This window comes from Candidatus Paceibacterota bacterium, from assembly GCA_035452965.1.
Lineage (GTDB): Bacteria > Verrucomicrobiota > Verrucomicrobiia > Limisphaerales > UBA8199 > UBA8199.
On record DAOTCE010000011.1, the window covers coordinates 57,672 to 115,342 of the forward strand.

General features: G+C 61.5%; 48 protein-coding genes (1 of these 48 only partly in view). 29 read left to right on the forward strand and 19 right to left on the reverse strand.

Translation table 11 applies throughout. The features are described 5' to 3' along the window. The 8 genes from P5205_10945 to P5205_10980 form a co-directional block, all read left to right on the forward strand. A protein-coding gene (locus tag P5205_10945; GenBank protein ID HSA10873.1) for an MMPL family transporter crosses the window boundary here: on the forward strand, positions 1-2,346 show its 3' portion. It extends 417 nt beyond the left edge of the window; 2,346 of the gene's 2,763 nt are visible here — the last part of the coding sequence; its start codon lies beyond the left edge, outside the window; the stop codon is at positions 2,344-2,346. Between the two features lie 305 nt (positions 2,347-2,651). Further along, positions 2,652-4,055, forward strand: coding sequence for a hypothetical protein (locus tag P5205_10950; protein HSA10874.1), 1,404 nt, complete (start codon positions 2,652-2,654; stop codon positions 4,053-4,055). Positions 4,056-4,131: 76 nt separating this feature from the next. Continuing rightward, positions 4,132-4,869 (forward strand): ABC transporter permease, encoded by a 738-nt coding sequence (locus P5205_10955; protein HSA10875.1) that lies wholly within the window; start codon positions 4,132-4,134, stop codon positions 4,867-4,869. An 11-nt stretch (positions 4,870-4,880) separates the two neighbouring features. Beyond that, complete coding sequence (locus P5205_10960) at positions 4,881-5,624, forward strand: ATP-binding cassette domain-containing protein (GenBank protein HSA10876.1); 744 nt, start codon at positions 4,881-4,883, stop codon at positions 5,622-5,624. 30 nt (positions 5,625-5,654) lie between these two features. Continuing rightward, complete coding sequence (locus tag P5205_10965) at positions 5,655-6,638, forward strand: MlaD family protein (protein HSA10877.1); 984 nt, start codon at positions 5,655-5,657, stop codon at positions 6,636-6,638. Between the two features lie 41 nt (positions 6,639-6,679). Continuing rightward, positions 6,680-7,357: a hypothetical protein gene (locus P5205_10970; protein HSA10878.1), complete on the forward strand. Its 678-nt coding sequence runs from the start codon at positions 6,680-6,682 to the stop codon at positions 7,355-7,357. A 13-nt stretch (positions 7,358-7,370) separates the two neighbouring features. Further along, on the forward strand, positions 7,371-7,904 hold the full coding sequence (locus P5205_10975; GenBank protein HSA10879.1) for a hypothetical protein: 534 nt from the start codon (positions 7,371-7,373) through the stop codon (positions 7,902-7,904). 96 nt (positions 7,905-8,000) lie between these two features. Continuing rightward, entirely contained in the window at positions 8,001-8,555 is a 555-nt protein-coding gene (locus tag P5205_10980) for a methylated-DNA--[protein]-cysteine S-methyltransferase (protein HSA10880.1), read from the forward strand. Between the two features lie 21 nt (positions 8,556-8,576). Here the strand turns inward: P5205_10980 and P5205_10985 are convergent, their stop codons facing one another. Beyond that, entirely contained in the window at positions 8,577-9,941 is a 1,365-nt protein-coding gene (locus P5205_10985; GenBank protein ID HSA10881.1) for an MFS transporter, read from the reverse strand. A 308-nt stretch (positions 9,942-10,249) separates the two neighbouring features. Between P5205_10985 and P5205_10990 the strand changes: the two genes are divergently transcribed. After that, on the forward strand, positions 10,250-11,713 hold the full coding sequence (locus P5205_10990; GenBank protein ID HSA10882.1) for a glycosyl hydrolase family 57: 1,464 nt from the start codon (positions 10,250-10,252) through the stop codon (positions 11,711-11,713). A 95-nt stretch (positions 11,714-11,808) separates the two neighbouring features. Here the strand turns inward: P5205_10990 and P5205_10995 are convergent, their stop codons facing one another. Then, on the reverse strand, positions 11,809-12,831 hold the full coding sequence (locus P5205_10995; protein HSA10883.1) for an L-threonylcarbamoyladenylate synthase: 1,023 nt from the start codon (positions 12,829-12,831) through the stop codon (positions 11,809-11,811). A 416-nt stretch (positions 12,832-13,247) separates the two neighbouring features. On the opposite strand from P5205_10995, the gene P5205_11000 reads away from it, so the two are divergent. The 4 genes from P5205_11000 (at position 13,248) to lipA (ending at position 16,794) form a co-directional block, all read left to right on the forward strand. Continuing rightward, positions 13,248-14,390, forward strand: a complete 1,143-nt coding sequence (locus tag P5205_11000) for a DUF2961 domain-containing protein (protein HSA10884.1) — start codon at positions 13,248-13,250, stop codon at positions 14,388-14,390. Positions 14,391-14,534: 144 nt separating this feature from the next. Next, on the forward strand, positions 14,535-15,470 hold the full coding sequence (locus P5205_11005) for a sugar phosphate isomerase/epimerase family protein (protein ID HSA10885.1): 936 nt from the start codon (positions 14,535-14,537) through the stop codon (positions 15,468-15,470). 148 nt (positions 15,471-15,618) lie between these two features. After that, positions 15,619-15,873 (forward strand): glutaredoxin family protein, encoded by a 255-nt coding sequence (locus P5205_11010; GenBank protein HSA10886.1) that lies wholly within the window; start codon positions 15,619-15,621, stop codon positions 15,871-15,873. 9 nt (positions 15,874-15,882) lie between these two features. After that, the gene (gene lipA / locus P5205_11015) at positions 15,883-16,794 is read left to right on the forward strand and encodes a lipoyl synthase (GenBank protein HSA10887.1); all 912 of its coding nucleotides are present in this window, start codon (positions 15,883-15,885) and stop codon (positions 16,792-16,794) included. Here the strand turns inward: lipA and P5205_11020 are convergent. The 5 genes from P5205_11020 to P5205_11040 form a co-directional block, all read right to left on the reverse strand. Further along, positions 16,786-17,403: a hypothetical protein gene (locus P5205_11020; GenBank protein ID HSA10888.1), complete on the reverse strand. Its 618-nt coding sequence runs from the start codon at positions 17,401-17,403 to the stop codon at positions 16,786-16,788. The two genes, lipA and P5205_11020, sit on opposite strands and share 9 nt — an antisense overlap. A 50-nt stretch (positions 17,404-17,453) precedes the next feature. Further along, positions 17,454-18,098: a bifunctional 4-hydroxy-2-oxoglutarate aldolase/2-dehydro-3-deoxy-phosphogluconate aldolase gene (locus tag P5205_11025; GenBank protein HSA10889.1), complete on the reverse strand. Its 645-nt coding sequence runs from the start codon at positions 18,096-18,098 to the stop codon at positions 17,454-17,456. A 10-nt stretch (positions 18,099-18,108) separates the two neighbouring features. Further along, entirely contained in the window at positions 18,109-19,404 is a 1,296-nt protein-coding gene (locus tag P5205_11030; GenBank protein HSA10890.1) for a (Fe-S)-binding protein, read from the reverse strand. A gap of 117 nt (positions 19,405-19,521) precedes the next feature. Continuing rightward, the gene (locus P5205_11035) at positions 19,522-20,904 is read right to left on the reverse strand and encodes an FAD-linked oxidase C-terminal domain-containing protein (protein HSA10891.1); all 1,383 of its coding nucleotides are present in this window, start codon (positions 20,902-20,904) and stop codon (positions 19,522-19,524) included. Between the two features lie 41 nt (positions 20,905-20,945). Beyond that, a complete protein-coding gene (locus P5205_11040; GenBank protein ID HSA10892.1) occupies positions 20,946-21,098 on the reverse strand; it encodes a hypothetical protein in 153 nt (50 codons plus the stop codon). A 26-nt stretch (positions 21,099-21,124) separates the two neighbouring features. Here P5205_11040 and P5205_11045 point away from each other — a divergent pair, with 26 nt between their 5' ends. The 4 genes from P5205_11045 (at position 21,125) to P5205_11060 (ending at position 27,263) form a co-directional block, all read left to right on the forward strand. After that, the gene (locus P5205_11045; GenBank protein ID HSA10893.1) at positions 21,125-23,524 is read left to right on the forward strand and encodes a hypothetical protein; all 2,400 of its coding nucleotides are present in this window, start codon (positions 21,125-21,127) and stop codon (positions 23,522-23,524) included. Positions 23,525-23,637: 113 nt separating this feature from the next. Continuing rightward, entirely contained in the window at positions 23,638-25,386 is a 1,749-nt protein-coding gene (locus P5205_11050) for a sodium/solute symporter (protein HSA10894.1), read from the forward strand. Between the two features lie 59 nt (positions 25,387-25,445). Further along, positions 25,446-25,817, forward strand: a complete 372-nt coding sequence (locus P5205_11055; protein HSA10895.1) for an L-rhamnose mutarotase — start codon at positions 25,446-25,448, stop codon at positions 25,815-25,817. A gap of 57 nt (positions 25,818-25,874) precedes the next feature. Next, complete coding sequence (locus tag P5205_11060; GenBank protein HSA10896.1) at positions 25,875-27,263, forward strand: alpha-L-fucosidase; 1,389 nt, start codon at positions 25,875-25,877, stop codon at positions 27,261-27,263. 319 nt (positions 27,264-27,582) lie between these two features. On the opposite strand, the gene P5205_11065 is transcribed toward P5205_11060, so the two are convergent. Together P5205_11065 and P5205_11070 are read right to left on the reverse strand one after the other, a co-directional pair. Continuing rightward, complete coding sequence (locus tag P5205_11065; GenBank protein ID HSA10897.1) at positions 27,583-28,719, reverse strand: hypothetical protein; 1,137 nt, start codon at positions 28,717-28,719, stop codon at positions 27,583-27,585. A 2-nt stretch (positions 28,720-28,721) separates the two neighbouring features. After that, positions 28,722-30,620: an HSP90 family protein gene (locus tag P5205_11070; GenBank protein ID HSA10898.1), complete on the reverse strand. Its 1,899-nt coding sequence runs from the start codon at positions 30,618-30,620 to the stop codon at positions 28,722-28,724. An 885-nt stretch (positions 30,621-31,505) separates the two neighbouring features. Between P5205_11070 and P5205_11075 the strand changes: the two genes are divergently transcribed. The 3 genes from P5205_11075 to P5205_11085 all read left to right on the forward strand — a co-directional run bounded on the left by P5205_11075 (position 31,506) and on the right by P5205_11085 (position 35,026). Further along, positions 31,506-32,288 (forward strand): sigma factor, encoded by a 783-nt coding sequence (locus P5205_11075; protein HSA10899.1) that lies wholly within the window; start codon positions 31,506-31,508, stop codon positions 32,286-32,288. Between the two features lie 500 nt (positions 32,289-32,788). After that, the gene (locus P5205_11080) at positions 32,789-33,472 is read left to right on the forward strand and encodes a response regulator (protein ID HSA10900.1); all 684 of its coding nucleotides are present in this window, start codon (positions 32,789-32,791) and stop codon (positions 33,470-33,472) included. 177 nt (positions 33,473-33,649) lie between these two features. Next, complete coding sequence (locus tag P5205_11085; GenBank protein HSA10901.1) at positions 33,650-35,026, forward strand: hypothetical protein; 1,377 nt, start codon at positions 33,650-33,652, stop codon at positions 35,024-35,026. Between the two features lie 259 nt (positions 35,027-35,285). Here P5205_11085 and P5205_11090 read toward each other — a convergent pair whose 3' ends face one another. Together P5205_11090 and P5205_11095 are read right to left on the reverse strand one after the other, a co-directional pair. Next, on the reverse strand, positions 35,286-35,810 hold the full coding sequence (locus P5205_11090) for a YbjN domain-containing protein (protein ID HSA10902.1): 525 nt from the start codon (positions 35,808-35,810) through the stop codon (positions 35,286-35,288). A 27-nt stretch (positions 35,811-35,837) separates the two neighbouring features. Next, positions 35,838-36,116, reverse strand: a complete 279-nt coding sequence (locus P5205_11095; GenBank protein ID HSA10903.1) for a hypothetical protein — start codon at positions 36,114-36,116, stop codon at positions 35,838-35,840. 284 nt (positions 36,117-36,400) lie between these two features. Between P5205_11095 and P5205_11100 the strand changes: the two genes are divergently transcribed. Beyond that, positions 36,401-38,233 carry a Na+:solute symporter gene (locus tag P5205_11100; GenBank protein ID HSA10904.1) on the forward strand — a complete coding sequence of 611 codons (1,833 nt, stop codon included), beginning with the start codon at positions 36,401-36,403 and terminating at the stop codon, positions 38,231-38,233. Continuing rightward, complete coding sequence (locus P5205_11105; GenBank protein ID HSA10905.1) at positions 38,230-39,852, forward strand: beta-N-acetylhexosaminidase; 1,623 nt, start codon at positions 38,230-38,232, stop codon at positions 39,850-39,852. The genes P5205_11100 and P5205_11105 overlap by 4 nt, the downstream gene beginning before the upstream one ends. A gap of 21 nt (positions 39,853-39,873) precedes the next feature. On the opposite strand, the gene P5205_11110 is transcribed toward P5205_11105, so the two are convergent. Beyond that, positions 39,874-40,752, reverse strand: coding sequence for a LysR family transcriptional regulator (locus P5205_11110; protein HSA10906.1), 879 nt, complete (start codon positions 40,750-40,752; stop codon positions 39,874-39,876). A 140-nt stretch (positions 40,753-40,892) separates the two neighbouring features. Beyond that, a complete protein-coding gene (locus P5205_11115; protein HSA10907.1) occupies positions 40,893-41,072 on the reverse strand; it encodes a hypothetical protein in 180 nt (59 codons plus the stop codon). Positions 41,073-41,254: 182 nt separating this feature from the next. Here P5205_11115 and P5205_11120 point away from each other — a divergent pair, with 182 nt between their 5' ends. Further along, the gene (locus P5205_11120; GenBank protein HSA10908.1) at positions 41,255-41,905 is read left to right on the forward strand and encodes an MBL fold metallo-hydrolase; all 651 of its coding nucleotides are present in this window, start codon (positions 41,255-41,257) and stop codon (positions 41,903-41,905) included. A gap of 92 nt (positions 41,906-41,997) precedes the next feature. Here P5205_11120 and P5205_11125 read toward each other — a convergent pair whose 3' ends face one another. Then, positions 41,998-43,443: a sigma-54 dependent transcriptional regulator gene (locus P5205_11125; protein ID HSA10909.1), complete on the reverse strand. Its 1,446-nt coding sequence runs from the start codon at positions 43,441-43,443 to the stop codon at positions 41,998-42,000. Between the two features lie 31 nt (positions 43,444-43,474). Next, a complete protein-coding gene (gene tyrS / locus P5205_11130) occupies positions 43,475-44,755 on the reverse strand; it encodes a tyrosine--tRNA ligase (GenBank protein ID HSA10910.1) in 1,281 nt (426 codons plus the stop codon). Positions 44,756-44,875: 120 nt separating this feature from the next. Here tyrS and P5205_11135 point away from each other — a divergent pair, with 120 nt between their 5' ends. From P5205_11135 to P5205_11150, 4 genes are all read left to right on the forward strand, one after another. Then, on the forward strand, positions 44,876-45,676 hold the full coding sequence (locus tag P5205_11135; GenBank protein ID HSA10911.1) for a carbohydrate-binding family 9-like protein: 801 nt from the start codon (positions 44,876-44,878) through the stop codon (positions 45,674-45,676). 137 nt (positions 45,677-45,813) lie between these two features. Then, positions 45,814-48,393 (forward strand): 1,4-alpha-glucan branching protein GlgB, encoded by a 2,580-nt coding sequence (gene glgB, locus P5205_11140; protein ID HSA10912.1) that lies wholly within the window; start codon positions 45,814-45,816, stop codon positions 48,391-48,393. Between the two features lie 35 nt (positions 48,394-48,428). Beyond that, entirely contained in the window at positions 48,429-49,595 is a 1,167-nt protein-coding gene (locus P5205_11145) for a glycoside hydrolase family 57 (protein ID HSA10913.1), read from the forward strand. Between the two features lie 75 nt (positions 49,596-49,670). Continuing rightward, positions 49,671-51,143, forward strand: a complete 1,473-nt coding sequence (locus P5205_11150; protein HSA10914.1) for a glycogen synthase — start codon at positions 49,671-49,673, stop codon at positions 51,141-51,143. A gap of 18 nt (positions 51,144-51,161) precedes the next feature. On the opposite strand, the gene P5205_11155 is transcribed toward P5205_11150, so the two are convergent. The 3 genes from P5205_11155 to P5205_11165 form a co-directional block, all read right to left on the reverse strand. Further along, entirely contained in the window at positions 51,162-51,536 is a 375-nt protein-coding gene (locus tag P5205_11155) for a hypothetical protein (GenBank protein HSA10915.1), read from the reverse strand. Continuing rightward, positions 51,526-52,158: a sigma-70 family RNA polymerase sigma factor gene (locus P5205_11160; GenBank protein HSA10916.1), complete on the reverse strand. Its 633-nt coding sequence runs from the start codon at positions 52,156-52,158 to the stop codon at positions 51,526-51,528. The genes P5205_11155 and P5205_11160 overlap by 11 nt, the downstream gene beginning before the upstream one ends. Before the next feature lie 63 nt (positions 52,159-52,221). Next, on the reverse strand, positions 52,222-53,073 hold the full coding sequence (locus P5205_11165; GenBank protein HSA10917.1) for a hypothetical protein: 852 nt from the start codon (positions 53,071-53,073) through the stop codon (positions 52,222-52,224). A 558-nt stretch (positions 53,074-53,631) separates the two neighbouring features. On the opposite strand from P5205_11165, the gene P5205_11170 reads away from it, so the two are divergent. Further along, entirely contained in the window at positions 53,632-54,672 is a 1,041-nt protein-coding gene (locus P5205_11170; protein ID HSA10918.1) for a DUF4434 domain-containing protein, read from the forward strand. Positions 54,673-54,829: 157 nt separating this feature from the next. Beyond that, a complete protein-coding gene (locus P5205_11175; GenBank protein HSA10919.1) occupies positions 54,830-55,741 on the forward strand; it encodes an MBL fold metallo-hydrolase in 912 nt (303 codons plus the stop codon). A 139-nt stretch (positions 55,742-55,880) separates the two neighbouring features. Here the strand turns inward: P5205_11175 and P5205_11180 are convergent, their stop codons facing one another. Continuing rightward, on the reverse strand, positions 55,881-57,656 hold the full coding sequence (locus tag P5205_11180; GenBank protein HSA10920.1) for a nucleoside kinase: 1,776 nt from the start codon (positions 57,654-57,656) through the stop codon (positions 55,881-55,883). Positions 57,657-57,671 lie beyond the last annotated feature (15 nt).

The following is a 57,671-nucleotide window of genomic DNA, read 5'->3' on the forward strand; positions in this document are numbered from 1 at the left end:
GCCGAATTGAGCCGGACCCTGAAGGACTTCCGGCCGTTCATCGCGCGATTCACCACCACGACGAATCTTGATTCACTCTTCAAACTGATCTGCACCCAGTTTCGGACCGCGAAACAGGAGGCCAACGCCGCCAACGAATCGCTTATCAATGCTCTGCCGGCGCTGGAACGCATCATCACCCAGGCCACCGCCAGCCTGCGCCGGCCGGGCATCCCGCCTTCGCCGGGCGTCACCGCCCTCTTTGACCCGGGAGAGGAGGCGCAGCAGCAGATGTACATCACCTTCGCCCAGGGGCGCATCTACCTGGTAACGGCCCAGGCGCCGGTCGAAGAACTGAACGGTGCGGCCGTAATGCGGTTGCGGGAACTGGTGGCTGAAACCAAACTCGAAGTGCCAGGCCTCAACGTGGGGCTGACCGGAGAGCCGGTCCTGGAGATGGACGAAATGGCGCAGTCGCAGAAGGACACCATGGCGGCCAGCATTGTGTCCCTGGTGCTCTGCGCGCTGATCTTCATTTATGGCTATCAGGAGACCGGGAGACCAGTGAAGGCGACGTTCTGTCTGGTTATCGGCCTGGGCTACACACTGGCCTTCGCAACGCTGGTCATCGGCCACCTGAATATCCTGACCATCACCTTCCTGCCCATCCTGATCGGCCTGGCCATTGATTATGGTGTGCACCTCATCTCCCGCTACGAAGAAGAGCTGCGGCACGGCCACAGCGAAGAGGTTGCTTTGACCAAGGCTATGGCGTTCACCGGTCAGGGAATTCTGACCGGCGGGCTGACCACAGCCGGCGGGTTCCTGGCGATGGGCTTGACCAACTTTAAAGGCATTCAGGAAATGGGTATCATCTGTGGCGGCGGCCTGATCATCTGCCTGGTGCCGATGATGACTCTCCTGCCGGTGCTGCTGTTGCGCGGCCGGCAGAACATGGTGGACCACGAACTAGGCGATGCTGCCGACAAGCGAGCGCGCATCGAAAACCTCTGGCTCCAACGGCCGGCATTGACCGCCGGAATCACCCTCGCTTTGTGCGCGGCAGCCGCGACCCAAATCTTCAAAGTTCACTTTGACTACAACCTTCTTCACATGCAGAGCAAGGGATTGGCGGCGGTGGAATATGAAAAAGCGCTCATCAATGCGACTCCCAAATCCGTCCTGTTCGGAGCCGTTATTGCCACCAATCTCCAGCAGGCCAGTGCGTTTGAACAGCAGCTTACCAACCTCCCGGCCGTTGCGAGCGTAGACTCCATCACCGGTTTCCTGCGCGAGGATCAGACTCGGAAACTGGCGATTGTGGGCGAGATCAAGCGCGAGCTTGCCTCCCTGCGCTTCGCGGAGCCCGACCCCCAGCCGGTGGATCTCCAGGAACTGAGCGCCACGCTCTACTCACTGGGGGGTTATCTTGGCGCCGCGCTGGATGAGGTGCAGAAGGAGGCCCCCGAGTTGGTGCCGCAATTCCAATCCCTGCGCGCGGCCATCGAGCAAGCGCGCAAGGAAATGTTGCGCGGCGACACCAACCAACTGGAGGCAAGCTCCTTAAAGCTGGCGGCATTCCAGCGCAGCCTGTTCAACGATATCCGTGACACCTTCCAGGCCTTGCGCACCCAGGACGACCGCGCCCCGTTGAGCGTGGGGGACTTGCCGCAGGCGTTGCGCAACCGGTTTATCGGCGTCACAGGCAAGTACCTGCTGATGGTGTATCCCAGGGGAGACATCTGGAACCGCCAGGTGCAAAAGGTGTTTATCGAACAGGTTGGGAAAGTTGACCCCAATGTTACAGGCACTCCCGTCCAGCTCTTTCACTATACCGCCCTGCTGAAGGACAGTTACCAGCAAGCAGCGTGGTACTCGCTGGCCGCCATCACGGTTCTGGTCTTTATTCACTTTCGCAACTTGCCCTGCGTAGGTCTCGCGCTCGTGCCAGTGGCGATCGGGGCTCTTTGGCTGGGCGGTTTGATGGGATGGCTCGGTGTGCCACTTAACCCGGCCAACATTATGACCCTTCCCCTGGTCATCGGCATCGGGGTGACCAACGGCATCCACATCCTGAATCGCTTTGCCGAAGAGCAGACCCCGAGCATCCTTGCGCGGAGCACCGGCAAAGCAGTGTTGGTCTCCGGATTGACCTCCATGGCAGGCTTCGGGAGCTTGATGCTGGCCCGTCATCAGGGCATTTATAGCCTGGGGTGCGTGATGACTACGGGTCTGGCGACCTGCATGATTGCGGGGCTGACGTTCCTGCCGGCGTTGCTCAATCTCCTGAGGCGTCTGCGGTTGCTTACAGAACAACCCAGTGCCGACAATGCACGATCGACACTGGGTCGGGAGGAACCGAGGTAACGACCTCAAGTCTGCTGCAATTGTTCAGAAAGGCGCCCGGTTGTCAATCCTAATCTTGAGCAAATTCTGGAGCAAACAGCGCCCTCCAAACCCTTCTATTCTTGCGGCCTCTGGCAAAGTCCTTGACGGCAAGACCATCTCCTTTACGCTCCGCTTGCCCTGCAATGAGACGTGTCACTAAACCGGTTCCTGCCCCGCGCGTAGCGCGGTGCAAGTGGTTCGTCTCCATGCGATCCGGTGGCGGAGCACTTGTGGTCTTGTTTTGGCTCGGCCTGGCAATTGGCACACCTCCGCTTTCTGCGGGGATGGATTCGTTGAACGCCGGCTTCCTGTTTGACGAGTTCAACCTGACACTTGGCCCTGGGCACCGGACCGAAGCCGCGGGCCCGTTCTTCTATTCGGAACAGAAGGAAACGCGGCGTATTTGGGCCGTGCCCCCGGCGCTCTCTTACACACGCGATCCGGACACAGAATCCAGGGAGTTCGACTTCCTTTACCCAGTGATGACCTATGACCGCTACGGCGAGCAATACCGCTGGCAGTTTTTTCAGCTTTTAAGCCTGGCGGGCGGCCCCACGCAACAGGAGAACGCCCGGAACCGCTTCACCCTGTTCCCCGTGTATTTCCAACAACGTTCCTCAGACCCGACTCAGAACTACACCGCGGTCTTTCCGTTCTACGGCCACCTCAAGAACCGGCTCTTCCGGAACGAGATCTTCTTCACCATGTTCCCCCTCTACAGCCAGACGCGAAAGAAGGACGTGGTGACGGACAATTACCTGGTGCCTATCTTTCATCTGCGCCATGGCGAAGGGCTGCGCGGCTGGCAGGTGTGGCCGCTGATCGGCAGCGAGCACAAGGAAGTCACGACTCGGACCAACGGATTCAACGAGGTCTTCACCGTTGGCGGGCACGACAGTTTTTTCACGCTTTGGCCGCTCTTCTTCAACACCCGGAAAGAGATCGGCACCACAAACGAGCAATGGCTGCAAGCATCAATTCCCTTGTATAGCCTGGCGCGCTCGCCCCAACGGGATGCGAGCACTGTCATCTGGCCCTTCTTCAGGCACGTGGAGGACCGGGAAAAGAAATACCGCGAATGGGACGCGCCGTGGCCGCTCATCGTATTCGCGCGCGGCGAAGGAAAGACCACTACGCGCGTCTGGCCGTTCTTCAGCCGGGCGCACAATGCGAAGCTGGAAAGCGATTTCTACTTGTGGCCCATCTACAAGCGCAACCGCGCGCACTCGCCACCCCTTGACAGCGAGCGCACCCGTGTCTGCTTCTTCCTCTATTCCGATCGGAAAGAGCGGAACACCGAGACGAAGGCGTTCCGCCGGCGGGTTGACTTCTGGCCGTTCTACACCCATCGCCGCGATTTCCACGGCAACCGCCGGTTGCAGGTCCTGGCCCCGCTCGAACCATTCCTGCCGACGAGCAAGAGCATCGAGCGTGATTACTCGCCGCTCTGGTCAGTCTGGCGCGCTGAAGCAGACGCCAGGACGGGCGCCCGCAGCCAATCATTGCTCTGGAACCTCTATCGGCACGAGGCGACGACTGACGCTAGAAAGTGCTCGCTTCTCTTTGGGCTCTTCCAGTATCAATCCAACCCGGAAGGCAAACGTATGCGACTATTCTATGTTCCGTTCCACCGGACGAAGGAGCCCGCGCGCGGGACGGATGATGCCGCGCGGGCAAAGGCCGGGTAGAGAGGGTGTGCTAACGGCGTCTAGTCGCACCCCCCCCTGATCCCCTTGCCTTGTTTTGTGATCTAACGGCTGCAGTATGTTTCAAAATATCGGAGAGATGGTAGTGCTGTTCTGGCGCACGCTGGTGGCGCTGCCGCTGACCTGGCGCCAGCGCAATAAGGTGTTCGACCAGTTCTTCGAAATTGGCAACGCCAGCCTGCTCATGGTTTGCATCCTTTCCTTCTTTATTGGGGGGGTCATCGCCTTGCAGACCGGTCCGCTGCTGGTCGAACGTGGCCTGGGCAGCTACGTCGGGGGGATCGTCGGCTATGCCATTGCCAAGGAACTGGCGCCCGTGATGATGGCAATCCTGATCGCCGGCCGGATCGGCTCGGCCATGGCAGCCGAAATCGGCTCCATGCGCGTTTACCAGGAAATTGATGCGCTCCGCACAATGAACATCAACCCCATCCACTACTTGGTGCTGCCGCGTCTCACCGCCATCGCCGTCGCCCTGCCGCTGCTGGTGACCATGGCAATCCTCGTCGGCTGGCTGGGTGGGGTGGTGGTGTGCTCTGCCAACGACCGGATTGCCGTCTCGTCCGAGTCGTTCTTCAATGCGCTGCGCTCCGCGGTGGCGTTGAAAGACGTGGCCAACGGCGTCTTCAAAAGCTTCATGTTTGCCTTGATCATCGGGGTTGTGTCCTGCCATCAGGGATTAATTACCCGGGGCGGACCGCGCGGCATCGGCCGCTCGGTCACCAAGGCGGTCGTCAACTCAATCGTGTTGATTGTAATCTCCGACTATCTCCTGACCCGGGTCCTCCTTCACTGATGAACAGTGCTTTGTCGCATCAAGTTGGCGTCGGCATCCAGGTGCGCGGTTTGCGCAAGTCGTTTGACGGCCAGGAGGTGCTGCACGGCCTGGATTTCGAGGTGCAACCGGGGGAGGTCTTCGTTATCATGGGGCCCAGCGGCAGCGGCAAAACCGTCCTCCTCAAACATCTGATCGGTCTGGAGGAGCCCGATGCCGGGGAAATCCTCATCGAGGGCCAGCCTATTCAATCGCCCGAGGTCATGAGCCGCTACCGCATGGCGATGGTGTTTCAATCCAGCGCTCTGCTCAATTCGCTGAGCGTGGGGGAAAATGTTGGCCTTTACCTTTCCGAGCACCGGCTGCAGCCGCCGGCGGAAATCGAGCGCATTGTTGCCGAGAAACTCGAGGTCGTAGGCTTGAAGGGCGCCGAACAGAAGATGCCCAGCGAACTCTCCGGCGGCATGAAGAAGCGCGTCGCCATTGCCCGCGCCCTGGTCATCGAGCCACAACTGATTTTGTATGATGAGCCCACCAGCGAGCTCGACCCGCTTTCGGCGGTGGTCATCGCCGAGGAAATTGTCCAGCTCAATAACCGAATCCAGGTTACTTCGCTGGTCGTTTCCCATGACCGGGATCTCGCCTTTGGAGTCGCCGATCGCATCGCCGTCATCAACCAGGGCCGGATACTGACCATCGGCACTCCTGACGAGGTGAAGCAGCACGGAGATCCGCTGGTACAGCAATTCCTCCAAGCCAATTTCAAGCGCCTTTAATCCCTTTTAAAACCATAGAAAGCAAAGCATATGAAAAACTCGTTGGAAACCCGTCTCGGCTTCTTTGTCGCCCTGGCCGTGCTGGCGTTTGCGATCATCCTCGAACGAGTGGGCAGCCTGGAGATGTTCGAGCGCGGCAAGCAGGTAAACGCCCTGTTCGCCAATATCCAGGACCTCAAGGTCGGCGACCGCGTCAAGATGGCCGGGGTTGAGGTCGGGCGTGTCCAGGGAATCGAGCTCACGAACAACCGCGTATGGGTAAAAATGAAGCTCCGCCCCGTCGCCGAGGTCAAGACCGACAGCACGGCCACCATCAAGTTCACCGGCTTAATGGGACAGAACTTTGTTTCTATTGACTTCGGCACGCCGCGCGGCGAACCGCTCCGGGAGGATCAGTACATCAACACCGCCGAGCAGGCCGACCTCAGCGCCATGATGCAGAAGATTGACAAGGTCGCTGAGGGCGTTGAAAACGTCACCAGGAGCTTTACCGGATTCAAGATTGACACGCTGGTCGGCCCGCTGAGGGATTTCGTCACGGCCAACAAAGACCCTCTCACAGCGACCATTTCCAACATGCAGGCGATCTCCTTCGACCTCTCCTCCCAGATTTCGCAAGGCAAAGGCACCCTGGGGAAACTCGTCAAGGATGAGGCGCTCTATTACTCCGCCCTCTCGACCGTCAGCAACCTCCAGGACACGGCAACCGAAATCAAGGCGACGGTAGCCGACGCGCGCAAAATCGTTGACCAGGTCAACTCCGGCCAGGGCACCGTCGGGAAGCTCCTGAAGGAGGACACGCTCTATCGTGAAACGACCGAATCCATGACCAACCTAAAGGAGATTCTGCAGAAGGTCAACCAGGGCCAGGGCACAGTCGGCAAACTCGTCAACGACCAGGAATTCTACAAGAACGCGAAGCTGACCTTGCAGAAGCTCGACACGACCACCGAGAGCCTGGAGGACCAGGGGCCGCTGAGCGTTCTGGGCCTGGCCGTTGGCACCCTGTTCTGAGCTTGCTTTACACCCGCCGCCGCGCGGCATAGATTAGCGCCATGCCTTCGGATTACGATGCAACGGAGTTTGTGGACGGCGATTTTGAAACGCACAAATCGTCCCAATCCGGGGCTTTCGGCAGCACGGGGCCGTCGCCTCGCGCTCCGACGCGCGAAGAGGTGGACTCACGTGTCGCCGATGCCCAGCGGCGGCTCGCCGAGCTGAGACGCGAACAGGAGGAGCTGGAACGGCAACGGGCTGCCCTGGAAGACACGCGGCGCCGCCAAATGGAATTTCAGACGGGGCGGGAGGAAATGCTCCAGAATCTCACGCGAGGGCTGGGATTGCTCGAAGAGGCGGAGTTCAGCGCGCGGCGCGAAGCCGAACAACTGACCAAGGCACTGGATGATCTGCGCGACGCCCTGGCCAAGGTGCAGGCGATTAACGAAGAAACCTGGACCAAGGATAGCTTCGGCATGGAATTGACACGGGCTTTGACCACCCTGGAAAACGCGCGCATGGAATGGAATGCGGCGCTCCTGAAATTCCCGGTGCTATCCGGCCAGGGCCCAGCGGGCGGCGCAACCGGCCCGGGAATCCCGGCAGCGGTGCCGTCCCTCCTGGGGGCGCACACGTTCGGCGCGCTCTGCCGGATTGGCCTGGCGCTGACCTGGCCGCTGGCCGCAGTCGCCCTGCTCGCTCTGGCTGCGTTGCTGGTCGCGCTGATGCGACAATGAACCGGCGGCCGTCATGGCGTGGCTAAGAAAAAAGCCGGACCCGATTTCCGATCGCGCGCGGGCTCTCAACGACGAGATAGCCAGGCTCGAATCCCAGATCAAGGAACTGGACGCCCAGGTGCAGCGCGACCACTCCCAGCCGCGCCTGCGTTCCACCGCCTTGCCCCACGGGAGCACGGTCAGCCACATCGAACCCGAGCCGTTGAGCTCCTCCACACCTGAGGCCCAGGAGCCGATCTTCGAAGAAGTGGATCAGGACATATTACAGGCCCACGGCGAGGCCGCCACCACTCCCGAACACTATAATGAATTGGGGGTGCGCAAGTACGACCTGCCCGCGCTGTTGCGTCGTATTCGAGGACACTTTCGCGGGCCCTCCACTACCAATCCAAAGCTCGTGAGCTACCTCGCGGCAGGCGGGATCCAGGGACTTCGGCCGCTGCGCTATGAGAAGCGCGTGGCTCGCAACCGTTTTATCTTCTTCGCGGTCATCCTGTTCCTGGCCTTGCTGGGCACCTTGTGGGTTTTCCTCAAGGGGCACCGCTAAGCAGCCCGAGGCCTTTATTCCCAAGTCAGCCCCGCCTGCGGGCGGCGACCTCGGTTGATTTCCAACATCCGCACGCTATGTTGGTTCCTGATAGATATGGCGACTAAGACTTATATTGAAGCACGCACTTGTGGAATACGGATTCCAACTCCCGAAGGCGAGTTCATGGCCCATTACTCCGGGAAAGGCCTGTGCGGCCTGAATTTCCCATCGAATGCGAGCCGGCGGAGCAAGAGTCCGCACACAACGCGGGTGCCGGCGCTGGTCCGCCGCTGGCACTCGGTGTCCAGCCGGGCACTCAAGCTGGCGCTGACCGGCCAGCCCCCAAGAAAGCTGCCACCGCTGGATCTGTCCGCCGGCACTGACTTTCAACAGCAGGTATGGCGAGCCTTGCGCCGGATCGGCTGGGGTCGAACGTGGAGCTACGCACAAGTAGCGCGGGCCATCGGCAACCCGGAAGCAAGTCGCGCGGTAGGCCGCGCCTGCGGCGCCAATCCTATTCCGGTCTTTGTGCCCTGCCACCGCGTTTTGGCGGCGGATCACAGCCTGGGTGGATTCTCGGGCGGGCTGAGTTGGAAACGCGCGCTGCTGCGGCGCGAGGGCGTCGGGCGGTTTGACCCCAAGCCGGGGTCCAACCGCAGAAGCCTGTAGCGTTCGCCGCTCCGCCTTCCGCTAGCCGCTGGCCTGGCGAGTCCCTCCGGATGGCGCGGTTGCTTTTGGTCCGTGGCTGATTTTGCCTCGAATCGTAAGCATCAGCAAACCGCCGATGAATCCGAAAGGCGCCATGAAATAGAAGTAATTGCCGAGGCTTCGGTCAAGCAAGTTGCCCAGAACGTAACCAGCCAGGCTCCCGCCGAAGTACTGGAACGAGTCAATCAACCCCAACGCAAACCCTGCCATCCGCCGCCCGCCGATGTCCATCGGCGCGGCCGATCCCAGGATCGAGTGGGTGGAATTGGCGGTGAATGAAATAAGGACCAGGAACAGGATGGCGGCGTTGGTGCTGTGGAATTGGGCCGCCAGGAGAATTATAATCGTCTCCACGAAGTAGAGTATTGCGGCGACGGGCGCGCGCCTCCCTTTGAATAGCGTGTCCGAAACGTAACCGGCGATCAGCGAGCCGGCCGATGCCACAAAGGGAATCAGGAACGCGAGAAACTGGAACCGAATCGAGCGCAGATCCACGTTGTAGAGATCCTGCATGTAGCGGGGAAACCACTGGTCCACGGCTTGCCGAACCGCCCCGGTGCAGGCGTAGGCGCAGGCGGTGATCCATACCGCCGGGTTGCTCACGATGGCCCGGATCACCTGCGAGAATTGGGCCGTGACTCCCATGTCCCCGGAACTGCTCTCGTCTCGAATGACTCCCTGGAAGCCGGCCTCTTCCGGCGTTTCCTTTACTGTCAGCGCCATCCCGACGGCAACGAGCGCACAAATCACCGAGGGGGTCCAGAACAACCAACGCCAATGCAAGGGCGGCACGTTGATCAACCCGAGAATGCAAAAGCCAGCCAGCAGCGCCGGACCGAGCGTAAAGATGCCCAACCGGCCCAGGTTGATCATGAAGCCGAAAATGCCCGAAAAGCGCCCCCGCTCACGGTGCGCGAACCAGGCCGTATTGATCTTCACCATGCCCGGCGCGCCGAAGGCTTGCAGGTAGCCGTCCACTCCCCGTATCGCGATGAACAGACCCAGCATCCCCGCGAATGAGGCCGCGCCGAACAGGATGTTCATCACGATTGTCCCGGCCGCGCCGACCAGCATGGCCCGCTTGCCTCCGATGCGATCGGTGAGCAGCCCGTTGATGATCTGGCCGCAGGCATAAGCGAAGAGGGACGTCGTGATAATGTAGCCCATATCGCCCCGGCTAAACCCATACTCCTCACTGATTGACTTATTCGCAATCGAGAGGTTGTAGCGGCACATGTAGAACGAGGTGTACAACAGGCCGAGAAATCCCCAGTTCAACCCGCGCCGCGCGCGGAAGCCCGGCGGGTATTGCATGCGCGAAAAGGTAGAAGCAGCAGGTTGGCTCATAAGACGTTCAGGCGGCGGCCTTGCGGCGCGCGCTGGCGTGGCAGCCTTTCCGGCAGAAGCTCAGACCCCGGTTCATGCAGCATGAATCGTGTCTCGGCCGATGGTTGCGGCATTGCAAGCCCACAACGACCGTCAGGCAGTTCCCGACTGGCAACAGAATCATACAGGTTTGCGCGTGAGCGCCTGCCAAATGTCAGACGCGAGGCCCAGCTAACCAGAGCGGGCAGGCGAGGTCAAAAGGTTTTCGTCCGCAGGTTGACTAACGCCGCCTTTTCACAGACGTTACCACCTTATAAGCAGGAAAACCTATGAGTGATTTGCCGGAATACGTTGGCAGCCTCCCGAACGTCTGCGGCGCAGAAGGCCAGGTGCAAGCGGCCCTGCGCGCCAGCCGCGCGCGTCAGATCTTCAGAGCGGAGAATTGGATTGACTTTAACCGCGTCAACAGCGCGTTTGCCCTCGCGCTGCACATGCACCAGCCGCTCATCCCGGCCGGCGGCCCCAGCCTCGCCACCGCCGAAATCATCAGCAACCTCAGGCACATGAGGGACAACCCGGGCATCGGCGACAACCACAACGCCTCCGTCTTCCACTGGTGTTACAAACGCATGGGCGAGTTCATCCCCCAGTTGGCGGACGAAGGCAAACAGCCGCGGGTGATGCTCGAATACTCCGGCACCCTCCTGCACGGCCTGCGCCAGATGGGGCTCCATGACGTGTTCGACAACCTCAAGCGCATCACCTGCGACCACCGCTACCGGAACGCCGTGGAATGGCTCGGCGCCCCGTGGGGCCACGCGGTGGCGCCCTCCACGCCAGTGCAGGATTACCGTCTGCATGTCCTGGCCTGGCAACACCACTTCGCGGCCATATTCGGCTTCGAGGCGCTGGGCCGCGTGCGCGGCTTCTCCCCGGCGGAAATGGCCCTGCCCAATCACCCGGACACGGCCTACGAGTTCGTAAAGACGCTCAAGGACTGCGGCTACCAGTGGGTCCTGGTCCAGGAACACACCGTCGAGCGCCCCGACTCCGGTCACGGACCCGAGCGCAAACACCTGCCCCACCGCCTGATCTGTCGCAATTCCCGCGGACAGGAAGCCGCTATCGTTGCCATCATCAAGACCCAGGGCAGCGACACCAAGCTGGTCGCCCAAATGCAGCCCTACTACGAGGCCAAGGGACTCCCACGCTGGGAACTCGCCGGCCGACAGGTCCCCCCGCTGGTAACGCAAATCGCCGACGGGGAGAACGGCGGCGTGATGATGAACGAATTCCCGCCCAAGTATCTGGAAGTCATCCGCGAATGCTCCGGATCGAACACACCCGCCATGAATGTCACCGAATACCTGGAGCACATCTTCGCGCTGGGCGTGAAGGAGGAGGACCTGCCCGTCGTGCAGCCGATCTGCCAGAAGCGCATCTGGGACCGGTTCAAGCCGGGCGAGGGCGCCGAGCGCCTCGGGCAGATCATCAAGCAACTCAAGCAGGAGGATCACCGCTTTCACATGGAGGGCGGCAGTTGGACGAACAATATTTCCTGGGTGCGGGGCTACGAATCGCTGCTCAGTTCGATGGAAAAAGGCAGTTCGCTCTTCTACGAAAAGGTGCTCAAGCCCGGTCTGCCCACCAGCGACGGCCGCTTCCGCAACGCCCTGTTCCACCTGCTCTGCTCCCAAACCAGTTGTTACCGCTATTGGGGCCATGGCATATGGACCGATTACGGCCGTGAAATCTGCCGCCGCCTGGAGGCGATCCTGACGCACGATTTCTGAGCCATTGGGAATTGCGCCAGAAGCCTGTTGCGAAGTGGCCACCCTCCGCGACGCTCCGCACCCGGCGATGACCAGGCCCGCACGCCCCGGCGAAATCAGGCCGCCGCCCGCCGCAACCGATCCGCAATCGCGTGCCATTCCGGGCCATCCGGCAGCGCCTCTACCACGATCAACTCGGCCCCCTCTTCGTCGCATCGGTGCAGCACCGCATAGATTGCCCGCGCAAATGCCGTCGCATCGTGCGGAATCACTGACACCTTGCCAAACCCAGCCGCTGAAGGAACCCGCGTGTGGACAATCACGTGGATGTTCGCCTTTGCGACTCTGCTCCTTGCGCTGCGGGCTTCCAGTTCCGCCTCACCCTCCCATGACCACACCACCAGCCTTGCCTTGGGCGAGTAATGCGTCCTCAGCAAGCCGGGACTCCTCAATACTTCCGAATTCTTGTTCCCTCTGACAGCCAGTCGCCCGGACACCGCCAGCAGCGCCTGCTCATGGATCATGCCTGGCCGCAGCAACCGCGGCGGCGAATCGGAGATATCCAACACAGTGGACTCGATGCCGACTTGCGCCGCACCTCCGTCCACGATCAGCCCGATCCTGTCACCCATCGCCTTGCGCACATGCTCAGCGGTGGTGGGCGAAACCCGGTTCGATGGATTCGCGCTGGGCGCCGCCAGCGGGAAGCCGCACTCCTGAATCACGGCCTGGATAAAGGGATGGCTCGGCCAGCGCACCCCCACCGTCGGTCCTCCCGCGGTGATGATACTGGGAATATCCTTCGCCCGCGGCAGCACTAACGTCAGCGGCCCGGGCCAAAATGCCTCTCCCAGCTTGCCCGCCAGCGCCGGCCACGCCGCCACACAACGCCGCGCCATCTCAAGGCTCGCGACATGCACGATGATGGGATTGTGCGCCGGGCGCCCTTTGACCTGGAATATGCGCTCCACCGCACTCGCGTTCCATGCGTTCGCCGCCAGCCCGTAAACCGTCTCAGTCGGGAGCGCGACCACCTCCCCGGCGCGCAGCAACTCCACTGCCCGCCGCAACGCGGCCCGGAACAACTCCGGCGTATGCGTCGGCATAACTTCCGCATTGGCAAGCGGTTTCTTGTCCACGGCTCGAATTTGCCCGCCAAAACACCCAATGCACACCAAAATCTCAGAGATTCAGGCCTTACACCCGAGATGCACCCCCTGCCCACACTTGCTATAACCATCTGAATTTGATGGACTTGCACCAAACCCACCAGCCAATCCAGGCTGCCTCGGAGAGAAAGCAAGTCCCGGCGCCCCAGGGAGTCTCACCGTATACTCCCAGTATCCACACCGTATCCACACCGTGGATACAGCCTTGACATCCCGTGGGCTTACGGACCTGACGTTTCCGGCCACTGCGCGGTCGGGGACCCCCGTCCAATCCGGGCTTGCGCCGCGGCTGAGCGTAAACTAGAAATGAACCGTCATTCCCGTGGGGAGCACACTGCTCCCGCGGGCAGTTGGTTGATTTACCAGTCCAGTTACGAAACTATGATATGAGAAACCTTCGTTCCCTACTCACCGTGATTCCTGTTGCAGTCGCGTGCTGCCTTGCGAACTCCAATGCCGCGGATGGCGAGTTCAGCGGCCTCGATTCCAGCCTTGGCAACCTCTACCGCCTCTCCAAGGCCCAATCACGTTCCATCAGCCCGGAAAACTTCACGGGAGAGAAGGGCAAGGCCGGCATGGCCACCGAAGGCACCGGCAAAGGCGCGGCGCGCGACCTGGGGCAGGGCTGGAAGGTCTCCCCGTCAGTCCGCATCAAGGCCAAGACCACCTTCACCCTGGGCGAAATCAAAGGCCCCGGCTGCATCCAGCAGATCTGGATGACGCCCACCGGCAATTGGCGGCGGTCCATCATCCGATTTTACTGGGACGGCGAGGACCACCCTTCGGTCGAGTGCCCTGTGGGCGATTTCTTCGCCTGCGGCTGGGGCAAGTATTGCCAGATCAACTCCCTGGCGGTGTGTGTCAACCCCGGCAGCGCCTTCAACTGCTACTGGCAGATGCCCTTCCGCAAGAAGGCCCGCATCACCATGGAAAACACGGACGACAAGGATATGGTCCTCTACTACCAGGTCAACTACACGCTGGCCAACGTGCCCAAGGACGCCGCCTACTTCCATGCGCAGTTCCGCCGCGAAACGCCGCTCAAGCAAAAGGGCCTCTACACCATCCTGGAGGGCGTTGAAGGCCAGGGCCAGTACGTTGGCACCTACCTCGCCTGGGAGGTCCACAGCCCTGGCTGGTGGGGCGAGGGCGAGATCAAGTTCTTCATGGATGGCGACAAGAAGTTCCCGACTATTTGCGGCACCGGCACGGAGGATTATTTCTGCGGCTCCTATAACTTCGAAAACCGCGAGACAAAGAAATACCAGGTATTCTCGACCCCCTACACCGGCCTCGCCCAGGTCCTCCCGCCGGACAAGGCCTACGAAGTGGGCCAGCAGTTCGGCCTCTACCGCTGGCACATCCCCGACCCGGTGCGCTTTGAAAAGGACCTCAAGGTCACCATCCAGGCGCTGGGCTGGCAGGAGGGCGGCCGCTATCTCCAGTTGGAGGACAATATCGCCTCCGTTGCTTATTGGTACCAGGACGAACCTCACGCGCGGTTCCCGCAACTCCCGGCAGGACTGTAAGATCGCTGTTACTGTGGTGTTGGATTTCCGCACCGCTGCGAAACCAGCCAACACCACATGCTGCAACTATCGCCTGAACGCTCCACAATCTCTATAGACCAAGTTGTTATGCACACCTCGACTTTACTTTCGCGACGTCACTTCATGAAAACCACCGGCCTCGCCCTGTCGGCCGCGCTGCTTCCCACCGCCGACCCGCTGCTGGCCGCGGGAAAGAAGAAATGGCCGGTCGGCTGCCGCGATGCCCACCTCAAAGCCGCCGGCATGCCCGACAGTTGGTCCTGCATGAAAGCTCTCGGCGCGAAATGCGCCGAGGTCAACGTCGGACTGGATCTCACCTGCGGCAGCTTGTTCCATCCGCAGCGCAACTACACCCTGGCCACCCCCGACGGCATCCAAATGCTTAAGGAAGACCTTGCCGCCAGCGGCTGCCGCATCAGCGCCTTTATGATGGCCAACCGCTTCGACGAGCGACTCGAAGAGGAATTGGATTGCGCCCGCCGCCTCGTCCCAGCCGCCCAACAGCTCGGCGTCAACGTCATTCGCATTGACGTCGTGCCCCGCAAGCTCGACGGCGACCAGTTCCTGCCCTTCGCCGTGGGCGCCTGCAAACGCCTCTGCGCCATCGCCGAAGATACGCCCATCCGCTACGGCATCGAGAACCACGGCAAGATCACCAACGACCCGCGCTTTCTGGACCGCCTCTTCGACGGCGTCGGCTCCGACAAGCTTGGCCTGACCCTCGACTGCGCCAACTTCTACTGGTGGGGCCATCCGGTGGAGGACCTCTATCCCATCTACAAGCAGTTCGCCCCGCGCGCCTTCCACACCCACTGCAAAAGCATCCGCTACCCCGCCGACAAGAGGAATGTGCGGCGTGAAATGGGCTGGGAATACGGCAAATACTGCTGCCCCATCTACGAAGGCGACCTGGACTTCAAACGCATCGTCAAGATCCTCCGCCGGGCCAATTACCAGGGCGACCTCTGCATCGAGAACGAGTCCCTCGGCAGATTCCCGGAGAACCAGCGCGCCGATGTCCTGCGCAAGGAAATCGCGATGCTCAAAAAGCTGGCGTAGCCCGGACAACCCGAGCGTAATCGGCGGCGGCCCGACACGGACGGCCACGCCTGGGCGGCAAATCGCGGCCCCCCCCCCCGCCGCCGTTCCAGCGCGGCTTGCCGCAGCGCACTCCGCAATTGAAAAACGGCCCGACTTCAGCCACAATATGAGCGTGAAATCAAAACGCGTCCGGCTTTTCGTCAAACCCTACTGCGGGTGGTGCCACAAAGCCGAACGCTGGCTCGACGAAAAGGGAGTGGACTACGAGCGGGTGGATGTGATTGCCGATGAGGCCGCTTACGACGAGATGATCCAGCTCTCCGGACAGGACCTGGCGCCGGTATTAGACGTGGGCGGCAAGATCCTGGCCGATTTCGGCCCCGACCAATTGGCCGCCTTCTGGAAGAAGCTGGAGCATTAGATGCCCGGATTGACGCCCGCCGCAACCACGCCACGCCCGCGACTTCCAAAGTGGCTGCGCACACGCCTGCCCACCACCGACAGCTTTGCCCACACCCGCGCCCTGCTGGAAGAACTCAAGCTCCACACCGTCTGCCAGAGCGCCGCCTGCCCGAACCACTGGGAATGCTGGAGCAAAGGCACCGCCACCTTCATGATCGGCGGCAACCGCTGCACCCGGGCCTGTGGTTTCTGCGCCGTCACCACCGCCAAACCCTTCGCCCTGGATGCCGACGAGCCGTCCCGCGTAGCCGTGGCCACCCAACGCCTGAAACTCAGGCACGTTGTCATTACCGCGGTGGCGCGCGACGATCTCCCGGACGGCGGCGCGGACCATTTCCGGCGCACGATCGAGGCGGTGCGCGCGCTAAACCCGCGCGCAATTGTCGAGGTGCTCACCCCGGACTTCAACGCGCGCGCGGCGGCCATTGACGCCGTGCTGGCCGCCCGCCCGCACATCTTCAATCACAACCTCGAAACCGTGCGCCGGCTCACGCCAACGGTCCGTTCGCGGGCGACCTACGACCGTTCGCTCAGCGTCCTGCAGCAGGTGAAGGAAAAGACCGGCGGAACCCTCTACACCAAGTCCGGTCTTATGCTGGGTTTGGGCGAGACGGAGGAAGAACTGTTCACCGCCCTGGGGGATTTGCGGCGTGTTGGCTGCGACCTGCTGACGCTTGGCCAGTACCTCCAGCCAACGCTCAATAACCTGCCGGTGGTGCGGTTCATAACGCCGGAGAAGTTCGCCGAATACGGCTCGCGCGCCCGGCAAATGGGTTTCCTCCACGTCGCCAGCGCGCCGATGGTGCGCAGTTCCTACCACGCGGATGAGGTCAGCCTGCCGCTGCCAACCGACGCTTCCACGTCGTCGGCGCTACTGTAACTCCTTGGTGCGGAGGAAGATCCTCACGCCCCAGACGACCACTGCGATCAGCAGCGCCAGCGCAAGCAGCGTCACTACCGTCTTCAACGTTCGCGCCTGCCGAAAGACCTCGCTGGTCCGCTGCTTCTCGGACTGCATGAACAGGGCGAACTCCTTGTCGAGGGAGAGAACCGTTTCCACATCGTCTCGCAGCTTCAAGGTGAGCCAGGGAGACGACGGCCCACGCCATGCGGCTGGCAGCTTCTCCAGCGCCTCCGCATCCGCCCGGGCCAGGCCGCAGTGATTCCAAAACGGGGCCTGCTCTTGCGTCCAGACACGCAGCAGCCCATGGTTGGTTGCCACGGAATGCACCCGGTCCCACAGCATTGGCCGCAGTTGCTCAGCCAGGGCAAAGTCGGCGAAGGCCTCGCTGTGAATGAGGCCCTGGCGCTCGGCGATCTGCAGGCCCAGCGTGCCGAGCACCTTGCCGTCCGCGTCCTCGGCCACCTGGAACTCGGTCACCCGCCGGCCCAGGTCTCCGGATGGGTAGTGCATGGACTTCCAAAGGACCGTCAACTGGCCAATGTCATCCAGCGTCGCGCGCCGCACGCGGTAGTTCAACGAACTCACGCCGTCGAGTCTATGAATCAGACGGCTGCCTTCAATGCCGAAAAACTGGCCTAACGCGCCTGGCTGGCGGCATTAACAAAGGCCGTGGCCCGGCGGGTCAGTTCCGGCCAGTCCGCTCCTTGCAGGATTCTGGTGGAGACCAGCGCCGAACCGACGCCCAGCGCGGCGCATCCGGCCTTCAGGAACTCGGCGACGTTCTGCACGTCCACCCCGCCCGTGGGCACGATGCGCAGATGCGGCAGCGGCGCGCGGAGGGCTTTGATGTAGCCCGGGCCCAAGGTGTCTGCCGGGAAGATTTTGATGAAATCCGCGCCCGCCTCGTGGGCCAATTGCGCTTCGGTGGGCGTGTAAGCGCCGATCATGATGGGGCAGCCGCCCGCGTGAGCTGCGGGCACCAACTCCGTTCGACAAATGGGCGTGACCACAAACTCCGCGCCCGCCGCAATCGCCGCCCGGCACGTATCCACGTCCAGCACGGTGCCTACCCCCACCACGGCCCGCTCCCCTGCCCTCGCGCGCGCCTCGCGGATCGCCGCGAGCGCGTTGGGCGTGGTCATGGTGATTTCGATGGCCTTAACGCCGCCCGCCAAGAGGGCCTCCACTAGCGGCGACACTTGCGCCGACTCCTTAGCGCGCACGATGGCAATGATGCCGGGATTGGTGAGCAACGAAATAATCTCTGGTCTGGCTTGCATCGTCTTTAGGTTATCGGCGGTAGGCTTCGGCGAGCAGCGTCACCGGGTGCACGACACGCACCTGCAACCCTTTCTGCTTCACACCGTTGATGAGCTGGAGGAGGCAGCCTGAGTTGCCGTTGGCCACGATGGCGGCGCCCGTGGACTGGATATGCTTAAGCTTGCGGTCCAGGAGCTGGTTGGCCATCTCCGGCTGCACGATGTTGTAGATGCCGGCGCTGCCGCAGCACCACGTGCTCTCCGGCAACTCAACCAGCTTCAGATTCGGGATCACGCCCAGCAACTGGCGCGGCTGAGCGGTAACCTTCTGACCGTGCGCCAGGTGACAGGACTCGTGGTAGGTTACCACCTGCGGTGGAGCCTGGCGGGCGGGCGGCTGGATGCCGATCTCCATGAGCCACTCGTGGATGTCCTTGACCTTCTTGTCCCACAAGATCGCCCGGTCGCGGTAAGACGGGTCGTCAGCGAGCAGCTTGTGGTAGTGCTTCATGTGGGACCCGCAGCCGCCGGCATTGCTGATAATCGCGTCGAATTGCTCCGGCGGGAACTGTTGGATTTGCTTGCGCGCGAGCTCCTGGGCCATGCCCCACTCGCCGTTATGGGCGTGCAACGAGCCGCAGCAGAGCTGCCTGGGCGGCGTGACCACCTCGCAGCCGTTGTGTGCGAGCACCTCCACCGTGTCCCGGTTGATGTCGCTGAAGATCAGGTCCTGGGCGCAGCCGGTGAGCATGGCCACGCGATACTTCTTCCGGCCGACGGCGGGGGTCAGCGGGGCAATCAAATCGGCGGAGAACCTGGGCTGGATGTCTGGAGTGAAGGCCTCCAATTCGCGCAGGCGCCTGGGCAGAAGCCTCAACGCCCCGCTGCGGCGCACGAGCGTTTGCAGCCCAAGCTGTTGGTAGAGCCGCAGCACCCGGCCCACCAGCCGCAAGTGGCCCAGGTCCATGAACAGCCAGCGAATGGCGAAGGCGCGGATGAGGTTGCGCCTGGGCGACTTGAGCACGCCGCTGCACTCGGCTTCCGCGCGGGCATGCTCGAACAACTCGGCATAGTTGACGCCCGCCGGGCACGCCGTCATGCAGGCCAGGCAGCCGAGACAGAAGTACATCTCGTCAGCGAAAGTGCGGGTAACGTCCAGCCGCCCATCGGCAATCGCGCGCATGAGCGAGATGCGCCCGCGCGGGCTGTGGCGCTCGATCTTGGTCGCGTCGTAGGTCGGGCACGTGGCCAGACATAGACCGCAGTGCATGCATTGCTGCACGACTGAATAATCGAGGCCCTTGAGATGAGAGAAGGGGGCAATCATTCGCGCCAGCCTCCTGGAGTGCGCCCGTCCTCTGCCGCTTTGGATGCGGCACACAACGGAAAACGGCAGCCGGCTGCCGCGCTCCGGTACTCTGCGGGGAGAAGCGTGGCAGGCATGTCAGTCGAACATCTTTCCCGGGTTCAGAATGCCCTTCGGATCCAAGGCGCGCCGCAGCTCGCGCATCACCCGCATTTGGGCGTCGCCGGCGAACTTCGGCAGGAATGACTTCTTGGACACGCCGATGCCATGCTCACCGGTGATGGTGCCCCCCAGCCGAATCGCCTCCGTGAAGATCTCTTTGAATGCCTCTTCCACGCGGTGCATTTCGTCGCGGTTGCGCTCGTCAGTGAGGAAAGTTGGATGCAGGTTGCCGTCGCCCATGTGCCCGAAGGTTCCGATGCGCAGCTTGTGCTTGTCGGCGACCGTGGCGACGAACCGAATCATCCTGGCCAGCTCGCTGCGCGGCACAGTGGCGTCCTCGAGAATCGTCGTGGGTGCGACGCGGGCCAGGGCCGAAAAGGCGCTACGCCGCGCAGTGGCCAGCTTCGTCGCCTCAGCATCGTCCCTGGCGACGCGGACTTCAACCGCCCCGTTCTTCCGGGCAATGCTTTCCATCTTCGCGGCTTCTTCGGCCACGGGGCCCGGGTGCCCGTCGGTTTCCATGAGCAGGAGCGCCTCGCAGTCGAGCGGCAGGCCGACCTTGGCAAAGTCTTCAACGCAATGGATGGTGGTGCGGTCGAGAAACTCCAGCGTGCAGGGGATGACCTGCGCCGCGATAATGTCCGAAACGGTCTGGGCGGCCTGGTCCATCCGGGCGAACGTGGCGACCAGCGTCTTCTTGGCAGCGGGCTTGGGGATGAGCTTCAGGAGCACCTTGGTGATGATGCCGAGCGTGCCTTCCGAGCCGATGAACAGGTCGCGCAACGAATAACCGGCCACATCCTTGACGCATTTGTTCCCGGTCCAAAGCACCTCGCCGTCCGGCAGCACAACCTCCAGCCCCATGACGTAGTTGCGGGTGACGCCGTACTTGAGGCCGCGCAATCCGCCGGAGTTCTCGGCCACATTGCCACCGATGGTGGAGATCTTCATCGAGCCCGGGTCGGGCGGGTAAAACAGGCCGGCGGCGTCCGCGGCGTTGGCGATCGCCTGCGTGGTGGCGCCAGCCTCCACCTGCAGGGTCAGGTTGGCGCGGTCCAAATCCAGAATCCTGTCCATCTTGGCCAGGCAAAGGACGATGCAATCCGCGCTGGGGAGGCTGCCGCCGCTCAGGCCCGTGCCCGAACCGCGTGTTACGACTGCGGTTCCTGCCTGCGTGGCCAGTTTCAATACGCCGACAACCTGCTCCGTGGTCCTGGCAAACACGACACATCCCGGCATCTGTTGCAGCGCGGCGGTGCCATCAAATGAATACGGGATCAGGTCTTCCTTTTCCGTCAGGAGATTGTCCGCGCCCAGCAGGCTGCGCAGGTCGGAGAGTGTATTTGGCCCGATTGACATAAAAGTTCGCCAGTGCAGGATGTTCGAGCAGGACGGTGGGGTCAAGAAAAGGAGCGGCGCACCCGCAGGATTACGCCAGCCGCACCATCACTCAAGAACGCGGCCTTCTGGCAGCCAAAGAGGTCTTGAATCGTCGCCTCCTGCCATTTCTGCCGCTTCTGCCAAACCGCATTGCCTTCTGCGGGAGAATGCATTATCACAGCCCAGCATCATGTCCACTATGACCTCAAGCCGTAACCAATCTAACGGCACTCTGAATCGCAGGATGTTCCTCAAGTCCGCCTCCCTCGCTGTCGGTGGCTGCGGATTGGCGAGCTGCGGCTTGACAGCGGGCTGGGCGAAGGGTGCGACAATCGAGGAAAAGGCCGTCCAAACGGCCGCCGCGCTTCCCCGCGGCAACGCGCCCCAGCCGGTGCCCGCGCCGCACTTTCCCGACCGCCTGCATGCGTTCGTGTGGCGCAACTGGCAACTGGTGCCCGCCAGACGCATGGGTGAGGTTGTCAGCGCCAGCGCCGGCGACATCGTCCGCCTGGGCCGGAGCATGGGCTTGAAAGGCCCGCCGCGCATTACCCTTGACCAGCAGCGCCGCTCCGCGTTGACAGTGATCCGCCGCAACTGGCATCTGCTCCCATACGAGCAACTCTTGCAGCTCCTCGGCTGGACGGCCGAACAGATGGCCTTCACGCTGCGCGAGGACGACTTCCTCTACGTCAAGCTGGGCAACCTCAAACCCCAGTGCGAGCGATTGCTGTACCGTCCCCCCGATCCCGGCGCCCGCGCCCGCGCCGCAGAGATTGCCGCAGTGCTGCGCGCCCAGTTCCCCGAAGGAGTGGGACAACCCGAGCAACCCTTGTTCGAGTTCGTGAAACAACTGTCTCGGCCGCCCAAAGCGGGCGAAGGCCCACGCGCGGGCCATAGCGCCTTCTCCCCGCGCTACTGCTACTCCTATTTTGCGCTCTACGGCGATCCCTTGCTCGACCCCGCGCTGGACCCTTACCCGGACGGTTACCTCGCCCGCCTGGCAGCCTCGGGTGTGGATGGAATCTGGCTGCAGGCGGTCCTGACCCAGCTCGCCCCGTTTCCGTGGGATGCTCGCCAAAGCCAGCATTTCGAGACGCGGCTGAAGAATCTGCGCCTGCTGATCGAGCGAGCGCGGCGGCACGGCCTGGGGGTCTATCTCTACCTCAACGAGCCGCGCGCCCGCACGTTGAGCTTCTTCGCCGCGCGGCCCGGCTTGAAGGGGGTGACGGAAGGAGAATTTGCCAGCTTGTGCACCAGTGTGCCGGAAGTTCGCGATTACCTGGCCGCAGCGGTGGCCACTATTTGCCGCGCTGCGCCCGGGTTGGAGGGGTTCTTCACTATCACTGGCTCGGAGAACCTGAGCAATTGCTGGTCGCACGGCAATGGCAAGGCGTGCCCGCGTTGCGGCCAGCGCAAGCCGGCTGAGGTAATCTCAGAAGTCAACGCCACCTTCTATGAAGGCATCCGCCGGGCCGGCCATGGGCAGAAGCTCATCGCCTGGGATTGGGGCTGGGGCGACGAATGGGCGGACCAGGTCATCGCGCTGCTTCCGCGCGAGGTCAACTTCCTGAGCGTGAGCGAATGGGGGATGCCGATTAAACGTGGCGGCGTCGAAACCGGCATTGGGGAGTATTCCATCTCGACTGTTGGGCCTGGCGACCGCGCCCGGCGCCGCTGGGACCAGGCGCGCGCCCGGGGCTTGCGCGCCCTCGCCAAAGTGCAGTGTGGCAATACGTGGGAGCTTTCTGCCGTCCCCTACATCCCGGCGGTGGCCAATGTCGCCCGCCACGCGGCGAATCTGCGCAGCGTTGGCGTCAATGGACTCATGCTGGGCTGGACGTTGGGCGGGTATCCATCCCCCAATCTGGAGGTAGTCGCCGAAATGGGCGCCGCGCCGGTGGAAGGCGAGACAGCAGACCCGGCGAGTGCGATGGCGCGCGTGGCGGAGCGGCGTTTCGGAAAGCAATTGGCCCCCGCGATGGTCCATGCCTGGCAGGAGTACAGCGACGCTTTCAGCGAGTTCCCATTCCACGGCAGCCTGGTCTATAGCGCGCCCATGCAGGTCGGCCCGGCAAATCTGCTATGGGGCGAACCCACCGGCTATCGTGCCTCAATGGTGGGCTTTCCTTATGATGATCTGGATGCCTGGCGCGCGGTCTACCCGGCGGAGGTCTTCGTCGGGCAGTTTGAGAAAGTGGCCGGCGGCTTCGAGCGCGCGCACCGCCGCCTGGCCGACGCGGTCCAAAGCTGCCGCAGCCAGTTAAGTGCGCAGCAGCACGCAACCGCGCAGCAGGAATTGAGCGTGGGCGAAGCCGCTGCAATTCACTTCCGCAGCACCGCCAACCAGGCCCGGTTCGTTTTAGCCCGCCGACGCCTGAAAGAAGCGAAGTCCCCGGCCGACGCGCATTCTGTCCGCACCGAACTCGAGGGCCTGCTGCAGGCCGAGATGGCGCTGGCCCGCCGTCTTCACACGATCCAGACCCGCGATTCACGGATCGGCTTCGAGGCCTCCAATCAATACTACTACGTCCCTGTGGACCTGGCGGAGAAGGTCATCAACTGCCAGGACCTGCTTGCGCGCTGGCTGCCGCCGAGTTAAGGCCCTTTCGCCCCAGCGGGCCGTGTCGTGGCCGTCTCAGCGAGAAGGCCCTGCCACGCGCGAGTTGACTCCAGCCGGTTCTGCTGGCGATTATTTGGCGCCCGATTGAGCGTATGCGCGACTCCGTGACCAATTTGGATTGGGCCATCATCCTCAGCTATTTGGTGGGGGTCGTTGGTGTGGGCGTGGCAGCGGGGTTCTTGCGCCGGCGGGGCGGCGAGGGCAGCCATTACTTTCTGGCGGGCAACACGCTCACTTGGCCCATCATCGGGCTGGCCATGTTCGCGGCCAACATCTCCACCGTCCACCTCGTGAGCCTGGCTGAGGCGGCCTACAAGTACGGCCTGGTCTTCGGCAACTTCGAATGGATGGCGGGCTTTACGCTGATCCTGCTCTCCCTGTTCTTTGCTCCGCTCTACCTGCGTTCGCGTGTGCCGACGCTGCCGGATTACCTAGAGCGCCGGTTCAACCGCCGCTGCCGCGACTACCTGGCCTTCGTCTCGCTCTTCTCGGCGATCGTGATTCATATCGGCGTGGCGCTCTACACTGCGGCGTGGGTGTTGCGCGGGATTCTGAACCTCGGCCCGCAGGCCACTATTCTCGGCCTGGATGCGCTGATGTTCTTTATTGTTGCGCTCGGCGTGCTGACCGGCCTTTACACGATGCTCGGCGGCTTGCTGGCCGTGGTGTGGACCGAGAGCATTCAGACACTGTTGCTGCTGGTCGGTGCGGTCTGCATCACAGTGGTGGGTTTTGTAAAGATCGGCGGGTGGCCCGCGCTCGCGCAAACGCTCGCGGCCCACCCCCACCCGCTGGCTGGCGCGGAAGGCTTTCCTGCGACCACCGCCAACTTCCTCAACATGGCCCGCGGCGCCGACGATCCCAGCGGGCTGCCGTGGTACTCAATCCTGCTCGGCTACCCGGTTCTGGGCATTTGGTATTGGTGCTGCGACCAGACTATTGTCCAGCGCGTGCTGGCGGCGCGCGACGAGAAGCAGGCCCGGCTCGGCCCGCTGTTCTGCGCGTTCATCAAGATCCTGCCCGTGTTCTTCTTTGTGCTGCCCGGCGTAATCTGCGTCGCGCTGGTCCAGCAGGGCCTGTTCAACGGCGCGGCCCCAGCCAGGGCCGCTGATACCTACACCTTCATGCTCGTCCACCTGCTGCCTGTGGGTTTGAAGGGGCTGGTTGCCGCGGCCATGCTGGCGGCGGCCATGCAAACCTGCTCCGCTGCGCTGAACTCTTCGGCCACGCTCTTCGCCTACGACATCGTCCGGCGCTGGCGGCCCGCGACCAACGACCACCAGCTGGTCGTTATTGGCAAGGTCACCACAGTCGTGGCTACGGTCCTGGCAATCGTTATGTCGCCGCTGTTCGGCCATTACGACACCATCTTTGCCGGCATCAACAAGCTCATCTCCTATGTCGCCCCGCCGATCACGGCGGTGTTCCTGTTCGGCGTGTTCTGGAGGAAGGCTTCGGGCCGGGCGGCGTTCCTTACGCTGGTGGCCGGGGCGATGATGGGCGCGGCCATCTTCCCGCTGGACTTCTGGAAGCCCGAAATAGCGGCTTGGCTTGGGCGGAACAGCCCAGCGCTGGCAAGCGCTTACGACGGCTTCTGTCGCTGCGTGATCAACGACTTCATGTTGACCGCGTTCTACCTGTTTATGGGGTGCTGCGCCATTATGTGGTGCGCCTCAAAACTCCTGCCCGAACCGCTCAAGCCCGAGGCGCAGGGACTGGTGTGGGGGGACTGGCGCGAGCCGTTGCGCGGCGAAACTCGCGGCCGCGGCTTGGGCAATTACCGCATCCTCGCCGCCTGCGTGCTTGCGGCCTTCACCGTGCTCTACCTAATCTTCCGCTGATGCCGCCCTTTAACTCCCTGCCCAATCGGAGACACCTCTCCGCTCTCCTCCTCGCGGCCTTGGTGGCTGGTTGTGCCACTGCGCCACGAGCGCCGCAACGCTACGCCTGGGTCACCGGCCTCAAGCCCGAGAAGGCCGCCTACTACCGCGAGCTGCACGCCCACCCCTGGCCCGGCGTGATGAAGCAGCTCAAGGCCTGCCACATCCAGAACTACTCCATCTTCGAGAAGGAGATCGACGGCAATCTCTACCTCTTCTCCTACCTCGAATACACCGGCAAGGACTTCGCCGCCGACATGAAGCAGATGGCCGCCGACCCCGAGACCCGCCGGTGGTGGAAGGAAACCGATCCCTGCCAACACCCGTTGCCGGACGCCGCCGCCCAAGGGAAAATCTGGTCCGACGCCAGGCAAGTATTCTACCTGCCATGAAACCCTGTTCATGGCGCCCCGTAGCGGCGTCTCGGCAGAGCGCCGCTGGCTTAAACTATGAACATCAGCGGCGCTCTGCCGAGACGCCGCTACGCGAGCCTTGAAATGAACCTGCGAATAAGACTTCTGTTGCTGGCGGCCGCGCTGTCGCGCAGCCTTAGCCTCTACGGCGCGGACCCCAAGTATCCCGTTCTTCCCCCCGACTCCGAACGACTCCAATGGTGGCGCGACGCGCGCTTCGGCTTGTTCATCCACTGGGGGCCGGTCAGCCTCAAAGGCACCGAGATCGGCTGGTCCCGCGGCGGCGAGCGGCACGGCTACAAGGGCCACGGCACCCAAATCCCCGTGGAGGTCTACGACAACCTCTACAAGCAATTCAACCCGAGCCGGTTCAATGCGGACGAATGGGTTGCCACCGCAATGGCCGCGGGAATGAGGTATCTTGTCTTCACCAGCCGCCACCACGACGGCTTCAGCATGTTCGACACCCAGGCCGACGACTACAAGATCACCTCGCCCGACAGCCCATTCCGACGGGACGTGGTCCGGGAACTGGCTGGCGCTTGCCACCGTGCCGGCTTGCGTTTTGGTCTTTACTACTCCCAACCCAACTGGCGTCACCCGGACGCCTTCACTGACCGCCACACCAACTACCTGGCCTACCTCAAGACGCAGGTCCGCGAGCTTCTCACCAACTACGGCACGCTGGACATCTTCTGGTTCGATGGCCTCGGCAAAACCGCCCAGGACTACGACGCCGAGGCCGTCAACACCATGATCCGCGAGTTGCAGCCGCGCATCATCATCAACAACCGCAATGGTCTGCCGGAAGACCACGACACGCCGGAGCAGCGCATCGGCACCTTCCAGCACCACCGCCCCTGGGAAAGCTGCATCACCATCTGCAAGCAGTGGGCCTGGAAGCCGGATGACCAAATGAAGTCACTGGCCGAGTGCCTCGAGACGCTCATCCGCTGCGCTGGTGGCGATGGCAACTTGCTCTTCAACGTCGGCCCGATGCCGGACGGCCGGATCGAGCCGCGCCAGGTCAAGCGGCTCGAGGAAATGGGGACCTGGCTCCGCAAGCACGGCGAATCCATCTACGGCACCCGCGGCGGCCCTTGGAAGCCTGGCAAATCCATTGCCAGCACCCGCAAAGGCAACACTATCTACCTGCATCTTTTGGGATACCGCGGAAAGACCGTCACCCTAACGAACATACCCCGAACGATCATGCACAGTTCGGCGCTCACTGGCGGAACTGCGCGAGTCAGCCAATCAGGCCGCCAAATCTCCATCAGCATTGATACCTTGCCTGCCCACCCGCCAGCCAAGGGCGCCGAACTGCTCCTGCGCCGCGCCACGGACCAATCCGCCCCGCCCCCGATTGACTCCATCCTCAAGCTCGAACTGGACGGCTCGGCGATGGACCTTGAGCCGCTCTGAGTCCCCGCCCAGCCGGCCGCGGGGGAAAAACAGTCGCAACCCGGCTACATAACAATGGCAACCCCTGGCGGAACGCAATTGAGTTAACGCCAGGGGCCAAGATAGCGATGAAGCTCCAGCTACGAGGTTACTGAGTTTGTTTCACTATCCTCAGACCTTTAGGGATATACGGCTGTGAATGGGAATTCTTGCTCACTCCGTCCGTAGCGCGCCTGGGAAGTGATTGCGACGGAACAGAGTTGAAGGCCGTTCGTCCTAAGACTGTGCATCATGCAAATCATGGCCAACTTACATATTGCAGAAGTGCCAGTTGAAACCGTCATGGCGCCTGACCTGCCAAGGTGTGCAACTGGGCTCCCATCGCTTGGTCCAGGCGATCGCGATTCGCCGCACGGAAGTGGCGCCGGAAGTAATCGTTGCCGTTGCGAAGGTCAAACCTGGTAGCCAAATCCAGGTATTCCCTGGAGAGCCACTCCCAGAGGCTGCAGGCATAGGGATTCTCGATCCCTGCGGTGGCCAAAAACCCGGGAGGCAGATGAATCTCCGTGCGAGGATGATGCACGCGGAGTTGCCCAAACAGTTCGAGCGAATCTGAATAGAATCCTCGACGGTCGGCAGGATCGGGCGTCTGGAGGGCCAAAGGGAAATGGCGTTCAAATACCGCGCGAGCCTTGTCGAGATCATTGCAGAGCACGAGGTACCTGAGGTGGTCTCCAGCAGCACCGATGTAGCGCAAACGATCCGCGATGTTGGGATAGGTGCGCAAATGGTGCCGTCGAGCCTGTTCAGTGCGTCCCGCCCGCACGAGGGGACACAGCAGGCTGGCAATGAGCCCGTAAGGCGGCCAGGCACGGGACAGCCGCCCTTCGAGCAGCGGGCTGGCAAGCTCAATTGCCTCCGATTCTCTTTTCCAACAAAGCAGAGAAATGACCTGAGCGCCTTGCTCGCAGGCGGGGCAATCACTCATCCGATCTCGCGGTTGTTTCAGCCACTCTTCATGCCAGCGCTCCGCGCACTCCAGGTCACATAACGTCAGGGCGACGTCCCGGCGGCAGTAAAATTCTGTGCGTCGGCTATAACCGGCACGCTGCAAACGCAAACCCAGATCATCCAGCGTTTCAAGGATTTGCGCGCGCGAAATCTCGGGAAAGCTGGACAGCGACCTTGCGCTCCATTTGTAATCCCAGAGTAATTCAAAGAGATCCTGCTCGAATAGCTCCGGGCGTAGATCGAACTGTGCCAGCCGCCAGGCGAAGCCGACCAGCGCGATCTCAGTGTGGCCGCAGCAAACCGCGACGCGGTGCAACTGCTTCCGGGCCGCGTAGGCACTTCTCAGGTCATTGGAGGCATCGGCCCGGCGCACCGCTTCCTGCCAGCGCGCGAGTTGGTCGGGCCCGGGATCATACGCCTCTTGAAGGGACGCAACCAACTCTTCGAGCCATCTGTCGTCTGACACGTTCATGTCCCCTCCTTTCGGCAACCCGCAGCAAATTCAGCCAGGCCGGTTAGCGCTTGATTCAGCAGCCGCATCTCCGCTGCGTTCAAGGGATACTGGCCCAGCAACAACGCCTGCACGTAAAGCACCTCGACGACGCGGCGGGCTACCGCGTCGGAGCCGGTGCGCAAGAGCCGTTGGATCAGCGGGTTCTCATAGTTCAGGCAGAGCTCGGCAAAGGTCGGGTCCGATTCTTGAAAAACGCTCACCAGAATTCCGGACCAGACCTCCGAACTGGCCTCCCGCGCCTGCTCGGCGCTGCGCTGCAGCCGCCGCGCTTCCGAGGCGGTGTAAAGCACTGGCAATTCCGCCGGCAGAAACCGCCGAAGCGACGGACGGCAATTCACAGGATGGAGGGTGCTAGCGGCAGTTTCAATAAGACGGGCCGCGCGCTCCTGCGCGGCAGGCTCAACGTCTCTGAAGGAGGCGGTCAACTCCTGGATGGTGACCCTTCTTACCGGCTGTCCCGGAAACAACGCGGCGTAGCGTTCCAGTAGTTTCGCCGCCAGGTAGTGTCGGGCATTAATGATGCAGAGCGACTGCGCCGCAGCCACCTGCGCGATTTGCCGGAACTCTTCTTCGCCGGTGACGTAGTTGATTTCCTGGAAGTGCTTTTGCAGTTCACCCAGGCTCATAATGCCAAGCGACGTTTCAAATGGCAGGTGTCTCCCCACAACTTCGCAGAATTCGTCGTCCTCAGCGGCCAAGCTCATAATCGCTTGCGAGTGGATCGCGATGATCTGCAACAGGCGCTCCGGGTTCTTGACAGACAGGTTCAACAGGTAATCGCGGATCGCCGCCCCTAATCTCTCCCGGGCAGCGAGGAGGGCGTCGTCTTCGTAAATGGCCTCCCGGGAAGCGGTCGGGCGCAGTTGCGTGCTGTTGATAACGCACCGCACGAACACCGCCCATGGCGGCATCAAGTTATCCGCGCCTTCCGTCAGCAGCATCCCTTTGACGAATACATGGTTGGACCTCCGCGCGGATATATTCTGCGCATGAGGCAAAAAGAACACCGCTCCTTCGAGGCCATCGCTCCGCATCTCCAGGGGGATGAAATCCAGAAAATCCACCCCGCAGAGCCGCTTGCCGTAGTTCAGAAAAGCCGCTCGGCGATCTGATTCTGTGGCGTAGCGCTGCTTCCACGGCGGTAACGCTGCGTTGACCTGGCATCTGCGATCACCGGTCACCAACACGATCGGGACCGGCAGCAGGGAGCCATAACGAGCCGCCATGTCCCGGACGAAGGGCGGTTTCAAGAAATCAGCCCGGTCTGCCCGGCTGCGCAGGAACACCCTCGTTCCGGGCGCGTGCTCGGTCTCCAACACCCGAACCGTGTAGCTCCCATCCGACTTGCCTTTCCATTCAATGGCCGGACCGCCCCGCGCAGAGCGAGTGATCAAGACGATTTCGTCCGTGACCATGAAGCAGGACAACAGCCCAATGCCGAACTGGCCGATATAGTTGGCGCGCTGCTCCTGGAAATCGCTGCGCTTGGAACTGCTCCCGATCGTGGCCAGGAACGCGTGGATTTCCTCCTGGGTCAGTCCCATGCCGTTGTCCTCGATCAAGAGCGTGGACGGGACCCCCTCCCGACCCGGGACCACTTCGATCAAGATCTCCCCTTTGTGGGAGGGATCGAGAGCCGACCGGGCGGCAGTGGCATCCACCGCGTTTTGGAGCAATTCTCTAATGTAGACCTGGGGGCCGCTGTAGAGATGGTTTGAGAGCAAGTCAATGATTGCCTGGAGGTTGACCTGGAACCGGAAGTCCTGGTTGGCTCTGGATACAGGCTGCTGGGAGTTCTTCACGAGACTAAGAGCCGCTTGGGACTCGGTCTCCGCCGTTCTAGTTTCATTCATACCAGAAGGGATTACGGCACCCGCCTGAGTTTCTTGCTAACAAAGCCGACGAAAGCACCGGCGATAGCCGCCGACACCTTCGTCCCAAGACTACTGCCGTACCGGCGTGAACCAGGCTCCGAATGCGGGGCGCACCTCTGCTGCCAGGGGATTCCCCACAGTATGGTCGCTAGACGGTCCTTGGACGGCCAACTGAATAGTGACGATTACTTCGCCCCAGCCGAAAAGGACAATGCGTCTTGTTACCCCTTGAAAAGACGCGAGTTAGCATCACGCCCCTGCTCCTGCGCCAAGTCCATCCCGACCTCCTGTCACAGAATAATGACATTTCCACCTACTCGAGGGGCAATGACCGTCTGCAGAGCCGAAGGATAGGTGGCGATCCTACGCCGCCGCCCCTCTCCCAACCATCTCAAAAGTCCAGTATTCGGCGCGTTTGGGCGGTGTTGCCCCGGCTAGACCACGGAGTGACCCCGGTGTGTATCCCATGGGGAGCGCTCCCCATGGGATACACACCGGGGTATAGCAAGCGTCTCATAGGAGTCTGGCTGGGTTATCGTGCGAGCAACCCCCTTGGCTTACCCATGAATTCGGATGCCGCAGGCACCCGAGTGGGGGGCAAGACCGCCACTGCTCTGGCGGACCCCCATCGCCGGAAGTAACTCAAAACAATGAGGATGGACCATCTGGTGACCTGGACCTCTTTCGTCCTTGGCTCACTTAACCCGTTCGTTGCCGTGGTTTGGTAGGAGGGGTTGGCGAGGCTGCGATGTCAGGGAAAAAGCCTCCAGTCGTTGGCCAGAAGTTGTCCAAAGATACTTGACCAGAGGCCAGAATTCCACCGTGATGCAAAAACTTGGCATGGTTTGTGCCCACACGGGGCCTATGAATCGAACCACTAGTCCTATTGGCGATGAAGAGTGGCGCAGGCTACTCTCCCGGATCTACAAAAACTTGCGCCGTCGTCTTGGGTCCGACGACGCCGCGGAGGAAGTACTGGGCATAGCCAAGTGCTTGATTATGCAACACCTGAACCAATTCGACCCGGCCAAGGCGCCGATCGCGGCGTTTGCTTTTTTCTGGGCCGACATCGCGGTAAAAAGATACCTTGAGGACATCACAAAGGACCTCCCCACGCTACCGCTGCCACATACTCAGGATTCAGACTCTGACACCGATGGAGGCCCATCACGTGTGCCTCCGGCGTTACAAACACCACCGCTGCTGCGCGATCAGGAATACTCGAAATCACTCTTGTTCCGAATATGTTCTCTGCCCCTCCCACCCGACATGATTCTGGTCTTCCTGATGGTCGAAGTGTTGGGGTGGCGCCAAAGGGAGCTGGTCGCCAACAGCCAGTGGTCCGTGGCCGCTTTATTCATGGAAGCGGAGGTCGAACTGGCGGGGATCTTGGGCTTGGAAGTTACTCGAGGCGGCCTACAACCGTTGCGTGAGGTCATCGAAGCGCGGAAGACTTTCGCTGAGCTGAAAATGGCTCGAAAAACTCGGGCGAGCTATGCCAGCCTGCTGGGGACGGTCCCTGAAAACTGTACGCTGGAGCAAATCTTTCACGCCAAAGGATGGTGCACCGCGCGTGCCAAGTCCCAAGGGCTTACCAACATCATCGGCACCGTGCGAAAGCGTCTTCAGGCAGGTTTTAGGAAATAACTGCGAACTACGCCGCACGTTTCCTCCGTGCCGCGGCCCTTACAGACTTCGTCCACAGGGAAAACCGAACGAGCCGCGCTTGGACAGCGCATCGCTTGCAGCCGGCCACATGTTCTTCCAGGCGAGCCGCCGCCTTCGGAGTTAGCTTCTCTTCAAAGTAGTCCGCAAGTTGTCGGGCCGTGAGATGTTTCATCGTTAGATAGAGTAGGCATGTCCAGGTATTTTAACTACCTATATTTCAGCAAAAGCGCGATTTGCTTGTTCAAAATCCCCAGCGGCCCCCTACGAACATCGTGTTCATCTCCTTCCGCCGCGTTCTTGTCCATATCGAGTTTGCGTACGTCAATTGGACTGGGTGTCTCGTTTCTGGCCAGGTTTGAGGCATCTGAGAGGCCCGGTCCACGACAAACTATTCGAAATCTGTCAGGATTGCTTACGTCAGGAAGTATTTAGGGACAAAATTTCGACAACTTGGCACACGCACTGCTTGTAACGGTGGTATGAATCCAAACCTAAAAGTGAATGCCGAGCAGACCCCCGCCGAAAAACGTCTGGTCTTACTGGTGGAGGAGGATCAAGACGAGCGGGAGTACATGCGAGCTTCTCTCACGAAGGGATCGCTGTCTTGTGTTGCTGTAGGCTCGGCCTCGGAGGCGTTGGAAGTACTGGAACGGAAAGAAGTCGCGCTGCTGGTGCTTGAATGGGGCCCGGACAAGGGCGGGGCTGAGGTGCTGAGTTTTGCCCGCAAAAACTGGCCCAAAATGCCGGTCGTAGCAACTAGCCGCCCGCGGCTCGAGGTCCGCACCGATGCAGTGCTCCACAAAGCCGATGCATTCCTGCACAAGCCCCTTAGCGGAGAAGTCTTGAGAACGCAGGTGATGCAATTGCTTGAGCGCGTACCGGCTGATTCCGCAGTGCTGCTCCCGGAACGGCCGGAGGACACGCTTCCACTGGGCGAGATTAAGCGCCGCTACATCTGCCATGTTTTCAAATTGTTCGACGAGAACATATCCCTGGCGGCGAGGGCTTTGGGAATCCACCGCCACACCGTTGCAGCGGCGTTGGGGCAAGGAACCTCCGCCGGGACGATGCCCGCCGAAAGATCGGTAGCAGCAGCTCCGAACGAGTCGCTTGACTTACATCGGGAAGATGAACGGATACCCGAGCGACTCGGCATGTGGTGAGGACGGCTCGACGGCTCAATGATTCCCACGTCTGGTTCCTTGGGGGCCCGGCATTTGTCGAGGGGCGCAACGGGCTTCCCGATTTGGCCCGACCGCGAATCGGGTCTTTCCGGTGTCGTATCACGTCCTGCTTTGTGGTAAACACGGGCAGATGAAATCCTTTGGGGAGCTGGCGGCATGAACCCTTTCGCGATCGTTGATAGGGACGAGGGGCGGAGGATTGCCTTAAAGGTATTGCTGGAGCCCGAGCACCAGGTGCGCGAGTACCAGAGCCTGCAGCAGGTCGGCCAGCAGGCATCCGGTGGCGAGTTTGGAGCCTTGTTCCTGGCCTGGAAACCCGGGGGACCCGAGCGCCTGGAAACGACCAAAAAGGTGGAATGGACAACCAAGTTTGTCGTACCGGTGTCTCTGCTGCCGTGGGTCATCACAGATGCAGATCTGAAGGCTGAGTGGAAGAAGGCAGAGGAATGGAGCATCGATGCCTTTCCCGATGCAACGTTCAGGTTTGTCCATCCCCTGACGGTGAGGGCAATCCTGAGAGTGTTGTCGGAAATCGTTGGCTCCAGTCAAGAAATCCTGCGCCTTGGGCAACGTGCGGCCCGAGATGCGGTCGAAGATCAAGAAGTTTTGCTGACCGGAGAAGCCGCGAGCGGAACGCAACAGCTCGACTGTGAAAAATCCAGCCAGCGGCCCCGGCTGCCCAATCTGGTCGAAGGGCAACGAATACTCGGCCCACGGGTGCGGGTTCTGAGGAAGCTCGCCGAAGGGGCATTCTCGGCAGTGTTTTTGGCAATTGGTCCTATGGGGCACAGGCTTGTGTACAAGCTGGTCAAGTCGGATAAGGCAGGACAACTCGAGGCACTGAAAAAGACCAGCGAGCTCATCTGGTGCACCGCAAAAGGGACGGCATACCTTTTGAACGCGACGGCCGGTTACTGCGAAGATACCAGATTCTATTATATCGCGACGCCTCTCTTGGACGGCATCAATGCGGACTATCCACTGCTGAACTGCTACAGACCTAAAACGCTGGCCTGGTGGTTGAGGTCGTTACGGCGCCCTAACGGAGTGCTCAGCAAAGAAGACGCGCTTGTGCTCTTTAGCCATTTAATTTCGATACTGGAAGCGCTGAGTTTCCTGCACCGGCTAGGCTTGGTCTACAACGACGTGCATCCCGGTAACATAGGCTTTTACGAGGACAAGGTGATGCTGATCGACCATACGGCCATTACCTTTCCGGATGTGAAACCTACCCCGGCGCCGGAGTCCTACCCCTACGCCCCACCCAAAGGGCAGGGATGGGTCGCCTCCCCTGCGTTCGATTCGTATTGCGTCGTCAAGATACTAGTAGAAGGTATCACCCAAAAGCAGCCAGAGGAAATACGCCCGGAGTCGATATCCGACATCGCCAGCGAGTACTTCAAAGGTCTGTTTCATGCAGTAGACCGGATTGCCCGAAAAGGACTGCAAACGGATCCGACCAAACGCTATCAATCGGCTGAGGAACTCATGGATGACTTAGAGCATGCTCGACAACTGCTGGCTGAGCACTAGGATTGATCCCGATCTGTGCCCCTGCCTTACACAGTTGAGGGTGGCACCTGAGAAAACGCTTCGATCTCCCTCGTCTTGGCTGTGGAAACCGGGACGTGCCTTCGCGCTGAATCGGCCCTGGCGACCTTGGCCGGCGGAAGCAGGTGGTGATATGCCAACTGGCCACCGCAGCCCCACAAGTTGCCTCCTGCGCCGCCCGCTTGCTTCCCCGGTTCCTCCTCCCCTGGTGTCTGAGTCACTCTCTCCGAAAGGCTCCTCGTCAATTCAGGCTGAACCTTCCAGGCATCTGCAGCTCCGGCCCAGGCACAGGCTCTCCACCCCTTGCCAGCCAGTCGTGGGCCTCGGAAGCCGCCTCGGCGGGCGAGACGTCAGTATAAATGACTTTCATGAAAGCCGGCAGGTAGGCATCGGCCATGATGAGGCAGAGCTCCAGCAGGTGCCGGATCAGATCGTCACTTAATTCCCCTTTGGCGTAGTGGGAGGCAGCTTGGAATCGAAGGTCGCCGTCGCTGTGGTCGAACTCGAACTTGCCGGTCTTTATCCCGAATGAGGCCCGGAGGCAGAGCTCGGCTGCGGCTGCGCTCCTGTGCCCCGGCACCTCGGGAAAGGGCGCGATGACTTGGATCAAGTCGTCGGATTCGTCCACGACGATGATGCAGCGGATAGCCCCGTTTTTCCCGCCGAAACCCGTCCGCAGCACAGGGCGGTCTTGCTCTAACTGGAACTTCCAGCCGTTCTGCTGAAAGTGCTCGATTACCTTCTGGAGGCCACTGGGTGTATTCATTGCGTTTCCTTTCCTTCTTCCGGCGGGTTAGTTCCGTTGCAGGTTCAGGTGAACGGCTTTGGCTCCGGCCAACAGCGCGGCGCCCGCGATTGCCTGCCTCACGAACGGATGGTTCTCGCCGCAGTGAACGTCGTTGTGAATCATCTCTGCACTGACCGGTCTTGACGCCAACATGGCCTCCGTAAAGGCCAGATATTCGGGCGGGCAATCGCGGTGAGTGGAGAGCGGGAAAATCACAATATTGCCGCATTGCGGGCTTTCCCTCACCTCGATCTGTGCTAGGTATTGGTTGAGTAGTGTCTTCATTCCGTAGGGTAATACGCTCAGTCATGGTGTTTCTTGCCGACGGACTTCGGCAGGCGACGCAAGTTTGTGGCCCATGAGCAATCGGGCCTCCTCCGGCCGCTCCGGCGGTGGCGGCTCACATGGTCGAGATGCTGCCACTGTTTCTCGACCTCGGAATTCGGCACTCGGTCACCCACAACCTCTTACGCCATCCGCAAGTGGCTTCCGCATCAGCCTTGTTTTCATTAGCAAAGGCCGTTAGCGTCTTGGGCCACTGACGCGCACGCCGCAAACACAACTCTGATATGCGATTACAGTTGATTGACTGGCTCATCGTCCTTGCGACCCTGGTGATCTGCTTCGTGCCGGCGCTGTTTTTCGGAAAGCGGGCGGGCAGGAACACCACCGAGTTCTTTGTCTCGGGCCGGGCGGTGCCGTGGTGGCTGGCCGGACTGTCCATGGTCGCCACCACCTTCAGCAGCGACACGCCCAACCTGGTGACTGACATCGTCCGGCAAAAGGGCGTCGCGGGCAACTGGGTTTGGTGGGCGTTCGTGCTCACTGGCGTCGCCACGGTCTTCTTCTATGCCCGGATGTGGCGGCGCTCAGAGGTGATGACCGACCTGGAATTCTACGAGATTCGTTACTCGGGCAAGGCGGCGAGTGTTGTGCGCGGCTTCCGTTCAATGTACCTCGGGCTATTCTTCAACTGCGTCATCCTGGCATCGGTGAACCTGGCGGCGTGCAAGATCGCCAACGTCCTGTTTGGCCTGCCGCGGTGGCAGACGCTGCTGCTATGCGGCACGCTTAACGTGGTGTTCGCCGCCCATTCGGGGCTGTGGGGCGTGCTGGTCATTGATATGATCCAGTTCTTCATCAAGATGACCGCGGTGATCGCCGCGGCCTACTTTGCCGTCCAGCATATCGGGGGGCTGCACGTGATGGTCGAGAAGCTCTCCGCGCCGATGCTCGCCCCGGACGGCCAGAGCATGTTGCACTACTTGAACGTCCTGCCCGACTTTAAGAACAACTGGGACATGGCCATCGCGATCTTCGTGATGCCCATTGCGGTCCAATGGTGGGCGACGTGGTACCCGGGAGCCGAGCCGGGCGGCGGCAGTTACATTGCCCAACGCATGCTGGCCTCGAAGTCGGAGAAGGATTCGCTGGGCGCGGTTCTCTTCTTCAACGTGGCGCATTACGTCCTGCGCCCCTGGCCGTGGATTCTGGTGGCTTTGTGCTCGCTGCTGGTGTACCCGGAGCTGTCGGATATCAAGAATGCCTTCCCGAACCTCGACCCGAAGCTGCTGGGGCACGACATCGCTTATCCGGCCATGCTGAAGTTCCTGCCGGTTGGTTTCATCGGCCTGATGGTCGGGGGGCTCATCGCCGCCAACTCTTCGACCGTCCTGACGCACTTGAACTGGGGATCGTCCTACCTGGTGCATGATTTCTATCAGCGCTTCGTTAACAAGGGTGCCTCGGAGAAGCATTACGTGTTCGTCGGCCGGCTGACTACCGTAGGGCTATTCGTTTGCGCCAGCGGCATGGTCTATCTGCTGGACTCGGCCAAGTCCGCCTTCGATATCATCCTGCAGGTCGGCGCCGGCACCGGCCTGCTCTATCTGCTGCGCTGGTTTTGGTGGCGCATCACCGCCTGGTGCGAGGTGGTGGCCATGATCAGCTCCTTCGGCGTTTCACTGATCCTGTTGATCCTCAAGACTCAAAGCGGCGTGGAGTTCAGCACGCACTACGCGCTGTTGATAACCATCGCGGTCACCACGGTTTGCTGGATGCTGACGGCCTTCTTCGGCCCGCAGACCGATCGCCGGACGCTGGTCGAGTTCTATAAGAAAGTCCGCCCCTTCGGCCCCGGCTGGAAGCAAATCCGGCAGGAAGCGGGCATTTCGGAGCAGGAAGCCGCCGCCACGCACGAGAACATTCCGCTGGCGCTGTTGGGCTGGTCGGCGGGTTGCACGGTCATCTGGTCGTCGCTGTTCACAGTCGGCAACTTCCTCTACGGTCGCATGGGATTAGCGCTGCTGCTGCTGGTCGTGTTTGTCCTCAGCGGTCTGGTCCTGCTTTACGTGATTAACCAGCTCTGGGCCAGCAAGAATCCTTCAAACGCCGGCAAATGAAACATCTGATTGCTCCGATCCTCTGCTCGCTCCTGGTGGCGCCCCTGCTTGCCGCAGAATCCCCCCGCGTCATACCGCTGCCCTGGAAAGTGGAGTCGCAGGAAGGAGTGTTCAGACTCCAGCCGAGGACGAAGATCCTGGTGGACCGCGCCTCGCTAGATGCGGGCCGGCACTTTGCCGAGCGAGTCCGCAAGGGAACTGGCTACCGACTCAACGTCATCTCCCGCACGGAACCGCGTGCGATTGAAGGAACAATCGTCCTGACCACGAAGGACACCAGGTCGGCGTTGGGGCCGGAAGGTTACGAAATGACCGTTGCTCCAGACTCGATCATAATTCGGGCCCCTGGCCAGGCGGGGATTTTCTACGGTGTCCAGACCTTGCTGCAGCTGCTGCCACCCGAGGTCTTTGCTCCCGAACCGATCCCTGGCCAGGTCTGGACCATCCCCTGCGGCCAAATTGAGGACCAGCCACGTTTCAAGTGGCGCGGGCTGTTGTTCGATGTGGCGCGGCATTTCTTCACCAAGGCCGAGGTCAAGCAACTGCTGGATGAGCTGGCATTGCACAAGATCAACATGCTCCAGATACACCTGACCGACGACCAGGGTTGGCGCATTCAAATCAAGAAGTATCCCCGCCTCACGCGGGTAGGCGCGTGGCGGGATGAGGCGGGCTTCGGCCTGGACCCGGGACTTAGCACCGCTTACGGCAGAGACGGACGGTATGGCGGCTATTACACCAAGGCAGACCTGCGCGAGATTATTGCCTATGCTGCCGCACGGCACATCACCATTGTTCCGGAGCTTGAAATGCCGGGGCACGCAAGCGCGGCGCTATCGGCGCATCCGGAATTGAGCTGCAGCGGCGGACCCTATACGCCAAACACCAAAGGCGGGGTTTTCGCTGGCGTCTACTGTGCCGGCAAGGAGGAGACCTTTGAGTTTCTGCAGAATGTAATAGCTGAAGTCTGCGAGGTCTTCCCCGGCAGGTTTATCCACATCGGCGGGGATGAGGTGCCTAAGGATAATTGGAGGAAATGCGGCCGGTGCCAGGCCCGCATTCAAAAGGAAGGCCTGAAGAATGAGCAGGAACTGCAGAGCTATTTCATCCGCCGCGTCGAGCAGTTCATCAATGCCCGGGGACGCACGCTGATCGGCTGGAGTGAGATCCGCGAAGGCGGGCTGGCCCAGAACGCCGTGGTGATGGATTGGATTGGGGGCGCCGTCGAAGCCGCTAGCGCGGGACACGACGTTGTCATGTCGCCGACCGGATACTGCTACCTGGACTACTTTCAGTCCACCAATAGCGCCATCGAACCAAGGCCCGTCGGCAATTACCTGCCGCTGAGTAGAGTTTACTCCTTTGAACCCATTCCGGAAAAGCTCAACCCGCAGCACCAGGCGCGCATTCTCGGCGCGCAGGGCAACCTGTGGACCGAGTATGTTCCCAACTTCAAGCACGCTCAGTACAAAATCTTCCCGCGATTGTGCGCGCTGGCTGAGGTCACCTGGTCGCCGATGGCAGCACGCAATTGGGAGGGTTTTGCCAACCGTTTGCAGCCCCAATTGCAGCGGCTCGAGTATCTCGGCGTCAATTACTGCAAGGGAGCGCCCGAGTAGATCGGAGAGTGATCAGCCCCTTCACGCCGGCTCTTTGAGCAGGGCGAGAAAGTGTTTGATGGCCGGTGACAGCACTTTGGTTTTCCGGTGCATGGCTGCCAGCGGCCGGAGGTAGTTGCCTTCGAGCGGCACCGCTGCAAGGGTTTGGCTGGCTATCTCCTGCCGGATCGTGACCTCCGGCACAAGTGCCACGCCGCAATCCAATTCCACGGCTCGCTTAACCGTTTCGATGTTGTCGAACTCCATGACATGCTGCACCTCCACACGCTCGCCGTTGAAGATCTTATCCAGGGCCTTGCGCGTTGGCATATCCGGTCCAAAGCTGATGACCTTTACACCGTTCAACGCCTTGAGCCGGATGCGCGCAAGCCGTGCCAGGGGGTGTTGCGGATGGCAGGCGAGCACCAGTGGCTCGTTCCGCAACGGGACAATCTCCAGTTTCGGATGCTGCGCCGGGAATGCCACCAGGCCCAGGTCCACGATATTGCCCAACAAGTCTTCATACACCTGGCTGGCGCGGCGGTACTCGACGTGGATCTTCACCGCAGGGTGCTGCTTCATGAACCGTTTGACGTAAGGAGGCAAGTCGTGCAGCCCAAGGCTGTAAACCGTGGAGATACGGATCTCGCCGGAGATGACATGCCTGATCTCCTGCAGGCGGCTGTTAAGGGCGGCGTAACTCTGGAGGATCTCCCTGCTACAGTTGTAAAGCACTTCGCCTTCCGCAGTGAGCCGGAAACCCTTCTTGCCGCGCTCGAGGAGCAGCACGTTGAAATGCCGCTCCAACGCACAGATTGTCTGGCTGACGGCGGATTGGCTAACGTGGTTGATTTGCGCCGTCCTCGTGAAACTCCCGGTCTCGGCCAGATCACAGAAGGCCTTCAGGGTTTCAAATTGCATGAGGCGATTGAATAAGAAACGTGCGGAGCAGTCAACCAGTCAACCAGCGCGTGGGAGCGAGACCCGAATCGATCACCCGCGCCCCTGCCCCCAGTCCTGGCAAAGAGGCGAGCAGCTGCGGCGAGGCGATCCGGCTGAGCTCAGGTTCGCAAAAAGAACCACCAGATTGCGCCCCCCAGTGCAGCCAGCGCAAGTGCACCCAGCAGCAGCCGGCCAATGAAATGAGCGATTTTGAAAGCCAGCACCAAGGCGATGATGCCAAGAACTGCAACAACCACCATTGAGCCGTGGGAGAGGATTATCGTCTTAATCTGTTCCATTATATCATACCGAAGTTGTCATTATGAGCCCGGAAGGCCAAATCGTCTGGGCTCAATGTGGGCCAGACCGGTGACCTAACGCAACCTTCTAATCGGGGTTGGGCAAGACATGGAATATTCGTCGCCGCATCCGCAAAAAGGCAGGGCTGGCTGTTCATAAATCGGATAGATACTCTACTGGCATGATGCTACTAACCAGAACCGGAGGCGTCGCCATGACGAATTGCTACCTGATCGCGGACGAGGTTGCCAGGCAAGCGGTGCTCTTCGATGCGCCGGACCATACGACTGCCCCACTGCTCGAAGAGGCAGCCGCGCATGGCTGGGAGCTAATCGGATTGTGGCTAACGCACGGTCACTTCGACCACTTCGCCGATCATACGGTTTTGCGGCAGAGGTTTCCGGACGCCAAGATCCTTCTCCACGCGCTGGACGAGGCCAAGGCGAAGCGGCCAGATGCGCAGACGCGTATGTTTGGAATCCCATTCGTAATTCCCCCAGTGAAAGTGGACGCAACCCTCGCCGACAACCAGAAATTGAGAATTGGATCGCTGGAGGTCACAGTCTTGCATACTCCGGGGCATTCGCCGGGGCATGTGGTGTATTACATTCCGGGGGAAAAAGTCTTAGTGGGCGGCGATTTGATTATTGGCGGCTCGATTGGGCGGACAGATTTGCCGGACTCCGACCGGCAGCAGATGGAAGCTTCGATCCGCAGGGTCATGGACCTGCCCGCGGCGACGCGGTTGCTCGGGGGACACGGCCCGGCGACCACATTGCAGGTGGAACGGCAAACGAATCCTTTCGTCCAGGAGATACTGGCCGCGAGTTGAGCAGCCACTTCGGCGATCACCCGTTCCGAGTAGCTGCTAACGCTAGCCAGCGCCTGGCCGGAGTGAATAAATGCGTCTTCTGATGTCGGCGATTACGTGATATTGAGCTCTCGCTGGATTCCAAACTTCTCGATCCGTTTGCGCAGGGTCGCCCGGGTGATGCCTAGCAGCTTGGCGGCCTGGATCTGGTTGCCGCCAGTCTCTTTGAGCGCCTGGATAACCAGTTCGCGCTCCACTGCCGGCAGGACTGCCAATTTCGGATCGCGACGCGCCCAATGGAACAATTGCCGCGCCATGGCGGCGATGTCCGATGCGCCACTTTGAACGGTCGTCGAGGGAACGGCAACCATAACGCCAGCGGGACCGCCTTGTCCGGTGATTTCCGACGGCAGGTCGCCCGGGAGAATCGCCTCCCCCTTGGCCACGACGAGAGCGCGGCGGACTACGTTCTCCAATTCACGCACATTGCCGGGCCAGTGGTATTTCTCCAGCGTCCGGACCACGCCGGGCGCAATGGATTTCGGGGCACCGGGCTGGTCTTTGGCGAAAGTCCTGAGAAAGTAATTCACCAGCAAGCGGATGTCCTCGCGCCGATCGCGCAGCGGCGGGACGTGCACCCGAACGACGTTCAGCCGGTAGAACAGATCCTCCCGAAACTGGCGCGCGGCCACAGCCTGTTCCAGCGACCGGTTGGTAGCGGCGATGATGCGCACGTCAACTTTGATCGGCACGTTGCCTCCCACACGCTCGAATGTCCCGGACTGCAGCACCCGGAGTATTTTGGTCTGGGTGGTGGGCGTCATGTCGCCAATCTCATCGAGGAACAGGGTACCGCGGTCGCACTGCTCGAACTTGCCGATGCGCTGGAGCGTCGCGCCGGTGAACGCGCCGCGCTCGTGTCCAAACAACTCGCTTTCGAGCAGTTGTTCCGGAATGGCGGCGCAATTGACCGCCAGGAACGGCTGCTGGCTGCGGTTGCTGTGATGGTAGATAGCCCGCGCCACCAGTTCTTTGCCGGTGCCGCTTTCGCCGCTGATCAGCGCAGTGGCGTCCGAGGCGGCAAGTTGGCCGATGAGCTTGAAAACCTGCTGCATCGGCTCGCTGCGCCCGATGATGCCCAATTCGTAGTCTTCCTTCTCCAGCAGCGGCTGGTACGAAACAACCTGGCGCATGTCGCGCGCGGCTTTAAATGCGTCGAAAACAACTTCCTTGAGCTTTGGCACATCGAACGGCTTGAGCAGGTAATCGTAGGCGCCGAGTTTCATTGCCTCGATGGCCGTTTGGGTCGTGCCGTAGGCGGTCATAAGGATGACCAGCAGCTTGGGGTCGGTTTGCCGGAGCCGCCGCAGAGTCTCCAGGCCGCTGAGCCCCCCCATGCGCACGTCCATGATAACAAGGTCGGGTTTGAGTTTGGGGACGATCCGCAGACCCTCCTCGCCGCTGGAAGCGGTGCTCAACTCGATCTCCGGCGAATCGAAGATCCGGCGGAAGGAGTATTGCACGTCCGCTTCGTCGTCAATCAACAGCAATTTGCTCATAGGTGGTGCTTCCCCGCCGACCGGCCGTGACTTATTTGGCGGTCAAGACGACGTAGTTGCGCTTGCCTTTGCGCAGGAGCAGATGCCTGCCAAAGAGCAGGTCTTTGGCCGTAATCGTGCGCTGGTTGGCCGCTTCGCGCTGGTTGTTGACATAGACACCGCCGCCCTCGATGTCCTTCCGCGCCTGGCCTTTGGACGGGCAAAGACCGCCGCGCACAAGCAATTCGACGAGCGGTTTGCCTGCTCCGTCAAGCTCCGCTTGGCCAACTTCTATCGTAGGCACCTCGCCCACAATCTCGTTGAAAGTGGTTTCGGAGACGCCGGACAACTCGCCACCGAACAGTATTTCACTGGCGCGCACAGCTTCCGTCGTCGCGTCCGGACCGTGAAACAGGTCGGTGACCGCCCTGGCCAGTGCCTGGTGCGCGATGCGGGCGCCCGGGTTGTCGGTGTGTTGCTTCTCCAGCCCGGCAATTTCGTCCTGCTTGAGGAAGGTGAAGTACTTCAGGTAGCGCACCACATCCCGGTCGTCCGTGCGAATCCAGAACTGGTAGAACCGGTAAACACTGGTGCGAGCCGGGTCGAGCCACACGGCACCAGCGGCCGTCTTGCCAAACTTGGTGCCATCGGCATTGGTGATGAGCGGCAGGGTGAGGCCATATACCGCGCGTCCAAGTTTCTTGCGGGTGAGGTCAATACCGGCGGTGATGTTGCCCCATTGGTCGCTCCCGCCAATCTGCAGCTCGCAATTGTAATCGCGGCACAGCACGTAGAAGTCAAACGCCTGCAGGAGCATGTAGCTGAACTCGGTGTAACTGATGCCCGCCTCGCGGTCCTCCATGCGGGCGCGCACACTTTCCTTGGCGACCATCTGGTTGACTGAGAAATGCTTGCCGATATCGCGCAGGAAATCGAGGTAGCTGACGGAGTCGGTCCAGGCGGAGTTGTCGAGCAGGCGGGCGGGATTGGCCGGCGTGTCGAAGTCGAGCAGGCGGCGGAGCTGTTGCTTCACCTTGGAGATATTGTTGGCCAGGACTTCCTTGGTGAGCAACTGCCTCTCCTGGGTCTTGCCGCTGGGGTCGCCGATGGACCCGGTGGCCCCCCCGGCGAGAGGGAGGGGATGGTGCCCGAACAGCTGAAACCGGCGCAAGGCCAGCAGCGGCACGAGGTGTCCCACGTGCAAGCTGTCGGCAGTGGGATCGAACCCGCAATACACCGTGATCGGGCCGGGGCTGACGCGTTTGGTCAGCTCCGGCGCATCGGTGCAGTCGGTCAACAAGCCGCGCCATTGGAGTTCATCCAAAATGTTCATTGTGGGGAACATAGAGGGTCGGGGAGCGATTTCCAATTGCCAATTGCCAATAGCCGATCGCAACGAATCGTAAGCGGGTCAGGCTTGCAATGGGGGGAGGCTCATCGCAGGCTGGAATGAATGAAGACGCACGCAATTTGGGCAGCAGCATTAAATGGTGTAGCGGCTTGGATGGTGGCGATGGGGACGAATGCCGGGGAGCCGGCACCCGGGAAAGCGTCAGCGCAGACGTATCAGGTGCGGTGGCTGCCGAGGGCGAAGATAGTGCTGGACGGGCAAGCGGATGAGCCGGCGTGGAACAAGGCTGCAGTGGAAAAGCGATTTGTCTTTCCCTGGAAACAGGCGCCGGCGCCGCCGACGCAGTTTCGCGCGTTGTGCGATGGGGCGAACCTCTATTTCACCTTCCGCGTGCAGGATGCGGACATTGTGGCGCTGGACCGGCTGCGGGATGAAGCGGACGAGGTGTTTGAGGACCGCGTGGAAGTGTACTTGAGCCGGGATGACCAGCTGAAAGACTACTACTGTTTCGAGGTGGACTCGCGGGGGCGGATGTTTGACTACCGCGGATCATATTACCGGAAGTTGGATGCAAAGTGGAAGTTCAAGGGGCTGGAGACGAGAGGCGCGCCGTCGGCCAATGGGTACGAGATCGAGGGGCGCATTCCATTGCGGAGTCTGGCAAGACTGGGCTTCCCCCCCATCAAACCGGGAGTGAAGGTCCGGTGCGGATTGTACCGGGCAGAGTTCAGCCATGACCGGAGCGGGCGCGCGGTGGAACAAAAGGAAAGCCTGCATAACCTGGGCCGGAAGGTGGACGGGCCACCACCGATTGAAGAGTGGATAAGTTGGGTGGATCCAAAGACTGAGGAGCCGGACTTCCACGTTCCGGCATCGTTCGGGTGGCTGGAGTTTGCCGAGTAAAGTCTATCAGTCAGCAGCTTCACCTGCCCATGGCAGAGGACAGGTGGCCGAGGAAATAACGGGAAGATGCCGCGACGCCGCGGAAGTGTGGATTTTACCGGTGCAAATTTCTGGCCAGCTGCTAGATTGTCCAAACCATGCTTCTGACCCAGGCAGAGCTCCAGAGTTTAATCGAAGTCAAACAACGCACTCCTCATGCGTTGCTTGGGATGCACCCGTTGGGCGATGGCAGCGGTGTGGTAGCGCGGGCGTTGCTGCCTGAAGCCGCAAAGGTCGAAGTCCAACCGGTGCGCGAGAAAGATAAGCCGACGATCAAACTGACGCGCCTGCATCGGGCCGGCCTGTTCGAGGGGGTCACAACCGAGGCGAAGCACGTCTATAGCTATGAACTGGTGATTACAGACCAGGAAGGCCGGGTGCGACGCACCCGCGACCCGTACTCCTTTCTGCCGACGCTGGGAGACGCGGATTTATACCTTTTCGGCAAAGGGGACGATCGGCGGGCTTACGAGAAGCTCGGGGCGCAGTTGCGCTCGATTGACGGTGTGACGGGTGCCAGCTTCGCGGTTTGGGCGCCCAAGGCCCAGCGCGTGAGCGTGGTGGGCGATTTCAACCACTGGGATGGGCGCCGTCATCAGATGCGTCCCCTGGGGGGGGCGGGGGTGTGGGAGATCTTTGTTCCGGGGGTGGGTGAGGGGATGAACTACAAATACGAGGTGCGTCAGGCGAATGGTCGAGTCGTGCTGAAGACTGATCCCTATGGATTCTACTTCGAGACGGGACCTAAGACTGCGGCGCGGGTGTGGAACAACCGCAAGTTTGGGTGGACGGATGCCGCATGGTTGAAGCAGCGACGCCAGCGTGATCCTCTGCGCGCCCCGTTGAACATCTACGAGGTCCACCTGGGATCCTGGCGGAAGAAGACTGCCACGGAATCACTGGGCTACCGGGCGCTGGCCAATCCGCTCATCCGGTACGTGAAGCAGATGGGTTACACGCACGTGGAATTCATGCCGGTTGCGGAGCACGCCTATTACCCGTCATGGGGCTACCAGGTGACGGGCTTCTACGCGCCCACCAGCCGCTATGGCACGCCCGAGGACCTCCAGTTTCTGATCAATGAGCTGCACCAGGCCGGCGTGGGCGTGATCATTGACTGGGTGCCAGCCCACTTCCCGCGCGATGACTGGGCGCTGGCGCGGTTTGACGGGACCGCCCTCTACGAACATGAAGATCCGCGCCGCGGGGCGCACCAGGATTGGGGCACCTTGATCTTTAACTATGGACGCCACGAGGTGGTGAATTTCCTGCTGGCCAACGCGCTATTCTGGTGCGACCGCTTTCACGTGGACGGTCTGCGAGTGGACGCGGTGGCCTCGATGCTTTACCTGGACTATTCGCGCAAGCCGGGGCAATGGATCCCAAATCAATACGGCGGGCGAGAAAATTTGGAGGCCATCGAGTTCATCCGGCGGTTCAACTACTTGGTGCACACGGAGTTTCCCGGTGTGATGACCATCGCCGAAGAGTCCACCGCCTGGCCCCAGGTTACACGGCCACCGTATGTGGGCGGGCTGGGATTCACCTTCAAATGGAACATGGGTTGGATGCACGACACATTGGGCTATTTCAGCCGCGACCCCGTGCACCGGAAATACCACCAGAACGACCTGACGTTTGCGATGCTTTACCACCACCACGAGAACTTCATCCTGCCGCTTTCGCACGACGAGGTGGTGCACGGCAAGCGCTCGTTGCTGGGGCGAATGCCGGGGGACGATTGGCAGAAGTTTGCCAACCTCAGGGTGCTGCTGGGATATCAAGGGCTGTTTCCAGGGAAGAAACTGCTGTTCATGGGCGGGGAATTTGGGCAGCGCGCCGAGTGGGACGCCAACGCGGAGCTCGACTGGAGGCTGCTGGAGGCGGGGCCGTATCACCGCGGCCTGCAGCAGTTCATGGAGGACCTCAACAGGCTGTACCTGGCAGAGCCGGCGCTATGGAAGTCGGATTACGAACAGGACGGGTTCCGTTGGATTGACTGCTCGGACCACATGAACAGCGTGCTGTCGTTTCTGCGGCAGGACGCTGAGCATTTCCACGAGCTGGTCGTGATCGCGAACCTGACGCCGGTCCCCCGCCAGCAATATCGTGTGGGGCTGCCGCGGGCGGGCAAGTGGCGGGAGCTGTTGAACAGTGACGCGGCGGTCTATGGGGGGAGCAACATGGGAAACCTGGGCGGTGTCGTGGCGGCGGACCGCCCCTGGCACGGACAGAAGTGCTCGGCGGAGTTTGTATTGCCGCCGCTGAGCATCCTGGTATTCAGGCCGGAGCGAGTAACGGACACAACGGCTGCGGACGCGCAGACGGCGCCGGAGCAGGAGCCGGTGGCGCGTCCCGGAGCCAAGGCGGTTGCCAACCCCACCAGTGTGAGGTCGTTGGCTTCCCCTCACCCTGGCTCTTTCCCGCAGGAAGAGGGGACAAGGCAAGCAGCCCCGAGACAATCTGGTTCTGCGCTGCTTGCCGATCGGCGGGAGAAGGTGCTGCTTCTGAGCAAGGGAGAAGAAACGGTGAGAAGCAGCGAGCCAAGAGACAAAGCGCCGTCGCCGCTGCGCTCTGCCGGCGCAGTCCAAGACGCTGTCGCCGGTGGGGACGCCGCTGGCGGCAGGAACGACGCGGGCTTAGGGTCAGGGGGACTCACCGATGAAGCCCGAAGCTGATTATGGCGGAAGTCTATCATGCATTGGGGCTGCATATGCACCAGCCACTGGGGAATCTGGTGGCGCTGCATAATTCGGGCGAGAGCTGGGAGGCGAGGCAAATCCTCTGGTGCTACGACCGGACCACGCGGATGTTGGAGGGTTATGAGGACGTGGCGCGTCTGCACGTGAGTTTCTCCGGCACCCTGCTCAAGCAACTCGAGGACAACGGGGTGCGGCAGACATTCGGGGACGTGGTGAACGTGGAGGACTTCCTGAGCCGGTTTCAGCGGTCGAACATCGAGTTCCTGGGCAGCGGGTTGTATCACCCGGTGTATCCGCTGGCACCGCCGGCGGACTGGGACGCGCAGACGGAATGGTGGCAGGGGCTGGGTCGGCATTTGCTGGGTCGGGAGAAGTTCGCGGGGTTCTGGCCGCCGGAGATGGGCTTTTGCATGGAGATGATCCCGCTGCTGGCGCGGCACGGCTACAAGTATGTGCTTGTGGATTCGATCTACATCAAGCCGCAGCGGGAGATGCGATGGGAAGAGCTGCGGTATCGGCCTTACCGGGCGCGCTACGGAGGGGCGGAGATCATTGTGGTGCCGCGAGACCGGGAGCTGTCGAACGCGCAGCTTTCGGGCACGGACCCGGGCTGGTTCCAGCATGAGGTGTACGAGCGGACCAAGCACTGCAATTTCCCGGCGCTGGTGACAACCTGGACTGATGGCGAGAACGGGGGATGGTTCCGCACGACCAAGGTCGAGAGCGGGTTCTGGGGCTTCTTCTACCGGCCGATCCTCGACCGGTTTCGGGCGGGCACGCTGGGGTTCACGCCCATCCACATCAGCCAATATTTGGAGCGGCATCCCCCGACGGAGGAAGTGGAGGTGCATCCCGGAGCGTGGAACACGGAGCACCACTGGGGGGGCGACTTCACGCAATGGACAGGTTCGCTCCTGCAGAAGAAGGGCTGGGACGAGGTGCGGCGGGCCAGCGAGTATTACTGGCAGGTGAAGCGGGGTTTCGACCAGCGGCAGGCCGGGCTGGCCAAACCGGAGGAGGTGCGACATTTAATTGTGCGGGCGTTTGATCACTTGCTGACGGCGGAGACGAGCTGCAATTTCTATTGGGGCAGCCGCTGGGTACATCGGTCATTTGACGAGTTGGAGCAGGCGTATTACCTGTTGGACACGGCAATGAACGCGCTGCGCAAGCCGTGACCAAAGGAGTTGCATGGCTACATGGAGCGCCGGGCTGAAATGCTCAGGCAACCTTTGTAACGAGGTAACCGCATAATGTACATTATTCAGATAGCCAGTGAGTGCGCGCCGGTGGCGAAGGTGGGCGGGCTGGGGGATGTCGTGTACGGGTTGAGCCGGGAGCTGGAAATTCGAGGCAACTCGGTTGAGATCATCCTGCCCAAGTACGACTGCCTGCGGTATGACCAGATCTTCGACTTGCGGCTCTCGTTCAAGGACCTGTGGGTGCCGTGGTATGGCCACGCGGTGCATTGCACCGTGTATTTCGGATTTGTGCACGGGCGCAAGATCTTCTTCCTCGAGCCGCATTCGGACCAGAACTTCTTCCACCGCGGCACGTTCTACGGGCAAAGAGATGACGACCAGCGGTTCGCATTCTTTTGCAAGGCGGCGCTGGAGTTCATGCTCAAGAGCGGCAAGCACCCGGACATCATCCACTGCCACGACTGGCAGACGGGGCTGGTGCCGGTGCTGCTCTACGAGATGTACAAGTGGGCGGGGATGACGCATCCGCGGGTGTGCTATACGCTGCACAACTTGCAGCACCAGGGCGTGACGGGTGAGTATGTGCTGCGGGCCACCGGGCTGAACCGGCACGCCTACTTCTTCCATCAGGACCGGTTGCAGGACAACTTCAACCACAGCGCCCTGAACCTTATGAAAGGGGGAATTGTCTATGCGAACTTCGTGACGACGGTATCACCACATTACGCCTGGGAGATTCTGAACACGCACCAGAACTTCGGGCTGGGCCACACGTTGCAGGTGCATCGGGGCAAGGTGGGGGGCATTTTGAACGGGGTGGATTACGAGGTCTGGAACCCGGAGATAGACCGGCACATCCCGCGGCGTTATGGAATCGGCTCGCTCCAGGACAAGTACGAGAACAAGCGGGCGCTGCGGCAGCGGTTCTGGTTGCAGGATGTGTATAAGCCGATCGTGTGCTACGTCGGCCGACTGGACCGGCAGAAAGGGGTCCCGCTGATCACACACGCCATTCATTACTGCCTGCAGCATGGGACGCAATTTGTGCTGCTGGGGACGAGCCCGGATGGAGGGATCGGGCATCATTTCTGGCGGCTTAAACAGCAGTATAACGACAACCCGGATTGCCATATCGAACTGAGCTTCAACGAAGAGCTGTCCCACCTGGTCTATGCCGGGGCGGAGATGATCCTGGTGCCGAGCCTGTTCGAGCCATGTGGATTGACGCAGATGATCGGGCTAAAGTACGGGGCGGTGCCCATCGTGCGCTCGGTGGGGGGGCTGGCGGACACTGTGTTCGACGCCAATTATGCCGAGCGGCCTTACCACGAGCGCAACGGTTATGTTTTCAACGACTATGATGCGGCCGGGATCGAGTCAGCGCTGCGGCGGGCGCTCGGGATGTGGTATACCTACCCGCAGTATTTCCGGGAACTAATGGTCAACGGCATGCGCTATGATTTCTCCTGGAACCACCCGGGCGGGCATTACCTGAACATCTACGAACACATCCGGGACAAGTGAGGGGGTGCGAGGCGCCGGTTACAGGCGGAGGATGAACCGGGCCTCGTCATCCGGGCGCGGGAAGATAAGCCGCTGCTTGCCCTTGATTTTGACTAGCCCCACGGGCGTGCCCGGGAAGAGCGCCAGCAGTTCGTCGTCTGTAATCTCCTGCCCATACGAGCCGGGTGATGCCGGCCGCGTGGCGACAGCCGGCTGGCGCGGAACGTTGAGCCCGCTGATGACCAACACCGCCAGCCCGACAAAGGCCGTCACCGCGAGGGTGTGGGTGAGGTGGCGCAGGTGGCGCTTCCGGCGGAGCACACGCTGCCCGGCGGCCAGGACAGTATCGCGCTGGGCGGCCGGGTCGGCGCCGTCCATCAGGTCGTGGAGGAGTTGGTGATGTTCAGGCTTCATGCGCAAGTCTCCTTTGGACGAGCGACCGCAGTTTGGCGCGGGCGCGCTCCAAGCGGCTGGAAATGGCCTTGGCCGTGGTGCCCAACCGGTCGGCGACCTGGTCGCAGGTCAGGCGCTCGTAGTAGAACCATTCCACCAGGCGCCGCTCCTCGGCCTCCAGGCTCCGCACCGCCGCTTCGAGGCATTCCTCCAGGAGCGTGTCCGCGGCGGCAGGGGCCGGGTGATCGGGAATCTCGGCCAGGCTCACCTCACCGGTGAATCTGCCAGCTCGGCGGAGAGCCTTGGCGGTTTGCTGCCGGGCCACAAGCGCCAGCCAGTTCCAAAGATGGGCATCGGTCTCCAGCGGTTTCAGCTTGCGGGCGGCCATGAGCCAGACCGATTGGGCGACGTCGCGCGCGAGCGCGGCATCGCCCCGCGCCATGACCATGGCCAGGCGCAGGAGCCGGTCACCGTAAGCATCATAGAGCTGCCGGAAAGCCTCCTCGTCACCGCGCGCCACCGCCCGGCTCAGGCGGCGCGCATCGGTGTCGCCCGAGGCGGCGGGGGCGGGCGCGGAGCAGGCGGACGCGGCGGGCGTCATGACGGCAGGCTCGGGCAAGGCGACGGCGCGGGTCAAGGCCATTGCGGCGGCAAGTTGCATGGGGAGGCCATAACCACCCGCGCAGGCGTTCTCCGCTCAGGCGGGTTAGCGCTTCGCCGGGGCGTCGGGGGCGGGGGCGGGTTCCCGTCTCCGCTGGTAGTCGGACTTCTCCTTGAGCGCCTCCAGGACGTCCTTCATGAAGCGCAGGTCTTCGTCCGTGCCGCTGAGAACAAGCAACTCGGCCCCCGCATGGTACTGGATCTTGCGGCTGTCTGAGGGCCCCAGGGTTTCGGTCGCGGTCTCCACGAGAGTCCGGCACAACGCATCCGGCTTCATTGCGCTGACACCGGTTCCGCCCAACAGGTCTCCCACGAAAATGACGCTGCGGCTGACGGCCCGGGCACTCGCTCCGGCGACCAAACTCCGGGCAGGGTCGGCCGGAGGGGCCTTGATTGGCAGCGGGCGGAGCACGGCCACCGGCCGATGCCCGTTCATGACCAGTTCCCACCGGGCCGGAGCCCCTTCAAGCTCGAAGAGCATGTTCATCGCCTGAAAGACTTCCACGATGCGGGCATCCTTGAGGCGCAGTTTGATGGCCAGCGCGCCCGGCTCAAACGCCTCTGCGGACCCCCCGGGGCCGACCGGCTCAATGGAAATGTATTCGGGCATCAACACGTCGAACCGGTGTTTGCATTGTTCCTGCAGATGGACCACCACCTCAGCAAGCGGCAGTCCATCGTAGCGATACTCTTGCGGGGCTGCCTCGACCCGCTCAGCCCACTCCGGCGGAACGACGAGTTTGGTGGGCGGCGGCGTCTGCGAGGCCGGAAGGGCGGTGTTGGTGGCGTCGGCGGCGGCCAGTCTGCACGGGGCCAGCGCCAGGCCCAGGGACAGGCCGAGGGCGAGCACGCAGGGGTTGAACGGGCGACTGGGGACGGTGGCGAGGGCTGCTTTCATAGTTTTCTTACCGGATGTGTTCGATCTGTTCACTGTGGATTAGCCAGCCGCGCCGTGAATTCCTCGAACAATCTTATGGTCCACTGCGGACGAATCTCCAGGAATTGCCGCACGGGATCATCTCTGCCTGTCCAGTCTATGAATAGCAAACGACCATTACTCTACACTACCCGCACTAACAAGCCATTCTCCAGCCAGCCGCAGGCCAAATGCCAGCATGCGACCACCGTGGCGGGATCGTCGCCCGTCCGGCGGGGTCGCCGCAGGCAAGGAGGACTGGGGTCCCTCCCCCAAGGCCGATTCAAAGGGTTGTAGCCGCCAACGTTAGTTGGCGCTGATCCCCGTCCCGGCAGTAGAATGCGCCAACTGACGTTGGCGGCTGCGATCCCCTGGGTTCTTGAATCCAGACCGTCGGCACCCGACGACGAACCGTTTGTCTTTGCCATATCCAAGGCAGGGCGTGTATAGGTTCGCCATGCCTGTTGTTGATTTCCCGCCTGGTTGAGGGCCATGAATAGCCTCTCACGATCAGAATTCCTGCGATTGCTGGGGGGAAGCATGGCAGCGACCTGGGCGGGCGTGGCCGAGGGAACGCCGCGGCGAGTGGGCAGACCGGCTCGAATAAAGCCGATCAAAGGGAGTTGGATTAGCATTTGGTGGGATGACCGGCGGCACTTCTACTGGAACGAAGCGTGCCTGAGCTACAGCGCCAGGCAATGGGAGCTGGCGGTGAAGGAAGTCGCGGACATCGGGATGGAGTATCTGGTGCTGCTCGCCATCGCGAAGGACAGCAAGGCGTTCTACAACACGCCGCTGCTGCCGAAGCTCAAGCTGGCGTGTGAAGACCCCATCGGGGCGCTGCTCAAGGCGGCGGACAAATGCGGGGTCAAGTTCTTCATCAGCAGCGATTGGTATGGGCCGTGGGATTATCAGTGCCTGCGCGACCCGGCGCGGGTGCGGGCGCGGTTCCAGATGATGGGTGAGGTGGCCCGGCAATACGGCCACCACCGGAGTTTCTACGGCTGGTATTGGCCAAACGAGGCGGCGCTGGGGCCGTATTTCACGGACGAGTTCATCGCCTATGTCAATGAGTGCGGCGCTGAGGGGCGCAAGCTGATGCCCAAGGCGAAAACGCTCATCGCCCCCTACGGGACAAACCGCGCGGTGTGCGATGACCAGTTCGTGCGCCAACTCGAACGACTGGAGGTGGACATCATTGCCTACCAGGACGAAGTCGGGTGCTTGCGGATGACCGCGGCGCAGAGCGCGGGGGCCTTCGAGAAGTTGCGGCGGGCGCACGACCGGGTACCGCAGCGGACGCTCTGGGCGGATGTGGAGACGTTCGCTTGGGAAGGCCCGCCCAACCAGCAGAGCAGCCCGCTGATTCCCGCGCCGTTCCCACGCTTGAAGGAGCAACTGGCGGCGGTGTCACCGTTCGTGGATAAGATCCTGATCTACCAGTACCAGGGGCTAATGAACAAGCCCGGCAGCAAGGCCTTCGCAGGCCATCCCGACTCGACCCGGCTCTATGCCGACTATGTCAGGTGGCAGGAGGCGAATTCACCGCGCGTGCTGCATTCGCCCAAAGCACGGGATTAACCCACGCAAAGGCGCAAGGGCGCAAAAAGGGGATCAGCCGGATGAACCCTACGATTAGCCCCGACGACACGGTTTTGCATCCGGCATCAGTGCCTGCATTGCAGGCACGGCAATATTCCGATTTGGACAATCGCCCGACCATCCTGTAGGAAGAGGAATGTTTAAGTTGCTCAGATTATGGGTCTTGTTGCTTGAGGCAACGGTGATGGCCGGCGGCCTGGCGTGGGGGGCCGAGCATGACTCGCGCGGGCCGTCAGGCACGACGTTTGTCCTTTGGCAATTGCCGAACCAAACCCACAGCCAGATCATGTCCTATGTCCTGCGAACGGTGGGCGGGAAGGTGATTGTGCTCGATGGCGGCACTTCTGGAGATGCGGCCTACTTGAAGGGGTTCCTTGCGGCCCTGGGCAACGAAGTCGAGGCGTGGTTCATCACTCATGCGCACGATGACCATTTCGGCGCCTTGACCCAGTTGGCCGGCGATAAGGAAGCGCCGCGCATCAAGAAGATCTACGGGTCGCTGCCAACCCTGGAGTGGGTGGCGGCAACGGGTTACGGAGCGCAGGATGCCAAACCATATGAGCAGTTCCTGGAGACCCTGCGCAAAGCGAACCAGCCCATCCTCGAGCTTTCACCCGGTCAGGAAATGGTGATGGACCGCCTGCGCTTCGAGGTGCTCGGCGTCCGCAACCTCGAGATCACAAACAACGCCATCAACAACTCGAGCCTGGTCTTGCGGGTCTCCGACAAGGCCAAGTCAGTCCTCTTCACCGCCGATCTCGGCGTCGAGGGCGGGCGCAAGCTGCTGAACTCGCCCCTTGCCGGGCGCCTGCGCGCGGATTATGTCCAGATGGCCCATCACGGACAAACTGGAGTTGACGAAGCGTTCTATCGGGCGGTCAGGCCGACCGCGTGTCTATGGCCGACGCCGCTCTGGCTTTGGGACAACGACTCCGGCAAAGGCAAGGGGTCGGGCCCGTGGCAGACGCTCGAGGTGCGCGCCTGGATGGAGAAAATGAAGATCCAAAGGCACTATGTCATGACCGAGGGCTTGATTCGGATCGAGTGAGGCAGCAACGCCTTTGCCTCACCCCGGGGACTGAACATGCGGGCCTTCTGGCCAACCCCGGTCGCCCGGGCCAGGCGGGTGACAAGAAGGATTGCGATGCAGCTGCAGATCTGGCGCGGGTTGCACTACTGGTGCGGCCTTAGCAGTTCAGTTCCGAGACGACGCCGTGGGCGCCGTAGTCGTCGTTGTGCTTGCCGTTTTGCCACAGGGTGAAGTTCTTCAAGATGGAGCCGTCGATAAACTCGCGCAGGATGGAATTATCGGGTACGAGGTCCTCGTTGATGGGCAAAAACCACTGCAGAAAAGAAAGCAGGCGCTTGGCTTCGATGTATTCGGGGGTGCCAAAGACGACCTGGCGCAGCAGTGGCTCAGCCAGCATTCGAATGGCCGAGAGCTCATAGACCAAGGCGGAGTTGAACATCACATCCGCATTCTCCTGGTAGGCAAAGATGTGTTTTTTCTCTCCGCGCCCGACCGATTCCCAGTGACCGATGGTCTGCTGGGCGGTGTAGCCGCGGTCGCGGGCGTCGCGGATGATTCGGCGGAGCAAACGGGTGTCCGTGGTGGAGATGCGGTTATGGCGGTCCAGGTTCAACTGGGTGAGGCAGGAGACGTAGATGCGGGTGGTCTGGCGCGGGGACAGGCCCGGCAACAGGCGCGGATTGAGGCCGTGGATGCCTTCGAGAATGACAAGCTGGCCCTTTTCGAGCTTCACGAAGTCGCCGGGCTCGCTGCGACCGAGGGGAAAGTTGAACCTGGGCAGTTGCACTTCCTGGCCGGCGATCAACTGCTGGAGGTCAGACTGGAGCCGCGCAGTGTCCAACGCCCCGAGCGCTTCGAATTCGTAGGCGCCCTTCTCGTCCTTGGGGGTCTTCTCGCGGTCCAGGAAGTAGTTGTCCAGTTCGAGCGGGAAGGGCGAAATGCCCTGCGCCAACAGTTGGACGGCGAGGCGCTTGGAAAAGGTGGTCTTGCCGGAGGAAGAGGGCCCGGCTACCAGAACAATGCGTGCGTCCTTGGAACGCTCCATGACAAAACGGGCGATCTCGGCAATGCGATGCTCGTGCAGGGCTTCGGAGATGAGAATGAGTTCGCTGACGCGCTTGTTCTGGATGGCGGTGTTTAACGCGCCCACGTTTTCAATGCCAAGCCGGATAAGCCAATTGTTGTATTCGAGGAAGGTGGCGAGCAACTTCTTGGAATCAGGCAAGGGCCGCAGCTCATTGGGTGTGTTGCGGCGGGGAAAACGCAGAGCGAAGCCGTCGCCCATCGGGGTGAGGGCAAACCAGCGCACGTAACCGGTGGCGGGCACCATGAAGCCGTGGTGGTAGTCGCAGCGGTCGCGCAACGTGTACAGCACCAGTGTGTCCTTGCGGCGGAACTTGAGGAGCTGAACCTTCTCGTCCTGTCCCTTGGATTGGAAGTAGTCAATGGCTTCCTGCAAGGGCACGACCTTCCGCTCGAAGGGCAGATCGGCTTTGACCAGCTCTTTCATGCGAGACTCGACCGCGGCCAACTCTTCCCGCGAAAGCGGAGGGCGGCCGATGACCGAGCAATAGAAACCGCCCGAAGAGAGTGAGTGGTCAACGGAGATGTCCGCCGCAGGGAAGACATCCTCGAAGGCGGCCTCCAGCAGAAAGGTGACTGAGCGGCGGTAAATGCCCGAGCCGTCGGGGTCGGACATCCGAACGAGCTGCGCGCGGGAGTCCAGTTCGACCGGGTGCGTCAGCTCGCGCAATTCGCCGTTGACGACCGCGCCAACAATCAGGTCGTTGGTATTCCATTCCGGCAGGCACTTTAGAAAGGCGGCAATGGGCCGTTTGCGCGGCCCGCAGAGAATCCGGCCATCAGGCAGGACCACTTCGACGGTGGGACGGGGGACATCTGTTTGGTAGATATCGTTGGGAGATTTCATCATTGAACGGAGTCAGCG

Coding starts and splice junctions, on each gene's coding strand:
- P5205_11075 (HSA10899.1), top strand. CDS start 31,506: ATGAATCGAACCACTAGTCCTATTGGCGATGAAGAGTGGCGCAGGCTA.
- P5205_11100 (HSA10904.1), top strand. CDS start 36,401: ATGCGATTACAGTTGATTGACTGGCTCATCGTCCTTGCGACCCTGGTG.
- P5205_11105 (HSA10905.1), top strand. CDS start 38,230: ATGAAACATCTGATTGCTCCGATCCTCTGCTCGCTCCTGGTGGCGCCC.
- P5205_11090 (HSA10902.1), bottom strand. CDS start 35,810: ATGAATACACCCAGTGGCCTCCAGAAGGTAATCGAGCACTTTCAGCAG.
- P5205_11000 (HSA10884.1), top strand. CDS start 13,248: ATGAGAAACCTTCGTTCCCTACTCACCGTGATTCCTGTTGCAGTCGCG.
- P5205_11155 (HSA10915.1), bottom strand. CDS start 51,536: ATGAAGCCTGAACATCACCAACTCCTCCACGACCTGATGGACGGCGCC.
- P5205_10975 (HSA10879.1), top strand. CDS start 7,371: ATGGCGTGGCTAAGAAAAAAGCCGGACCCGATTTCCGATCGCGCGCGG.
- P5205_11120 (HSA10908.1), top strand. CDS start 41,255: ATGATGCTACTAACCAGAACCGGAGGCGTCGCCATGACGAATTGCTAC.
- P5205_11170 (HSA10918.1), top strand. CDS start 53,632: ATGGCAGCGACCTGGGCGGGCGTGGCCGAGGGAACGCCGCGGCGAGTG.
- tyrS (HSA10910.1), bottom strand. CDS start 44,755: ATGAACATTTTGGATGAACTCCAATGGCGCGGCTTGTTGACCGACTGC.
- P5205_11080 (HSA10900.1), top strand. CDS start 32,789: ATGAATCCAAACCTAAAAGTGAATGCCGAGCAGACCCCCGCCGAAAAA.
- P5205_10950 (HSA10874.1), top strand. CDS start 2,652: ATGGATTCGTTGAACGCCGGCTTCCTGTTTGACGAGTTCAACCTGACA.
- P5205_11135 (HSA10911.1), top strand. CDS start 44,876: ATGAAGACGCACGCAATTTGGGCAGCAGCATTAAATGGTGTAGCGGCT.
- P5205_11150 (HSA10914.1), top strand. CDS start 49,671: ATGTACATTATTCAGATAGCCAGTGAGTGCGCGCCGGTGGCGAAGGTG.
- P5205_11085 (HSA10901.1), top strand. CDS start 33,650: ATGAACCCTTTCGCGATCGTTGATAGGGACGAGGGGCGGAGGATTGCC.
- P5205_11030 (HSA10890.1), bottom strand. CDS start 19,404: ATGATTGCCCCCTTCTCTCATCTCAAGGGCCTCGATTATTCAGTCGTG.
- P5205_11045 (HSA10893.1), top strand. CDS start 21,125: ATGACCTCAAGCCGTAACCAATCTAACGGCACTCTGAATCGCAGGATG.
- P5205_11180 (HSA10920.1), bottom strand. CDS start 57,656: ATGATGAAATCTCCCAACGATATCTACCAAACAGATGTCCCCCGTCCC.
- P5205_11040 (HSA10892.1), bottom strand. CDS start 21,098: ATGCATTCTCCCGCAGAAGGCAATGCGGTTTGGCAGAAGCGGCAGAAA.
- P5205_11145 (HSA10913.1), top strand. CDS start 48,429: ATGCACCAGCCACTGGGGAATCTGGTGGCGCTGCATAATTCGGGCGAG.
- P5205_10990 (HSA10882.1), top strand. CDS start 10,250: ATGAGTGATTTGCCGGAATACGTTGGCAGCCTCCCGAACGTCTGCGGC.
- P5205_11175 (HSA10919.1), top strand. CDS start 54,830: ATGTTTAAGTTGCTCAGATTATGGGTCTTGTTGCTTGAGGCAACGGTG.
- P5205_10970 (HSA10878.1), top strand. CDS start 6,680: ATGCCTTCGGATTACGATGCAACGGAGTTTGTGGACGGCGATTTTGAA.
- P5205_11010 (HSA10886.1), top strand. CDS start 15,619: ATGAGCGTGAAATCAAAACGCGTCCGGCTTTTCGTCAAACCCTACTGC.
- P5205_11060 (HSA10896.1), top strand. CDS start 25,875: ATGAACATCAGCGGCGCTCTGCCGAGACGCCGCTACGCGAGCCTTGAA.
- P5205_11025 (HSA10889.1), bottom strand. CDS start 18,098: ATGCAAGCCAGACCAGAGATTATTTCGTTGCTCACCAATCCCGGCATC.
- P5205_11005 (HSA10885.1), top strand. CDS start 14,535: ATGAAAACCACCGGCCTCGCCCTGTCGGCCGCGCTGCTTCCCACCGCC.
- P5205_11095 (HSA10903.1), bottom strand. CDS start 36,116: ATGAAGACACTACTCAACCAATACCTAGCACAGATCGAGGTGAGGGAA.
- P5205_11160 (HSA10916.1), bottom strand. CDS start 52,158: ATGGCCTTGACCCGCGCCGTCGCCTTGCCCGAGCCTGCCGTCATGACG.
- glgB (HSA10912.1), top strand. CDS start 45,814: ATGCTTCTGACCCAGGCAGAGCTCCAGAGTTTAATCGAAGTCAAACAA.
- P5205_11110 (HSA10906.1), bottom strand. CDS start 40,752: ATGCAATTTGAAACCCTGAAGGCCTTCTGTGATCTGGCCGAGACCGGG.
- P5205_11165 (HSA10917.1), bottom strand. CDS start 53,073: ATGAAAGCAGCCCTCGCCACCGTCCCCAGTCGCCCGTTCAACCCCTGC.
- P5205_11035 (HSA10891.1), bottom strand. CDS start 20,904: ATGTCAATCGGGCCAAATACACTCTCCGACCTGCGCAGCCTGCTGGGC.
- P5205_11125 (HSA10909.1), bottom strand. CDS start 43,443: ATGAGCAAATTGCTGTTGATTGACGACGAAGCGGACGTGCAATACTCC.
- P5205_10955 (HSA10875.1), top strand. CDS start 4,132: ATGTTTCAAAATATCGGAGAGATGGTAGTGCTGTTCTGGCGCACGCTG.
- P5205_10980 (HSA10880.1), top strand. CDS start 8,001: ATGGCGACTAAGACTTATATTGAAGCACGCACTTGTGGAATACGGATT.
- P5205_10965 (HSA10877.1), top strand. CDS start 5,655: ATGAAAAACTCGTTGGAAACCCGTCTCGGCTTCTTTGTCGCCCTGGCC.
- P5205_11070 (HSA10898.1), bottom strand. CDS start 30,620: ATGAATGAAACTAGAACGGCGGAGACCGAGTCCCAAGCGGCTCTTAGT.
- P5205_10985 (HSA10881.1), bottom strand. CDS start 9,941: ATGAGCCAACCTGCTGCTTCTACCTTTTCGCGCATGCAATACCCGCCG.
- P5205_11115 (HSA10907.1), bottom strand. CDS start 41,072: ATGGAACAGATTAAGACGATAATCCTCTCCCACGGCTCAATGGTGGTT.
- P5205_11050 (HSA10894.1), top strand. CDS start 23,638: ATGCGCGACTCCGTGACCAATTTGGATTGGGCCATCATCCTCAGCTAT.